The 54,456-nt window shown below is 62.7% G+C and carries 63 protein-coding genes and 1 tRNA gene (1 of these 64 only partly in view); 24 read left to right on the plus strand and 40 right to left on the minus strand.

Going from position 1 to position 54,456, the window contains the following annotated elements:
* Positions 1–101 precede the first annotated feature (101 nt).
* Complete coding sequence (locus LB519_RS11545) at positions 102–707, minus strand: tetratricopeptide repeat protein (protein WP_224620058.1); 606 nt, start codon at positions 705–707, stop codon at positions 102–104.
* Between the two features lie 112 nt (positions 708–819).
* Complete coding sequence (gene ykgO / locus LB519_RS11550; RefSeq protein ID WP_006203764.1) at positions 820–945, minus strand: type B 50S ribosomal protein L36; 126 nt, start codon at positions 943–945, stop codon at positions 820–822.
* Positions 946–1,185: 240 nt separating this feature from the next.
* Between ykgO and LB519_RS11555 the strand changes: the two genes are divergently transcribed.
* The gene (locus LB519_RS11555; RefSeq protein WP_224620060.1) at positions 1,186–1,608 is read left to right on the plus strand and encodes a lysozyme inhibitor LprI family protein; all 423 of its coding nucleotides are present in this window, start codon (positions 1,186–1,188) and stop codon (positions 1,606–1,608) included.
* A 6-nt stretch (positions 1,609–1,614) separates the two neighbouring features.
* Here the strand turns inward: LB519_RS11555 and LB519_RS11560 are convergent, their stop codons facing one another.
* From LB519_RS11560 to LB519_RS11600, 9 genes are all read right to left on the minus strand, one after another.
* Complete coding sequence (locus LB519_RS11560; RefSeq protein WP_224620062.1) at positions 1,615–2,694, minus strand: 5-(carboxyamino)imidazole ribonucleotide synthase; 1,080 nt, start codon at positions 2,692–2,694, stop codon at positions 1,615–1,617.
* Positions 2,691–3,188 (minus strand): 5-(carboxyamino)imidazole ribonucleotide mutase, encoded by a 498-nt coding sequence (gene purE / locus LB519_RS11565; RefSeq protein ID WP_063169171.1) that lies wholly within the window; start codon positions 3,186–3,188, stop codon positions 2,691–2,693. The genes LB519_RS11560 and purE overlap by 4 nt, the downstream gene beginning before the upstream one ends.
* 102 nt (positions 3,189–3,290) lie before the next feature.
* Positions 3,291–4,184, minus strand: a complete 894-nt coding sequence (locus LB519_RS11570; protein WP_224620064.1) for a ribokinase — start codon at positions 4,182–4,184, stop codon at positions 3,291–3,293.
* The gene (locus LB519_RS11575) at positions 4,181–5,056 is read right to left on the minus strand and encodes a MurR/RpiR family transcriptional regulator (protein ID WP_224620066.1); all 876 of its coding nucleotides are present in this window, start codon (positions 5,054–5,056) and stop codon (positions 4,181–4,183) included. Before LB519_RS11575 ends, LB519_RS11570 begins: the two co-directional genes overlap by 4 nt.
* The gene (locus LB519_RS11580) at positions 5,053–6,021 is read right to left on the minus strand and encodes an ABC transporter permease (protein WP_013529212.1); all 969 of its coding nucleotides are present in this window, start codon (positions 6,019–6,021) and stop codon (positions 5,053–5,055) included. Before LB519_RS11580 ends, LB519_RS11575 begins: the two co-directional genes overlap by 4 nt.
* 12 nt (positions 6,022–6,033) lie before the next feature.
* Positions 6,034–7,548: a sugar ABC transporter ATP-binding protein gene (locus LB519_RS11585; RefSeq protein ID WP_027162481.1), complete on the minus strand. Its 1,515-nt coding sequence runs from the start codon at positions 7,546–7,548 to the stop codon at positions 6,034–6,036.
* A 68-nt stretch (positions 7,549–7,616) separates the two neighbouring features.
* The gene (locus LB519_RS11590; protein WP_024502965.1) at positions 7,617–8,669 is read right to left on the minus strand and encodes a substrate-binding domain-containing protein; all 1,053 of its coding nucleotides are present in this window, start codon (positions 8,667–8,669) and stop codon (positions 7,617–7,619) included.
* 41 nt (positions 8,670–8,710) lie between these two features.
* Entirely contained in the window at positions 8,711–9,700 is a 990-nt protein-coding gene (locus tag LB519_RS11595) for a TIM barrel protein (protein WP_127369939.1), read from the minus strand.
* A 365-nt stretch (positions 9,701–10,065) separates the two neighbouring features.
* Complete coding sequence (locus tag LB519_RS11600; RefSeq protein ID WP_013529216.1) at positions 10,066–10,269, minus strand: YdcH family protein; 204 nt, start codon at positions 10,267–10,269, stop codon at positions 10,066–10,068.
* 239 nt (positions 10,270–10,508) lie between these two features.
* On the opposite strand from LB519_RS11600, the gene LB519_RS11605 reads away from it, so the two are divergent.
* The 5 genes from LB519_RS11605 to LB519_RS11625 all read left to right on the plus strand — a co-directional run bounded on the left by LB519_RS11605 (position 10,509) and on the right by LB519_RS11625 (position 14,826).
* Complete coding sequence (locus LB519_RS11605) at positions 10,509–10,688, plus strand: YdcH family protein (protein ID WP_013529217.1); 180 nt, start codon at positions 10,509–10,511, stop codon at positions 10,686–10,688.
* Positions 10,689–11,022: 334 nt separating this feature from the next.
* Positions 11,023–12,276 (plus strand): flavodoxin-dependent (E)-4-hydroxy-3-methylbut-2-enyl-diphosphate synthase, encoded by a 1,254-nt coding sequence (gene ispG / locus LB519_RS11610; protein WP_024502967.1) that lies wholly within the window; start codon positions 11,023–11,025, stop codon positions 12,274–12,276.
* 5 nt (positions 12,277–12,281) lie between these two features.
* A complete protein-coding gene (locus tag LB519_RS11615; protein ID WP_013529219.1) occupies positions 12,282–13,136 on the plus strand; it encodes a lytic transglycosylase domain-containing protein in 855 nt (284 codons plus the stop codon).
* A gap of 87 nt (positions 13,137–13,223) precedes the next feature.
* A complete protein-coding gene (locus LB519_RS11620; RefSeq protein ID WP_224620067.1) occupies positions 13,224–14,039 on the plus strand; it encodes a Stf0 family sulfotransferase in 816 nt (271 codons plus the stop codon).
* A gap of 46 nt (positions 14,040–14,085) precedes the next feature.
* On the plus strand, positions 14,086–14,826 hold the full coding sequence (locus LB519_RS11625; protein WP_224620078.1) for a class I SAM-dependent methyltransferase: 741 nt from the start codon (positions 14,086–14,088) through the stop codon (positions 14,824–14,826).
* Between the two features lie 26 nt (positions 14,827–14,852).
* Here the strand turns inward: LB519_RS11625 and LB519_RS11630 are convergent, their stop codons facing one another.
* The 3 genes from LB519_RS11630 to LB519_RS11640 form a co-directional block, all read right to left on the minus strand.
* Complete coding sequence (locus tag LB519_RS11630) at positions 14,853–17,192, minus strand: response regulator (protein ID WP_224620080.1); 2,340 nt, start codon at positions 17,190–17,192, stop codon at positions 14,853–14,855.
* Between the two features lie 114 nt (positions 17,193–17,306).
* Entirely contained in the window at positions 17,307–18,113 is an 807-nt protein-coding gene (locus tag LB519_RS11635; protein WP_127365714.1) for a class I SAM-dependent methyltransferase, read from the minus strand.
* Between the two features lie 146 nt (positions 18,114–18,259).
* The gene (locus LB519_RS11640; protein ID WP_027162476.1) at positions 18,260–19,177 is read right to left on the minus strand and encodes a polyprenyl synthetase family protein; all 918 of its coding nucleotides are present in this window, start codon (positions 19,175–19,177) and stop codon (positions 18,260–18,262) included.
* A 222-nt stretch (positions 19,178–19,399) separates the two neighbouring features.
* Here LB519_RS11640 and LB519_RS11645 point away from each other — a divergent pair, with 222 nt between their 5' ends.
* The 3 genes from LB519_RS11645 to LB519_RS11655 all read left to right on the plus strand — a co-directional run bounded on the left by LB519_RS11645 (position 19,400) and on the right by LB519_RS11655 (position 21,119).
* A complete protein-coding gene (locus tag LB519_RS11645; protein WP_013529225.1) occupies positions 19,400–20,161 on the plus strand; it encodes a transglycosylase domain-containing protein in 762 nt (253 codons plus the stop codon).
* 140 nt (positions 20,162–20,301) lie between these two features.
* Complete coding sequence (gene rpmF / locus LB519_RS11650) at positions 20,302–20,484, plus strand: 50S ribosomal protein L32 (protein WP_008834724.1); 183 nt, start codon at positions 20,302–20,304, stop codon at positions 20,482–20,484.
* 233 nt (positions 20,485–20,717) lie between these two features.
* Positions 20,718–21,119 carry a hypothetical protein gene (locus LB519_RS11655; protein ID WP_013529226.1) on the plus strand — a complete coding sequence of 134 codons (402 nt, stop codon included), beginning with the start codon at positions 20,718–20,720 and terminating at the stop codon, positions 21,117–21,119.
* 263 nt (positions 21,120–21,382) lie between these two features.
* On the opposite strand, the gene LB519_RS11660 is transcribed toward LB519_RS11655, so the two are convergent.
* From LB519_RS11660 to LB519_RS11670, 3 genes are all read right to left on the minus strand, one after another.
* Positions 21,383–21,814, minus strand: a complete 432-nt coding sequence (locus LB519_RS11660; RefSeq protein ID WP_063169165.1) for a GlcG/HbpS family heme-binding protein — start codon at positions 21,812–21,814, stop codon at positions 21,383–21,385.
* Positions 21,815–21,978: 164 nt separating this feature from the next.
* On the minus strand, positions 21,979–22,212 hold the full coding sequence (locus LB519_RS11665; RefSeq protein WP_013529228.1) for a hypothetical protein: 234 nt from the start codon (positions 22,210–22,212) through the stop codon (positions 21,979–21,981).
* 77 nt (positions 22,213–22,289) lie between these two features.
* Positions 22,290–22,811, minus strand: coding sequence for a winged helix-turn-helix transcriptional regulator (locus LB519_RS11670; RefSeq protein ID WP_024502975.1), 522 nt, complete (start codon positions 22,809–22,811; stop codon positions 22,290–22,292).
* A gap of 98 nt (positions 22,812–22,909) precedes the next feature.
* Between LB519_RS11670 and LB519_RS11675 the strand changes: the two genes are divergently transcribed.
* Both LB519_RS11675 and LB519_RS11680 read left to right on the plus strand, forming a co-directional pair.
* On the plus strand, positions 22,910–23,746 hold the full coding sequence (locus LB519_RS11675) for an alpha/beta fold hydrolase (RefSeq protein ID WP_224620084.1): 837 nt from the start codon (positions 22,910–22,912) through the stop codon (positions 23,744–23,746).
* 94 nt (positions 23,747–23,840) lie between these two features.
* Entirely contained in the window at positions 23,841–24,497 is a 657-nt protein-coding gene (locus tag LB519_RS11680) for a glutathione S-transferase family protein (RefSeq protein WP_224620085.1), read from the plus strand.
* Positions 24,498–24,502: 5 nt separating this feature from the next.
* Here LB519_RS11680 and LB519_RS11685 read toward each other — a convergent pair whose 3' ends face one another.
* The 3 genes from LB519_RS11685 to LB519_RS11695 form a co-directional block, all read right to left on the minus strand.
* Positions 24,503–24,766, minus strand: coding sequence for an ArsR/SmtB family transcription factor (locus tag LB519_RS11685; protein ID WP_013529232.1), 264 nt, complete (start codon positions 24,764–24,766; stop codon positions 24,503–24,505).
* Between the two features lie 32 nt (positions 24,767–24,798).
* Positions 24,799–26,046, minus strand: a complete 1,248-nt coding sequence (locus LB519_RS11690) for an MFS transporter (protein ID WP_024502978.1) — start codon at positions 26,044–26,046, stop codon at positions 24,799–24,801.
* An 89-nt stretch (positions 26,047–26,135) separates the two neighbouring features.
* A complete protein-coding gene (locus LB519_RS11695; protein WP_023810953.1) occupies positions 26,136–26,330 on the minus strand; it encodes a DUF1192 domain-containing protein in 195 nt (64 codons plus the stop codon).
* A gap of 123 nt (positions 26,331–26,453) precedes the next feature.
* On the opposite strand from LB519_RS11695, the gene LB519_RS11700 reads away from it, so the two are divergent.
* From LB519_RS11700 to LB519_RS11710, 3 genes are all read left to right on the plus strand, one after another.
* Complete coding sequence (locus LB519_RS11700; RefSeq protein ID WP_224620087.1) at positions 26,454–27,464, plus strand: NAD(P)H-quinone oxidoreductase; 1,011 nt, start codon at positions 26,454–26,456, stop codon at positions 27,462–27,464.
* Between the two features lie 161 nt (positions 27,465–27,625).
* Positions 27,626–27,766, plus strand: a complete 141-nt coding sequence (locus LB519_RS11705) for a DUF1127 domain-containing protein (RefSeq protein WP_013529236.1) — start codon at positions 27,626–27,628, stop codon at positions 27,764–27,766.
* Positions 27,767–28,249: 483 nt separating this feature from the next.
* Positions 28,250–28,945 (plus strand): DUF1013 domain-containing protein, encoded by a 696-nt coding sequence (locus LB519_RS11710; RefSeq protein ID WP_013529237.1) that lies wholly within the window; start codon positions 28,250–28,252, stop codon positions 28,943–28,945.
* Positions 28,946–29,007: 62 nt separating this feature from the next.
* Here the strand turns inward: LB519_RS11710 and LB519_RS11715 are convergent, their stop codons facing one another.
* The 4 genes from LB519_RS11715 to LB519_RS11730 form a co-directional block, all read right to left on the minus strand.
* Positions 29,008–29,727 carry a helix-turn-helix transcriptional regulator gene (locus tag LB519_RS11715; protein WP_013529238.1) on the minus strand — a complete coding sequence of 240 codons (720 nt, stop codon included), beginning with the start codon at positions 29,725–29,727 and terminating at the stop codon, positions 29,008–29,010.
* A 125-nt stretch (positions 29,728–29,852) separates the two neighbouring features.
* Positions 29,853–30,260 (minus strand): hypothetical protein, encoded by a 408-nt coding sequence (locus tag LB519_RS11720; protein WP_224620089.1) that lies wholly within the window; start codon positions 30,258–30,260, stop codon positions 29,853–29,855.
* 75 nt (positions 30,261–30,335) lie between these two features.
* The gene (locus LB519_RS11725; protein ID WP_224620091.1) at positions 30,336–30,926 is read right to left on the minus strand and encodes a DJ-1/PfpI family protein; all 591 of its coding nucleotides are present in this window, start codon (positions 30,924–30,926) and stop codon (positions 30,336–30,338) included.
* Between the two features lie 84 nt (positions 30,927–31,010).
* Positions 31,011–31,178 (minus strand): hypothetical protein, encoded by a 168-nt coding sequence (locus tag LB519_RS11730; RefSeq protein ID WP_013529241.1) that lies wholly within the window; start codon positions 31,176–31,178, stop codon positions 31,011–31,013.
* Positions 31,179–31,486: 308 nt separating this feature from the next.
* Here LB519_RS11730 and LB519_RS11735 point away from each other — a divergent pair, with 308 nt between their 5' ends.
* Entirely contained in the window at positions 31,487–32,434 is a 948-nt protein-coding gene (locus LB519_RS11735; protein ID WP_024502993.1) for a ring-cleaving dioxygenase, read from the plus strand.
* Positions 32,435–32,548: 114 nt separating this feature from the next.
* Positions 32,549–32,710, plus strand: a complete 162-nt coding sequence (locus LB519_RS11740) for a hypothetical protein (RefSeq protein WP_013529243.1) — start codon at positions 32,549–32,551, stop codon at positions 32,708–32,710.
* Positions 32,711–32,730: 20 nt separating this feature from the next.
* Here the strand turns inward: LB519_RS11740 and LB519_RS11745 are convergent, their stop codons facing one another.
* From LB519_RS11745 to tkt, 7 genes are all read right to left on the minus strand, one after another.
* On the minus strand, positions 32,731–33,444 hold the full coding sequence (locus LB519_RS11745; RefSeq protein ID WP_224620093.1) for an SGNH/GDSL hydrolase family protein: 714 nt from the start codon (positions 33,442–33,444) through the stop codon (positions 32,731–32,733).
* 62 nt (positions 33,445–33,506) lie between these two features.
* Positions 33,507–34,247, minus strand: coding sequence for a DUF899 domain-containing protein (locus tag LB519_RS11750; RefSeq protein ID WP_224620095.1), 741 nt, complete (start codon positions 34,245–34,247; stop codon positions 33,507–33,509).
* A 164-nt stretch (positions 34,248–34,411) separates the two neighbouring features.
* A complete protein-coding gene (locus LB519_RS11755) occupies positions 34,412–35,437 on the minus strand; it encodes a class I fructose-bisphosphate aldolase (RefSeq protein WP_224620097.1) in 1,026 nt (341 codons plus the stop codon).
* Positions 35,438–35,570: 133 nt separating this feature from the next.
* Positions 35,571–36,767: a phosphoglycerate kinase gene (locus LB519_RS11760; protein WP_013529247.1), complete on the minus strand. Its 1,197-nt coding sequence runs from the start codon at positions 36,765–36,767 to the stop codon at positions 35,571–35,573.
* A gap of 145 nt (positions 36,768–36,912) precedes the next feature.
* The gene (locus tag LB519_RS11765; RefSeq protein ID WP_224620105.1) at positions 36,913–38,817 is read right to left on the minus strand and encodes a potassium/proton antiporter; all 1,905 of its coding nucleotides are present in this window, start codon (positions 38,815–38,817) and stop codon (positions 36,913–36,915) included.
* Positions 38,818–39,035: 218 nt separating this feature from the next.
* Positions 39,036–40,046 (minus strand): type I glyceraldehyde-3-phosphate dehydrogenase, encoded by a 1,011-nt coding sequence (gene gap, locus LB519_RS11770; protein ID WP_063173206.1) that lies wholly within the window; start codon positions 40,044–40,046, stop codon positions 39,036–39,038.
* Positions 40,047–40,204: 158 nt separating this feature from the next.
* Positions 40,205–42,196 (minus strand): transketolase, encoded by a 1,992-nt coding sequence (tkt, locus tag LB519_RS11775; protein ID WP_224620107.1) that lies wholly within the window; start codon positions 42,194–42,196, stop codon positions 40,205–40,207.
* 263 nt (positions 42,197–42,459) lie between these two features.
* Between tkt and LB519_RS11780 the strand changes: the two genes are divergently transcribed.
* The 4 genes from LB519_RS11780 (at position 42,460) to LB519_RS11795 (ending at position 45,009) form a co-directional block, all read left to right on the plus strand.
* The gene (locus tag LB519_RS11780) at positions 42,460–42,732 is read left to right on the plus strand and encodes a DUF4164 domain-containing protein (RefSeq protein ID WP_013529251.1); all 273 of its coding nucleotides are present in this window, start codon (positions 42,460–42,462) and stop codon (positions 42,730–42,732) included.
* Positions 42,733–42,743: 11 nt separating this feature from the next.
* Positions 42,744–43,109: a cell division protein ZapA gene (locus LB519_RS11785; protein ID WP_013529252.1), complete on the plus strand. Its 366-nt coding sequence runs from the start codon at positions 42,744–42,746 to the stop codon at positions 43,107–43,109.
* A 224-nt stretch (positions 43,110–43,333) separates the two neighbouring features.
* Positions 43,334–43,993 carry a peroxiredoxin gene (locus LB519_RS11790; RefSeq protein ID WP_013529253.1) on the plus strand — a complete coding sequence of 220 codons (660 nt, stop codon included), beginning with the start codon at positions 43,334–43,336 and terminating at the stop codon, positions 43,991–43,993.
* A 143-nt stretch (positions 43,994–44,136) separates the two neighbouring features.
* On the plus strand, positions 44,137–45,009 hold the full coding sequence (locus tag LB519_RS11795; RefSeq protein ID WP_224620108.1) for an MBL fold metallo-hydrolase: 873 nt from the start codon (positions 44,137–44,139) through the stop codon (positions 45,007–45,009).
* Positions 45,010–45,147: 138 nt separating this feature from the next.
* On the opposite strand, the gene rpoH is transcribed toward LB519_RS11795, so the two are convergent.
* Together rpoH and LB519_RS11805 are read right to left on the minus strand one after the other, a co-directional pair.
* A complete protein-coding gene (gene rpoH, locus LB519_RS11800; RefSeq protein ID WP_013529255.1) occupies positions 45,148–46,059 on the minus strand; it encodes an RNA polymerase sigma factor RpoH in 912 nt (303 codons plus the stop codon).
* A gap of 201 nt (positions 46,060–46,260) precedes the next feature.
* Positions 46,261–47,301 carry an RluA family pseudouridine synthase gene (locus LB519_RS11805; protein ID WP_224620110.1) on the minus strand — a complete coding sequence of 347 codons (1,041 nt, stop codon included), beginning with the start codon at positions 47,299–47,301 and terminating at the stop codon, positions 46,261–46,263.
* Between the two features lie 27 nt (positions 47,302–47,328).
* Between LB519_RS11805 and LB519_RS11810 the strand changes: the two genes are divergently transcribed.
* The 4 genes from LB519_RS11810 to LB519_RS11825 all read left to right on the plus strand — a co-directional run bounded on the left by LB519_RS11810 (position 47,329) and on the right by LB519_RS11825 (position 49,325).
* Positions 47,329–47,712: a fimbrial protein gene (locus LB519_RS11810; RefSeq protein WP_013529257.1), complete on the plus strand. Its 384-nt coding sequence runs from the start codon at positions 47,329–47,331 to the stop codon at positions 47,710–47,712.
* Between the two features lie 45 nt (positions 47,713–47,757).
* A complete protein-coding gene (locus LB519_RS11815; protein WP_023810974.1) occupies positions 47,758–48,165 on the plus strand; it encodes a VOC family protein in 408 nt (135 codons plus the stop codon).
* A 90-nt stretch (positions 48,166–48,255) separates the two neighbouring features.
* Positions 48,256–48,330: transfer RNA gene (locus LB519_RS11820), tRNA-Glu, on the plus strand.
* A gap of 152 nt (positions 48,331–48,482) precedes the next feature.
* Positions 48,483–49,325, plus strand: coding sequence for a hypothetical protein (locus LB519_RS11825; protein WP_224620112.1), 843 nt, complete (start codon positions 48,483–48,485; stop codon positions 49,323–49,325).
* A gap of 76 nt (positions 49,326–49,401) precedes the next feature.
* On the opposite strand, the gene LB519_RS11830 is transcribed toward LB519_RS11825, so the two are convergent.
* From LB519_RS11830 to LB519_RS11860, 7 genes are all read right to left on the minus strand, one after another.
* The gene (locus tag LB519_RS11830) at positions 49,402–49,980 is read right to left on the minus strand and encodes a hypothetical protein (RefSeq protein WP_224620113.1); all 579 of its coding nucleotides are present in this window, start codon (positions 49,978–49,980) and stop codon (positions 49,402–49,404) included.
* 94 nt (positions 49,981–50,074) lie between these two features.
* Complete coding sequence (locus LB519_RS11835) at positions 50,075–50,722, minus strand: hypothetical protein (protein ID WP_224620114.1); 648 nt, start codon at positions 50,720–50,722, stop codon at positions 50,075–50,077.
* 13 nt (positions 50,723–50,735) lie between these two features.
* Positions 50,736–51,107 carry a hypothetical protein gene (locus LB519_RS11840; protein ID WP_224620115.1) on the minus strand — a complete coding sequence of 124 codons (372 nt, stop codon included), beginning with the start codon at positions 51,105–51,107 and terminating at the stop codon, positions 50,736–50,738.
* Positions 51,107–51,514, minus strand: coding sequence for a hypothetical protein (locus LB519_RS11845; protein WP_224620116.1), 408 nt, complete (start codon positions 51,512–51,514; stop codon positions 51,107–51,109). Before LB519_RS11845 ends, LB519_RS11840 begins: the two co-directional genes overlap by 1 nt.
* 7 nt (positions 51,515–51,521) lie before the next feature.
* Complete coding sequence (locus LB519_RS11850) at positions 51,522–52,964, minus strand: hypothetical protein (RefSeq protein ID WP_224620117.1); 1,443 nt, start codon at positions 52,962–52,964, stop codon at positions 51,522–51,524.
* The gene (locus LB519_RS11855) at positions 52,961–53,374 is read right to left on the minus strand and encodes a hypothetical protein (protein WP_224620118.1); all 414 of its coding nucleotides are present in this window, start codon (positions 53,372–53,374) and stop codon (positions 52,961–52,963) included. Before LB519_RS11855 ends, LB519_RS11850 begins: the two co-directional genes overlap by 4 nt.
* Positions 53,375–53,815: 441 nt before the next feature.
* Positions 53,816–54,456 carry the 3' end of a phage/plasmid primase, P4 family gene (locus LB519_RS11860; protein ID WP_224620119.1) on the minus strand. The gene runs 1,684 nt beyond the window's last position, so only the last 641 of its 2,325 coding nucleotides appear in the window; its start codon lies beyond the right edge, outside the window; its stop codon occupies positions 53,816–53,818.

The following is a 54,456-nucleotide window of genomic DNA, read 5'->3' on the forward strand; positions in this document are numbered from 1 at the left end:
GGAGTAGGGGAGTAGGGGAGTAGGGGAGTAGGGTGTGTGTTCCGCAGGTGCGATCTGCCCCTACTGTCTTACTGCCCTATTCCCTTACTCCCCTAGAGCAATCAAATGCCTTCACCGGCAAGTTCCTCCGAAATCGTGCCGACCTGGTCCTGGGCGCTGCGCATCATCGGATAGATGGCCAGCACCTTTTGCCAGGCCTCGAGCGCCGATTGCTTGTGGCCGGTCAACGCCATGATCTGCGCCAGGCCGGACAGCGCACCGAAATGGCGCGGCTCGAGCTGCAGCGTATGGTCGATGTCGGACATCGACTTGCCGTAGTTCTTCATCATGAAATGGACGGTGGCGCGCCGGTTCCAGCCCTCGGCATAAGTAGGCTGCAAAGTCACCACCTGGTCGAGGAAATCGAGCGCGACGTCGAACTTCTGGCCCTCGACGGCTTTTTGCGACCATTGCATCATCAGGTCGATCGAGGCGCTGCCGGATTGCGACCACTCGCTCCAGATGTTGCCGGCGATGCGCTCCGCCGCCTTTTCGTTGCGTTCGCGTTTCAAGTCGCTGAACAGCTGATCGAGGCGGGCTTGTTTCGTCGTTGGGACGGGCGGCGCATCCTGAGTGGACGGCGGCGCGACAGCACCATCCGCCCATGCCGGGCCATAAATGACGCCGGAAACAAGCAGAGATGTCAAAAATGCAAAAAGAATCCGCATCGCCGGACTCTAGTCCCGGGCGAGAGAACGTCAAACTGAATTTGGCGTGAAAAGGCCGGCAGGCGGCGACAAGCATCAAATGGGCGGAGGCGACAGCCTCCTGCCCGAAAACTCAGCCCTGACGTGCCTTGTAGCGCGGGGCGGTCTTGTTGATGATGTAGATGCGGCCCTTGCGGCGAACCAGCTGGTTGTCGCGGTGACGCGCCTTCAGCGCCTTGAGCGAATTCTTGATCTTCATGGTCTTGCCTGTCGGTGTGGACCCGGTTGGGTCGAAATTTTAAGGCGCGCCAGAAGACGCGCCTTTGAACTGTGGGTGGCTCATAAACGAGGAGCCTTGTCCCTGTCAACCGCAAGCGTGCTCCATAGCGGCTGTGAATCATCCCTGTCATCAATTATCCGCCATGTCGGCCTTGCGGCATTGCGCGGCCCTGGGCCGGCTGGGATGATGCGGTCGCCGTGAAATGATTTGGAGACGACTATGCGCCGGATGTTCCTGGCCGCCTGCCTTGTCCTGCTGGCGGCAGCTTCGGTTGCGCGCGCGCAGGAATGCGATCGCAGCGACGACAGCCAGCAAATGATGAACATCTGTGCCGGCGAGGACTACCAGGCGGCCGACGCCAGGCTCAACACGGCCTATCAGAACCTCACCAGCTCGGACGATGCCAACGGCAAGAGATTGCTGCAGGTGGCGCAACGCGCCTGGATCACTTTTCGCGATGCCGAGTGCGCGCATTCCACCGCCGCCAGCGAAGGCGGATCGATCCATTCGATGGAAGTTTCGCAATGCCTGACCAGATTGACCAATGACCGCGTCAAGCAGCTCGCTGCCGCGGCCAATTGCGAGGAAGGCGATGGGAGTTGCGCCAATCCAGGGCAGGACGAGAGCGACGACGCGCAGTAGGCAACCTTATGAGGCGCGACGTCTGATCCGAGTGAAATGACCCATCTTGCGGCCGGGCCGCGCTTCGGCCTTGCCGTAGAGATGCAGCATCAGATCGGGCTCGGCGAGAAGCTCCGGGACGCGTATCACATCGTCGCCGATCAGGTTTTCCATCACGCAGTCGGAATGGCGGTCCGGGCCGCCGAGCGGCAGGCCGGCGATGGCGCGGATATGCTGCTCGAACTGCGAAACGACACAGGCGGCTTCCGTCCAATGGCCGGAATTGTGCACGCGCGGCGCGATCTCGTTGGCCAGCAGCGAGCCATCGGCCAGCACGAAGAACTCGACGCCGATGATACCGACATAGTCGAGCGCCGCAAGGATCTTCGATGCGGCCGTTCGGGCTGCTTGCGCCGTCTCCGGCATAATGGCGGCCGGCAAGGTCGATGTGTGGAGAATGCCGTTGCGATGGATATTCTCGGCTGGATCGTAGGCGACAACCGCACCGTCCAGCCCACGCGCCGCGATCACCGATATCTCGCGCTCGAACGGCACGAAGGACTCCAGAATCAGCGGCACATTGCCCATCGCCTCGCATGTGCCGGCAAAACCGCCGGCTTCCATGTTGCGGAAGACGCGCTGGCCCTTGCCGTCATATCCCATGCGCCGGGTCTTCAGGATGCCGCTGCCGTCGAATGCTTTCAGCGCCGCCGCCAGCTCGTCATCATTGTCGACGGCGTGGAAATCGGCGGTGGCAATGCCGATGCCGTTGAGGAATGTTTTTTCGTCCACCCGGTCCTGCGCCACTTCCAACGCACGCGCCGGCGGATAGACCGGAACCTTGGCCGCCAGCGCGCTGGCCGCTGCGACCGGGACGTTCTCGAACTCGTAGGTGATGACGGAACTCGACGCTGCCAGTTCGGCAAGGGCGGCCGGGTCGTCATAGGCGGCTGTTATCTGCCGGTTGGCGACCTGTGCGGCCGGGCAATCCGCTTGCGGCTCCAGCACCACGGTGCGGTAGCCGAGGCGGGCGGCAGCAACAGCCAGCATGCGGCCGAGCTGGCCGCCGCCAATGATGCCGATGGTCGATCCGGCGGACAGGCTCACGGCGTATCCGTCGGTTCAGCCGCGACCTTGGCAGTCTGCGCCGCGCGCCAGGCATCCAGACGGACGGCAAGGCTGTCATCGTTCAGGGCCAGCACGGCGGCGGCCAAAAGGGCTGCGTTGGCGGCCCCAGCCTTGCCTATGGCCAGCGTTCCAACGGGAATGCCGGCTGGCATCTGGACGATGGACAGCAGCGAATCCTGCCCGGAAAGCGCTTTCGATTCCACCGGCACGCCGAACACCGGCAATGGCGTCATCGCCGCCGTCATGCCGGGCAGGTGTGCTGCACCGCCGGCGCCGGCGATGATCACCTGATAACCGGCCGCCTTGGCGCCCTTGGCGAAATCATAGAGCCGGTCCGGTGTGCGGTGCGCGGAGATGATGAGCCGCTTGTGCGGGATGCCAAGTGCTTCCAGCGTTTCGGCGGCATGGCGCATCGTCGCCCAGTCGGACTGGCTGCCCATGATGATGGCGACGTCGGCGCGTTGATCGTCCAAGTCCGTGTTCCCCGGCGACAAAGGCGCGCCTTAGCGGAATTCGCACGAGGCCGCAAGGATAGGCGGCCGCTGCTGCGGTCTGGCAAGACGGAAACCAGCCGGTCAGATGCCGTCGCGCTCGGCCTCTGGCGTCGAGACCAGCAAGGCCGAAGCCGCGTTGGCGGCGGTGATGGCCACCCGCATGGTCTGCCCACGGGCAAGTCCCGCGGCCAGCGCGCCAACGAATTCATCGCCGGCGCCATGCGTGCTGGCGACCTTGACCGGAATGGCGGACAGCGCAAAGGCCTCGCCGCTCCGATCGCAACAGGCGACACCTTCGCCGCCCGCCGTGACAATTGCCACCGGATAGAGATCGGCCAATAGCCGTGCGGCTTGCGCGGCCCCGTCGAGTGTCTCGACCACTGCCGTGCCAGCCAGGAATTCCGCCTCGATGGCGTTGACCGCCAATATGTCGACCAGGGCGATCAACTCCTCGGAGAGTTTGCGCGCGGGGGCCGCGTTGAGCACGACGCGACCGCCCCGTGCCTTGACTGCGCGTGCGGCGGCAATGTTGGCGGCTTCCGGCACTTCGTTCTGCAGCAGGAGCACCGCCGTCTGTCCCACCACATCGGAAGCAGAGGCAATGTCGGCATGGCCCAGTGTCAGATTGCTGCCCGAGACGATCACCGCGCCATAGTCGCCGCCTGCGTCGAAGATCGCCACGCTCATGCCGGAGCCGACGCCAGCGGCCACCCGCACGAAGCGGCGGTCGACCTTGGCGCGATCGAGATTGGCCAGCACCGCCCGCCCGAAATCATCGTCGCCGACGGCGCCGATCATCGCCGCATACACACCGGCCCGCGCCGCCGAGACGGCCTGGTTGCCGCCCTTGCCACCGCATTTGGGGTGCCAGGCATGGCCGGTCACCGTCTCGCCCTTGCGCGGGCGGCCGGGGGCGTCGACCATAATGTCGTAATGCAGGCTGCCGAACACGGTCACCAGCGGCGTTGTCGTCATGAGCCCCGGTCTTTTCGTTTCGATGTCACCGCCGACATAGTGCGGCCGAGATTGCGCTCCGCCGCCTGATAGTCGCGCTGCGCCACCGCGACGAACAACGCGTCGAGAATGTTGAGCTGGGCAATGCGGGCCGCTGCGTTCTCGCCCATCAGCGGCGAGCCCTGCGCGGTCGAGCACAGAACGATATCGGCGACGGCGGCCAAGGGCGAGTTGTCGTAATTGGTGATGGCCAGCGTGCGGGCACCGTTCTTGCGGGCCAACTGGATGGCGTCGATAACGGCCGACGTGTTGCCCGAATGCGAGAAGCCGACGGCGATGTCGTCGCCGCCGAGCAGCGAGGCCGACATCAGCATCATGTGCGAATCGTCGTAGACGGATGCGCGGATGCCGATGCGCAGGAATTTGTGCGAAACGTCGCGCGCGATCTGCGCCGAGCCGCCGACGCCATAGAAATCCCGGTTCTTGGCACGGAAGAGCAGCTCGGCGGCGCGGTCGAAATCCTCGATGTCGAGGATCGCCAGCGTCTCCTCCAGCGCCTGGATGGAGGTGCGGAACACTTTTTGCACGATCTCGGCCGAACTGTCGTCGGATGACAGTTCCTGGTGCATCTCGGCGGTCGGCAGGCGACTGTATTCATAGACGGCGGTGCGGAAGTCGCGATAGCCGGAAAAGCCGAGCTTCTTGGCGATCTTGACCACCATCGCCTCGGACACGCCGGCTTCCTCGGCGATCTGCTTCAGCGGAATGCTCTCGTCGAAGCCGCGCCGGCCGAAGACGGTTTCCACCACCTTCGCCTCCAGCGGAGTGAGATGCGGCATCATCATGCGGATGCGCGGTCCTACCGCTTTCAGGTCCAGCCCGCTCAAGGTCATCCACGCCCCCTCGTCACGCGATCGATAAGCATCGCGGCGAGGATTATAAGACCAGTTGCCAAAAGCTGATAGAAGGACTGGACGTTCATCAGCGTCAAACCGTTGCGCATGGCGCCGAGGATGACGGCGCCCAGGATGGTGCCGACGACGCTGCCCTTGCCGCCCATCAGCGAGGCGCCGCCGATGGCGGCAGCCGCGATGGCGTCGAGCTCCCAGAGATTGCCGAGGATGGGTTCGGCGGCGCCCAACCGGCCGATCAGGATCTGCGCGGCAAGCGCCGCCAGCAGGCCTGAGATCATGTAGGCGGCGATCTTGGTGCGGGCAATCGGCACGCCGGCGATGTAGGCCGCCTCCTCGTTGCCGCCGACGGCGAGCAGATATTCGCCGAAGGGCGTCTTCTTCAAAACGACCCAGGCGACGACAGCCACGCAGGCGACGATGACGACCGCCAGAGGCAGTCCGAACAGCGAACCGTTGAAGACGGCGCGAAAGCCTGGGGGCAGGCCGAGGACCGGATTGCCGCCGGTGTAGATCAGCGCCAGTGCCCGATAGGTGCTGAGCGTTCCCAACGTGACGATGAAGGGCTGCAGCCCAACATGGGCGACGAGCACGCCGTTGACGAGGCCGCAGGCAAGACCAATGGCGAAGCCGGCGGCGATGGCCAGCGGAAACGGCACGCCGGCGACCATCATAGAGGCCGAGATGACGGCCGAGAGTGCCGCCGTCGGCCCGACCGACAGGTCGATGCCGCCGGAGATGATGACCAGCGTCATGCCCAGCGCCAGACAGGCATTGATGCTCGACTGCTGCAGGATGTTGATCAGGTTGCGCTCGGCGAAGAAGCCGGGCACCAGCGCGCCGAACACGGCCAGGATCACGACAAGCCCGATCAGCGTGCCGGCGTCGCGCATGGAAACACCGCGCAGGAATTCGGCCTGGGGCCGCACCAGAGTGGCATCCGACATATCCGTCACCTACTACTGCCTTGCCGGCTGTGCGGCCGGCGTTTGCGTTTGCGGGATGGCGTGCGCCGCGATCGCCTGTTCTGAGAGATTTGCCCTATCGAGTTCGGCGGCGATGGTGCCGTCGCGCATGACCAACACGCGGTCGGCAAGCCGGATCACCTCGGGCAGTTCGGAGGAGACGACGACCACCGCATGGCCCTCGGCGGCGAGTTCCTCGATCAGATGATAGATCTCCGCCTTGGCGCCGACATCGATGCCGCGCGTCGGCTCGTCGAACAAGAGGATGCGTGTTCCCGCCGCCAGCCAGCGGCCGATGATCGCCTTCTGCTGGTTGCCGCCGCTGAACAGGCGGATCGGCCGGTCGAGCAGGAATGGGCGCAGATTGACGCGGCTCATCTTCTCGGCCGCCACCTGTTTCAACCTGGCGTGATCGATGAGGCCGCGCGGCGCGAACACGGCCATCGAGGCCAGCGCCATATTGCTGGTGATCGAGCGCAGCGGCACGATGCCTTCGCGTTTGCGCTCCTCCGGCACCAGTCCGACGCCGGCGGCAATCGCGTCACGCGGGCTGAAGAACCGTGCCGCCTTGCCGTCGATTGCAATCGTCCCGGCCGTGGCGCGATCGGCGCCGGCCAAGAGCCGCAGCAGTTCAGTGCGGCCGGAACCGACCAGGCCGGCAATGCCCAGCACCTCGCCGCGATGCAGATCGAACGACACGTTGCGCACCTTCGTCGCCGAGGAGAGGCCACGCGCGCTCAGCATGACCTTGTTCGTGGCATGGGAATTATGCTGCTCCTGCGCCAGTTCGCGGCCGACCATCATCGCCACGACCGCTTTCTCCGACAGGTCGTTCAGATCGACGGAATCGACGACGACGCCATCGCGCATGATGGTGGCGCGCCGGCAGATGCCGAACACCTCGTCCAGCTTGTGCGAGACATAGACGACGGCGACGCCGTCGCGGGCGAGGCCGGTGATGACTTGCGCCAGCCGTTCGAATTCGCTCGGCGTCAGGCTCGATGTCGGCTCGTCCATGGCAACGATGCGGGCGCGATCGAGCAGCGCGCGGGCGATCTCGACAATCTGCCGCTGCGCCACCTTCAGGGTACCGAGGGGTGCAGCCGGATCGATGGAGGGATCGATGGCCGCAAGAGCCTCCGCAGCACGGCGCTCCTGTTCGCGCCGAGCGACGAAGATGGCGCCGCGCGTCAGCGGATGGCCTAGGAACATGTTCTGGGCGACGCTAAGGCGTGGTACCTGCTGCAATTCCTGATGGATCATGGCGACGCCCGCAGCGCGTGCGGCGACCGGGTTGGCGAGTGTAACCGGCTTGCCGTCGATGAGGACGCTTCCCGCTGTCGGCGTGTGGACGCCAGACAGGATGCGCAGCAGCGTCGACTTGCCGGCGCCATTTTCCCCGAGCAGGCCGTGGATTTCACCGGCACCTACCGAGAACGACACGCCGTCAAGCGCCCGCACGGCCGGAAACAGCTTGGAAATGCCCTGGAATTGCAGCCGGGGTGACATTGGGTTCTATCTCCGGGCAACGGTGCCGGCGGGAGCGAATTGCTCTGGCCGGCACTCGCCGATTGGCCTTACTGGCCCGCAGCCGCGTCCTCGAGCAGTGCCTTGCGCGCGCCGGCGCCGGAATAGCGGTCGGCATTGTCCTTGGTGATCAGTGCCTGGGGCGTGGCGACGACGCGGGGCAGCTTCTGTCCCGCGACAAGACGCAGAGCAGTTTCCAACGCCACTTCGCCGGTCAGCACCGGGAAACTGTCGACCGTGCCGGTCAGTTCGCCGGCCCGTATGGAGGCATAGGCGTCGGAAATGCCGTCGGTGCCGAAGACCGCAACCTTGTCCTGCAGGCCGGCGGCCTTGACTGCCTCGACGATGCCGAGCGCCATGCCGTCATTGTTGGCATAAAAGCCGATCAGGTCGGGGTGCTGCTGCAGGATGTTGGTGGCCGCATCATAGGAGGTCTGGCGGTCCCAGTTGCCGGGAACGCTGGCGACGACCTCGAACTTGCCTGCCTCGGTGATGGTCGACTTGAAGCCGTCGGTGCGCTGCACGGCGGCATAGACGCCAGCCTGGCCTTCGACGATGGCGACCTTGCCGCCATCCGGACGGTTCTTGATGAACCATTTGGCGACGCGCACGCCATTGTCGCGCTGGACATTGCCGACATAATGTTCGGCCTGCGGGATGACGGCGTCATTGACGTTGACCACCGGCACGTTGGCGGCCTTGGCTTGCTCCATGATCGGCTGCAGATTGGCATCCGTTTGCGGCGAGACGAGCAGCACGTTGTAGCCCTGGGTCACCAGGCCTTCGGCAATGGTGAGCTGGCCGAGCTGGTCGCCCTCGCTTTGCGCTGCCTGATAGACGACGGGAACGCCGACCTTGGCGCCGAATGCCGTGTAGCCCTCGCCCAGCGAGCGCCAGTATTCATTGGTCAGCGTCTTGGAGACGGCGCCTGCCTTGGTGCCTTCGGGCAGCTTGGGGAACGCGCCGAATTTGGCCTCGACCTGCGACCAGTCGATGCGGTCCTTTTCCGTGTCGGAATTGAGCGGCGCGAGGTCGGCCGAAAAGGCAGAGCCGATCGACAGCGCCATCAGTGCGGCGGTAGCAGTGGCAAGCAGAAGTTTCATTGTATTCCTCCCTTGTTGAAAACGATAATGGTGCGGATGCCTCAGCTATCCGGCCCGAGCATGATTTCCTGGATGATGGCCTGCGACGTCACCGCATCCTGGCTGTCCATGGCGGCGGACAGGCGATTGTCCTGCTCCAGCCGGTCGACGACGCGCAGCATGCGCTTGACGGTGGCGATGTTGACTTCGCACTCGCGCACCGGATCGAGCCCGGTCATGTCGGGGAACGTGTCGAAATAGATGGCGCCGGCGTAACCGTCGCGGCGAATCTGCCTGAGCAGCTCGATGGTCTGCAGCGTGTGCACCGCGCCGACCATCAGGCCGTCGTCGCGCTTGGCGTAGCCGTCGTTCAGATGCACGCCGAGCAGCTTGCTGTGGCGCGCCACCAGGGCCGCGGCAAAGGCCGGCTGTTCGTCAGCATAGAGCACATGGGCGAAATCGAGGGTGACGCCCAGATTGGGCAGGCCGACATCGCGGATCGCCAGCAAGGTCGTCGCCGCATCCGGCATCAGGCTGTAGGAGCGTGGTTCGTTCGGTTTGTACTCAAGGCTGATCTGACAGTCGGGATCATGCGCGGCTACTTCACGAATCCCCTCGATTTCGTGTTGCCAAAGCGTCACATAGTCGGCCTGGAAGGCGTAGTCGAAGCCATCCTGGCCGAGCCACAGCGTCATCAGGCTGGCGCCGGCCTCACGCACGGCATCGATGCCGGCTTTGGTCAGGTCGATGGCCTCGCGGCGCACCGCCGGATCCGGATTGGTGAAGGCGCCGAGCTTGAAGGCGGGGTTGGAGTAGTAGCGCATGGCAAAGCCATTGATAGAAAGCCCGAGATCGCTCAGTTTGAGGGCGATTTCCGCAGGCTTTTCAGTGACATGGTCGGGAAAGTTGAGGTCGAGATCGGTAAGCCCGCCGACCTTGGCGGCGCGCGCCGCCATCTGCAGCAGCGACGGCTTGCCGGTAAGATCAGGCCATTCGGCCTGCGGCCGCGAGGCAAAGGAATTTAGGCGCGTGGCGAAACGAGTGGCTGTCATGGTCGATCCTTCAATCGTCATGACTTCACATAAATACAAATATTTGTAAAGTTATTGTTTTTGAGGGGCGGGCGGTGATCTGTGTCGACGGCCGGGGCTGAGCCGCGCGAAGGCGCAGGTTTCCCAGCGGCGTCGCCGGACAATCCGTCAGAACGGTGGGATCACTGACCGAGAGCGTGCGACGAAGCCGTCGAGTTCGAGGTGCTCCATGTGCGAGATCGCCCGGCAGGACGCGCCGTCGCGGCTAGTGCACCGGCGAAAAAGAGCCCAACGATTGACCGGCCAAAGGCACCGTCACACGACCGCGCAGGGAGATGCAGATCGCCGCTGCCTGGCGCTCGATCAGCGTCAGCACTTCACATCGTTCAAGCAATGATGTCGGGAATGATCTTGTCTTCCAGCGCCATCAGCCGGTCCTTGAGGAACAGCTTCTTCTTCTTCATGCGCTGGATCTGCAGCGGATCGCAGGCCATGGCGATCATCGCGTTGATGGCTGCATCGAAATCGGCGTGTTCCTGCTTCAGGCGGGAAAATTCGAGGCGAATATCGGCCTGTTCCTGATCGGACATTCTCTACCGTCTGCACGTCTGCGGCGCCCAAAGCTGGGCCTGATTGGGCGGGGCCGGGTGTTTTGTCACCGGCGTGCAGCCCATATCACATTTCACAGTGTCGTGGAATGCTACCACGGATCATTCGACATCGCCCGCGGAAGGTGACACACTGTCACCGTGCCGTCACAGAAGCGAACCTGCGGTGGACGCGCCGTGACGGTTGCAATCGAGGAAAACCATGAAAGGGAGAACCAATCATGTCTCTTGCATCCCATCTTGATGAGTTGCAGCGGAAACACGGCGACATCGAACGTGAAATCGATGACGCGATGAATCATCCATCGGTCGACGACCTCGAAATCGTGAATCTTAAGCGACGCAAGCTGGCACTCAAGGACGAGATTGAAAAACTAAGAGGAAAACCGACCACGCATTGATGCCCTCCTGACATAGCCGCCCGGTATCCGCGGCCTCTTTTCCCGGCGGCTCCCCGCCGCCGGCGTGGAGGGGTTTGATTTCCCAGCACCGGTCTGTCAGCCGAAGCTGGACTTGCACCGGCTTAATATCCGCTTCGGCCGTCGCCCGTTTCGCCAGATCCTCGATTGTTTTTGGTCGTTGGCGGCGTGCCGATTCCGGCCAGTGGCGACCTGTCGCCATTGACAAGCCATCTTTGCTCCTCCACCTCATGCCCGGACCTCAGCGCATCGGCCCGGGGCGTCGTTGTGCGCCCATGCAGGACACAAGATGCTCCAGAGACAAAAGGCTGCCGGCATGACCGGATATTTTTCCTCTCCTTTCCCCCGCCGCACCTCGGTCGGCGTCGATGTGGGCGGCGTGGTCGTCGGCGGCGGCGCGCCCGTTGTCGTCCAATCGATGACCAACACCGACACGGCCGATATCGACCAGACCGTCGCGCAGGTCGCAGCACTGCACCGGGCCGGCTCCGAGATCGTGCGCATCACCGTCGATCGCGACGAGAGTGCCGCCGCCGTACCGCGCATTCATGAGCGGCTTCAGCGGCTTGGCATCAACGTGCCGCTGGTCGGCGACTTCCACTATATCGGCCACAAGCTCTTGGCCGATCACCCGGCCTGCGCCGAGGCGCTGGCCAAATATCGGATCAACCCCGGCAATGTCGGCTTCAAGGACAAGAAGGACCGGCAGTTCGCCGACATCGTCGAGATGGCGATCAGGCATGACAAGCCGGTGCGCATCGGTGTCAACTGGGGCTCGCTCGACCAGGAGCTTTTGACCCGGCTGATGGACGACAACCAGGACAAGGGTTTTCCGCTGACGGCGCAAGAGGTGATGCGCGAGGCGATCGTGCAGTCGGCCATTCTCTCGGCCGAGATGGCGGAAGAGATCGGCCTTGGCCGCGAGAAAATCATCCTGTCGGCCAAGGTCAGCGGCGTGCAGGACCTGATTGCCGTCTATGCCGAGCTCGCCACCCGCTCCAACCATGCGCTGCATCTCGGCCTGACCGAAGCCGGCATGGGCTCGAAAGGCATCGTCGCTTCGTCGGCCGCCATGGGCATCCTGCTGCAGCAAGGCATCGGCGACACCATCCGCATCTCGCTGACGCCGGAGCCGAATGGCGACCGCACGCGCGAGGTGCAGGTTTCGCAGGAATTGCTGCAGACGATGGGGTTCAGGCAGTTCGTGCCGATCGTCGCCGCGTGTCCCGGCTGCGGCCGCACGACCTCGACCGTGTTCCAGGAGCTCGCTCAGAACATCCAGGCAGATCTCAGGAAGAACATGCCGGTGTGGCGCGACAAATATCCCGGCGTCGAGAACCTCAAGGTCGCGGTGATGGGTTGCATCGTCAACGGCCCGGGCGAGTCCAAGCATGCCGATATCGGCATTTCGCTGCCCGGCACCGGCGAGACGCCGACGGCGCCTGTCTTCGTCGACGGCAAGAAGGCGGCGACGCTGCGCGGACCGTCGATCGCGGCGGATTTCGAGAAAATGGTCGCCGACTATATCGAACAGCGGTTCGGTCGCGGCGGCAAGGCCGCGGCAGAGTAGGTCAAATGCAGCGTTTCCTGTGGGCGACGCTGGTCCTGCTGTGTGGGCTAGTCTGGTCGACACTGGCTCAGGCCGATCCGCCGCAATCCGCCAAGCAACGGCTTATCGACAAGGTCTGCAACCTGATCCAGGCGCATGCCGACCAGAATGGTTTGCCCAGGGATTTCTTCGCCCGGCTGATCTGGAAGGAGAGCCGTTTCGATCCCAACGCCGTCAGTCCCGTCGGCGCCGAAGGCATTGCCCAGTTCATGCCGGGAACCGCCAAGATGCGCGGGCTTGCCAATTCCTTCGACATCAATCAGGCGATCCCGGCTTCGGCGAAATATCTCGCCGAAATGAAAACCGGCTACGGCAATCTCGGCCTGGCGGCCGCCGCCTACAATGCCGGCGAGAGCCGGGTGTCGCGCTGGCTCAGTTCCGGCGGTTTCCTGCCGATGGAAACCGAAAGCTATGTCTTCGACATCATGGGCGAACCAGCCGACAAGTTCACCGACCGAGCCTATGCCGGAAGGGTCGAACCGCTCGACGCTAAGGCGGATTTTGCCGTCGCTTGCCGAAAACTGCCGGTGATCATGTCGCGGACCGTGGCGATGGCCTCGATCAACGTAAAGCCGTGGGGCATCCAGGTGGCCGGCAATTTCCGCCGCAGTGCCGCGATCAACCAGTGGCTCAGGGTAAGGAGCCGGTTCCCGGCCCTGCTCAATGGGCACGATCCAGTGGTCAGCCGGGTGCGCACGCCGATCGGCCGGCGGGGTATCTATGCGGTCAGGATCGGTGTCGACCACCGCGCCGATGCAAACGTCATCTGCCAGAAATTGCAAAGCATCGGTGGGGCATGCGTGGTGGTGCGCAACCGGTAATTTGACCCCTGCCGGCAGGGTATTTTGTCTGAGAGAGGCATTTAAAAAGCGACAGCCGTGGCGTCGCATCCAGCAAGGATTTCAGCTATGGCGGCGGCCATGTTACCAGGAGCGACAGCCCCTGCCTTTGACAAGCCGCGTGGGCACAACATGTTCGATGGATACATTATCTGCGGTACGCCGAGGACGGGGAGCACTTTGCTGTGCAAGCTTCTGGCGTCCACGAAGACGGCCGGTGATCCGCACTCATTCTATCGGCGCCAGGACGTGGTGGAGTGGGCCGAAGAGTGGAAGCTGCCCGATCGCGCCGCGATGAGCGAGCGCGAATTCGATGCCGCTTACCTCAATGCTACGATCGCCGCTGGCAAGGGTGGGACCGGCCTCTTCGGTCTCCGCTTGATGCGCGAAAATCTGGATGAGCTTTCGGCGATCCTCGGCCGGATTTTCCCAAAACTGCCATCCGACAGAGCACGGTTCGAAAGAGCATTCGGCAATGTTCTCTACATACACCTCTCGCGGGAGGACAAGCTTGCGCAGGCTGTCTCCCTGATCAAGGCAGAGCAGACCGGTCTTTGGCATATCGCTCCCGACGGCACCGAGATCGAAAGGGTCGCACCGCCGAAAGAGCCCCAATATGATTTCGAGCGGATCAGGCGTGAGGTCGAGGTACTCGAGACCTATGATGCGGCATGGAACATTTGGTTCGCTGAGCAAGGCATAACCCCGCTTCGGGTTGGCTACGAGCGCCTTTCGAGCAATCCGGCGGCGACGTTGCTAGGCATCTGCGAAGTCTTGGGCGTTCAAGCACCAGACGCCGAAGATGTAAGGCCCGGCGTCGCAAAGCTCTCTGACGACACCAGCCTCGACTGGATGCGCCGCTATCGCCTCGACGCGGCCGCCTGACGCATTGATGGGCTGCAGCTGGAAATTTGGAGTATGGGCAGCGACTATGACCGACCCTATCTACAGCGATCCCGACTTCGTCCAGTTCTATGATATCGAGAATCAAAGCGGCCGTGCCGATTTTGATTACTGTATCGGTCTTGCCGTAAATCGCGGCTCGGTCCTCGATCTCGGCTGTGGCACTGGCCAACTGGCTGCCGAACTTGCCGATGGGCATAATGTCACTGGCGTTGATCCGGCATCGGCGATGCTCGACGTGGCGCGGCGCAGGGCCGGCGGCGACAGGGTCGACTGGGTCGAGGCCGACGCGCGAACTGTTCGGCTCGGGCGGCGTTTCGACCTGGTCCTGCTCACCGGGCATGCGTTCCAGGTTTTCCTGACAGGCGAGGATCAGATGGCGGTGCTGGGCACCATCGCCGAGCATCTCGCTCCCGGCGGGCTCTTCATTTTCGACACACGAAATCCCGCCGAGGAGGAATGGCTGGAATGGACACCGCAGCGCTCCGAACGGGCAGTTACGCATCCCGGCCTCGGCACGGTCAAAGCCTGGTATGATGCCGAACACGATGCCGCTACCGGCATCGTCACCTACTCGACCTTCTATGACATTCCGGGCGGTAGACCTGTTCTGGGCGCCGAATCCAAGATCGCGTTCCCCAAGAAGGAAGATCTTGCGGGGATGCTGGACGAGACTGGCCTGTTGGTCGAGCAGTGGCTGGGTGACTGGCAGGGCACACCTTATGGTGTGACCTCGCCGGAAATCATCCCGATCGGCCGGTTGCGCTGATCCGGCCTGACCAATAGGGCCGGCTTTTACGCCGTCTTGGCCACCACGGTCTCGCTGAGCCAGGTGCCGATCTTGGTGCCCAGTCGGTCGGGCGAAACGGGCTTCGGCAGATAGTCGTCCATGCCGGCTTCGATGCACTTGTCGCGATCGCCCTTCAGCGCATGCGCGGTGACGCCGATGATCGGTATATGGGTGCCCGTCGAAGTCTCCATGGCCCGGATCGCGCGGGTCGCTTCGTAGCCATTCATCTCCGGCATCGAGACGTCCATCAGGATCAGCTTGGGGCGCAGCGCCCGGTACATCTCGACCGCCGTGCGGCCGTTGCCCGCGATGCGGTAGCTCAAGCCCAACCCATTGAGGATCTGGCCGAACACCAGCTGGTTCACGTCGTTGTCCTCGGCAATCAGGATGTCGATCGGTCCGTTCGGCGTGGTTGTCGATTCCGGTGCTGCCGCGACTGGCAGCGCCGGGCCGCGGATGACGGTAAAGGCGGGCGGCGCTGCCGGGGGAGCCTGGACGATCGGTTCGCGGACAAACTGCGCCTTGCCGACCTGCGAACGGGCCTTCTGCACGACCGAAATAACGGTGCCGAGCAGGACCGCAGAGCGCGCCGGCTTCGTCAAATGCGCGGCAATGCCGAAGTCGATGATCATCTTGCCGAAATCGACCTGGTCGACCGAGGTCAGCAACACCACCGGGATGGAGGACAGCCGGCTGTCGGAAGCAATGGCTCTGGCGACGTCGGCGCCGTTCATGCCGGGCATCTGGTAGTCCAGGATGATGCAGTCAACGGCGGCGCCCAACTGAAAGGCGCGATCGAGGAAGGCCAGGCCGACGGCGCCGCTTTCGGCGGCGGCACAGTCGAAGCTCCAGCTCCTGAGCTGCTCGAGCAGGATTTCGCGGTTGACCGGATTGTCATCGATGACCAGCACGCGCGCGCCGGTGACGTCGACCGGCACGATCTCGTCGCGCGCCGCGGCCTGATGCGCGGGCAGCGGCACCGCGAACCAGAACACCGAGCCGCGGCCGATCTCGCTCTCGACGCCGATCTTGCCTGCCATCAGGTCGACGAGGCGTGCTGCGATGGCCAAGCCCAGCCCCGTGCCTTCATGACGGCGGGTGGACGAGCCGTCGACCTGCGCGAATTTTTCGAACACGTTCTGCAGTTTCTCGGCCGGTATGCCGATGCCGGTGTCCTCGACGCGGATCTTGAGCTGGACCACGTCGTTGACGATCTCGCCGCCGACATCGATCAGCACGTGACCCTTCTCGGTGAACTTCACCGCGTTGCCGAGCAGGTTGGTGATGATTTGCCGGAACCGGCCGGCGTCGCCGACGACATGGGCCGGCAGGCGCGGATCGACGCGCACGATCAGTTCGAGGTTCTTTTCGGCGACGCGCGCCGAGACCAGCGTCGCCACGTCCTCGACCGCCTCGGAAAGGCGGAAGGGAGCAGGGTCGAGGGTGAGCTGGCCAGCATTGATCTTGGAGAAATCGAGGATGTCGTTGATGATGGTGAGCAGCGCGTTGCCGGACTTCACGATAACGTCGGTGAAGGTCTTTTGGCGTGGGGTCAGATCGGTCTTGGCCAGCAGTTCGGCCATACCGAGCACACCGTTCATCGGCGTGCGGATTTCGTGGCTCATATTGGCCAGGAATTCCGATTTGGCGCGGTCGGCGGCCTCGGCCTTGAACAGGGATTCGGCGGATTCGGCAAAGGCGCGGCGGATCGCCACTTCCATCGGGCGGAAGATCCAGAAGGCGACGATGGCAAGGGCCGCGAACAGGATCCCGCTGGCCCACAACAACAGCCTGTCGCTGGAGGCATCGGCCAGATGGCGCTCATCATCCATGGCGGTGCGGACGCGAACCAGCATGGGTTGGGCGAACAGGTCATTCTGGTTGCGGATTTCGCGATAGCTCCACTCGTCGACCTTCTGCGCCACCGACATCAGGTTGAAATTGCGCACCATGTCGCGCGGCGACCAGAACAGATCGCCGTTAACTGAAGCGGATTGGAGTTCGTCGACGGTCTTGATCGACAGCCGCGGCTTGATCGCCGCAAGCTGGGCGGTCAGCGTCTCGATCTCGCCGGTCAGGCGCTCCGAATGGCCGCGCGCCGATGTGGTCAGGGCATCGCGTGTCTCCGCCCGCCAGGCGGTGCCGGTCGTCTCGGCAAAGCTGGTCGCGTTGCGCAGGTCTCGGGTGAAGATGACGAGATTGCTGCTCAGCGCATCGATGTCGCGGCGAAAGGAATTGACGCGATCAAGCGCAATCACGATGCCGGCGGAAGCCAGCGCGAAGATCAGCAACCCTGAAATATAGCGGATCCGGACCGACCGGATGAAGGACGAATATTCAGGCATGCGCAACCCCAACACATACGCACCATTTTAATGGCCGGGATTACGCTTCATTTACATTAAAATTTCGTTCGTTCGGGCAGGCGAGCCGTGCGAGCCGCCGGATGGACAGCGCGCCTAGGCCGCGTCCACGACGAGGGCGCGGATGCGGCCACTCACCGGGCCTTCCCCGAACCGTTTCCCAAGGGCATTCGCCACGTATCGCGTCACCTCCCCCAGCGAGCCACCGCGCGCCTCGATCTCGGCCCGCAAGGGCGTGCCCTGGCAATAGGCCGTGGCCGCCTCATATGGCGAGGAAGCGGCGCTGACGGCATCCAGCGGCTCTATGGTGATGTTACGGAAGCCGGCGGCATGCAGGTCGGCGCGGATGACGTCCGCATCGTGATAGCCATGCGGTGTCCTTGCCATGAAGCGAGGCGGATCGGCCGGGAAAAAATGGCCGAGCGCCCGCGTCACCTCATCGGCAAACTCGTTCTCTTCGATGGCACCCCAGACGTTGAACAGGAAGTGTCCGCCCAGCCGCATCACGCGCCGAACTTGCCCGTAGGCGCCCACCCGATCGGGGAAGAACATCGCGCCAAACTGGCAGGCCACGGCGTCGAACTGTGCGTCCTCGAAGGGCAGCGCCTGAGCATCGGCCTGCTGCCAGGTGATGCGAGGATCGTCCACCATCCGCGTGCGTGCGTGGTCGAGCATGGGCTGGTTGAGGTCGGTGACCACGATGCGCGCTTGCGCCGGCAGCTTTGCTGCGAGCGCACGTGTCACCACACCGGTGCCCGCCGCCACTTCGAGCACCGATTGCGGCCCGAGCTTCGACACCCGCTCCGCCAGATCCCGCGCATATGGCTCGAAGATCAGCGGCACCATCGCCCGGTCGTAGATCTCGGGAATGGAACCGCTGAACAGCTTGTCGGTGGTCGACATGGCATCCTCCAACTCTTATCCGCACCGCGTGCTTGCCGTGCGGATGTCAATCCTCTGCCTCGGCAGGCTTCCGCTCAAGTTCTATTTCAGAACCGGCCGGCGGGGACGTGCGTGCAATCAGCTCGATGTTCCGGCTGGCACCAACCTTAGCTGTTACGCGCCGCCACGAATGTCGCCGCTTCTTTCAGCAACTGGGCATCGTCGCCATAGGGCTCAAGCAGCGCATGCGCCTGCGCGACGAGGCCGTGCAGCTGGCCGCGTGCCCAATTTGCACCATGCAAGGCCACCAGCGTCGCCTTGCCGGCGGCGGCGTCCTTGCCGGTCGCCTTGCCCATCTGGCTGGCGTCGGCGGTCAAATCGAGCAGGTCGTCGGCAAGCTGGAAGGCAAGACCGATCGCCGAGCCGAATTCGGCCAGCCGCTCGCGGTCATCGGCCGGGGCGCCGGCGATGAGGGCGCCTGCCTCGCAGGCGAAGCGGATCAGCGCGCCGGTCTTCATCGCCTGCAGCCGGATGATGCCGGCCTCGTCCGGCGGCGTCTGTTCGGCTTCGAGATCGAGCTTCTGGCCGCCGACCATGCCGCCTGCTCCGGCGGCGCGGGCAAGCGCCAGCACCAGGGCTGCCCGCCGCTCCGCCGGCAGCGCGGTCGACTCGCCGGCAATGATGTCGAAGGCCAGCGTCAGCAGGGCGTCGCCGGCCAGGATCGCGGTTGCCTCGTCGAAGGCCTTGTGCACGGTCGGCTGGCCGCGACGCAGGTCGTCGTCGTCCATGGCGGGCAGATCGTCGTGGATCAGCGAATAGCAATGCACGCATTCAAGTGCGGCGGCGACACGCAGTGCCGCCTCGCCGTCGGCGGAAAAAAGGGCGGCGCTTTCCATGACCAGGAAGGGCCGCAGGCGCTTGCCGCCGTTCAGCACGCCATGGCGCATCGCCGCCATCAGCCGGTCCGGCCGGGCGATCTCGCCCGAAAGCGCGCGGTCGTCGAGCAGTCGCCGCAGCAGCACCTCGACGGCGGCTGCCCGCCTGATCAGCGCCATTTCGAACGCCATTTGGTCATCATTCGTCATGGCCGGGACCGGTAGCCGACACTCAGACGTTGCGCAAGAAGGCAAGCGCCATTATGCCGGAGCAGTATGAGCCCGTTCGGAAACTCTACTCCTGCGGTCATCTGAGGGCGTTTTCTGCGCTTCCGGTGCTTGCGTACTCTAATGTACGCTCCGCTCCGGTTCTCGAAAACACCGTCACATGACTCACAGGAGCGCGTTTCAAAACGAGCTCTCTGGCACGGGTTGGGCGGCTTGGCGGAACCGATCGTCGATCATGAAACCGAAAAGCTGGACATGGCGACGAGATCGCGGGGCGTAAACCGCCGTGGTCTCAAGCGCTGGGTCCGGCGCGGCATCGTCGTGGCCGCGGTGCTGGCTTTGATTCCGGTCGTGCTGACGTTTCTGTACCTGCCGTTCTTCGTGCATCCTGTCTCGACGCTGATGCTGAAGGACCTGGCGACCTTCTCCGGTTACGACCGCCGCTGGGTGTCGATCGACGACGTGTCGCCGGTGCTGGCCAATTCCGTCATCATGTCGGAGGACGGGCAGTTCTGCTTTCATCGTGGCGTCGATCTCGGCGAGCTGAGAGGCGTCGTCGACGATGCGCTGGCCGGCGAAGCGACGCGCGGCGCCTCGACCATCACCATGCAGACGGTCAAGAACCTGTATCTCTGGTCGCGGCCGCTGGGCTCGGTGCGCAAGGTGGTCGAATTGCCGCTGGCCGTCTATTTCGATGCGGTGATGTCGAAACGGCGCATCATGGAAATCTATCTCAACATCGCCGAGTGGGGGCCGGGCATCTACGGCATCGAGGCCGCGGCACAGCACCATTTCGGCGTCTCGGCAAAACAGCTGTCGCGACGGCAGGCCGCCCTGCTTGCGGTCTCTTTGCCAAATCCGATCGCCCGCAATCCGGCCAAGCCCGGGCCTGGCCTGAGGCGGCTTGCCAATCTGATCGAGCGGCGAGCCGGCCGCTCGGGCGCCTATGTCGGTTGTCTCCGCTAGCCGATCCAAAAAAATTCGCGCCAGTGCTGGCCAAAACGGCACAGGGCGTGTATAGGCACCCGACTTTCTCAGATTTAGGCCCCGACATGGCCCTTTCACGAGGGCGGGCGGGGCTTTTGACCATGTAGTGGAGCATATCCATGGCCGTTCCGAAACGTAAAACCTCTCCGTCCAAGCGCGGCATGCGCCGCTCGGCCGACGCCCTCAAAGCCCCGACCTATGTCGAGGACAAGAATTCCGGCGAAATGCGCCGTCCGCACCATATCGACCTGAAGACCGGCATGTATCGCGGTCGCCAGGTGTTGACGCCCAAGGAAAGCTGAGACCAGCCTTCCAAAGGTTTGAATTCCAAAAGGACCGGCCAGTGGCCGGTCCTTTTGCGTTTGGGGGGCGGGGTAGCGCGCATCTCGACGCGTGGGCGGCAATCGTTGCAGGCAACCGGCTGACATTGTTGTTGCGTGCGGTCTTCGACCGTGTTCAACGCTGCCATCGAAACATCTTGACGGCGTGCCTGTGGCGCATTCTACAAAGGATTGCCCCCACATGGAGACGCCAGATGTTCGGTGCCATTCCGCTGCTGATCGTGCCTTTCGTGCTCTACAATCTCGGACTGCTGGGAATATTCGGCAGCGGTGACGATCCGTGGGCAAGCGAGGTCTTCTCATTCAGCATGATGTCGGGTGGCGTGTTCTCGATGACGCTTGGCGATCTGATGGTGCTGATTGGGCTGATCTTCCTGTTCCTCGAAATGGCGAAGTCGGTGCGCACCACCAACGCCTCGATCATGGACCATCTTCTGTCGACGCTGGTCTTCGTGGCCTTCCTGGTCGAATTCCTGCTGGTGAAGGGTGCGGCCCATTCCGTCTTCTTCACGCTGATGGTCATCGCGCTGTTCGACGTGCTGGCCGGATTCGCGGTGTCGATGCGGTCGGCCAGCCGGGACATCAATTTGAATTAGGTCCCCCGGCGCGGAAGGCGGAAGTTTGACGGGCACTTGCGCTGACAGTTGGCGCAAACGCCCCTAACGTCGTCATCCCAGGGCGTAGCAAGGAGCGTAGCGACGGGCGCAGACCCCAGGGTCCAAGCCGCGACACGTGAGCGTTTCAGCGGTCCAGAATTCTGCTCCGCTGCACTCTACGGCGGATGTTACGGAATGGATCCTCGGGTCTGCGCGACGGAGCCTCGCTCCTGCTCCGCCCGTGGATGACGAAGTTCCCGACCTCACCCCGGATCGGCGGTGAAACCGGCGGCCTCGATGCCGGCGATTGCCGCGGCTTCGTCATTGTCCGACGTGTCGCCTGAAATGCCGACGGCGCCGATGATGGCACCGGCCTTGTCGCGGATCAGCACGCCGCCGACGACCGGCAGCACGCGCCCGCCCGAGACGTCCGAGATGCCGGCGACGAGATGCGGGCGCTCCTTGGCGAAGGCCTCGACTTTGCGCGAGCCCATGCCGATGGCGAGCGCACCATAGGCCTTGCCGGCCGACATTTGCCGACGCAGGAACGAGGCGCCGTCCTGGCGCTGGAAGGCGACCAGATGCCCGCCGGCGTCGAGCACCGAGACGCCGAGCGGCTTGAGCTTGAGATCGGAGCCCTTGGCAAAGGCGGTTTCGATGATTTGCCTGGCTTTTTCGAGCGGCAGTGCGGTCATGGCGGTCTCCTGTTTGAAACGCGTCGATCATCGACCGTCGGCGGGTGAGATAACATCCCGGTTCCGGTTGAAATTGCTTCGCGTGAAAAGGCGGGATGGAAAACAGCCTTCGCCGGCTCTTCCGGATAAGCGTTGCCGCTTGTATGGCTCCAGACGTGGCTGGGCTACTTCTTCTTGGCGCGGGCCGGTTTCTTGGCGGGTTCCGCCGGCGCGTTGGCGAGGTCTTCCGCTTCCTTGGCGAGACGCAGTGCCCGCAGCTTGTTGGTCTTGGCCTGGCGGGCGTCGCTCTCGGCGGCGTATTCGGCCATCGCCTTCTGGCGGACGGTTGCCGCCTCTTCCTGCTTCTTGAAGCGCAGGTCGGCGCGTGCGCGGGCAGCATCCCGAGAGTTCTCAACCAAGACCTTATCCAATCCCGTGAATTGTGATTTTCCGCTTCTTCTAGCAGAGCCGGCCCCAAAACGGGAAAATAAGTTGGTTACGCGGCCGGGCTGGCGGCGAGGGCCTTGCTGGCAACCACGGCCTCGTAGGCGGCCTGCAAGGTCGCGCGGACAGAAAGGCCAGACATTGTATCGAGCGGCATGCCGAGATGCTCGTGCCGCAACTCGTCCATGAATTTGTCCCACATAGGCTGTCCGCCCTTTTCCAGCAGTTCGGCGCGGATCGACAATTCGTCGCTGACCGGCAGCCAGACGCGGCCCCAGGCGCCGAGATGGGCCAGGATCGGAACCAGCGTGATTGCCATCTCGGTCAGGCTGTAAATCGCCTTCTGCTTGTGCGAGGGATCGTCGGCCTTGGTCAGCATGCCCAGCTCCATCAGGCGCTTCAGCCGGTCGGCGAGGATGTTGGAGGCGATGCCTTCCATCGATCCGTTGAGCAGCTCGCGAAAATGGCGCCTGCCGCCGAAGATCATGTCGCGAAGGATGATCAGGCTCCAGCGGTCGCCGAAGACTTCCAGCGACAGATTGATCGGGCACCCGGACCGGCGATCCATGCTCATGAGATTTTTCTCCAAAACCGGTTGCATTATCGTAGCAGTTTTATTATCGTGCAACCGATTGCAAACTGCAATCAGTTTTGCAGAGAGGAGACTGCGTGATGAGGACCACCGAACGCCCTGAGATTATATCCGAAGTCTTTGGCGATCCGGCGAACCCGCCGCTGTTGCTGATCATGGGAGCGATGGCCTCGATGCTGTGGTGGCCGGAGGCGTTCTGCCGGAAACTGGCCGGTGCCGGCCTGTTCGTGATCCGCTACGACAATCGCGATACCGGCCGTTCGACGAAATACAAGCCGGGAGAGCCGCCCTACACGTTCGATGATATGGCCGACGATGCAATGCATGTTCTGGACGACCACGGCATCGGCAAGGCGCATGTCGTCGGGATGTCGATGGGCGGCATGATCGCGCAGCTTGTGGCGTTGAAACATCCCTCGCGTGTCGTATCTCTGACTGTGATCAGCAGTTCGCCGGTGGGAATCGACACATCCGGCCTTCCCGGGACGACCGAAGCCTACATGGAACACTCGGCCGAGGGCGCCAAAGTCGATTGGTCGGACAGTGGTCAAGTGGTCGATTTCATCGTCAGGGATGCGCGGGCGATCGCCAGCACCACGCATCCATTCGATGCGGCGGGGATACGGGCCTTTGTCGAGCAGGATTACGACCGCTCCGGCGGCTTCCTGAGCGCGACCAACCATTTCATGCTCAAGGGCGGCGCCGCCTGGAAGGGCCGCCTGCACGAGATCGCGGCGCCGCTGCTGGTCATTCACGGCACGGCGGATCCGATCTTTCCGGTCGAACACGGCGAGGCGCTGGCCGAGACGGTCACCGGCGCAAGACTCATTCGCATCGAAGGTGGCGGCCACGAGCTGCATCCGGACGACTGGGCCGAGATGTCCGCAGCGATCATCGCGCATGTCCAAGCCGGTTGAAGCAGCATAGGCTGGTTTGACGGACAAGGCTAACCGCAACAGGCGTGCCGCAGGGTAGCGGCCACCGACAATCCACGAAACAGACGAGCAAAAAATGTCCCTGACACTTCATTTCCATCCGCTGGCCTCCTTCTGCTGGAAGCCGTTGATCGCGCTGTACGAGAACGCCACGCCGTTCACGCCTGTCATCGTCGACCTTGGCGATGCTGAATCGCGCGCGGCCTTCCTGAAGATCTCGCCGGCCGGCAAGATGCCGGCGCTGCGCGACGATGCGCGTGGCCGTACGGTGCTGGAATCGAGCATCCTCGTCGAATATCTGGCCGCGCACTATCCGGGGCCGGTCGACCTCGTTCCCGCCGAGATCGACATGGCGTTGGCCGTCCGCCAAGCTGACCGTTTCTATGATTTCTATGTGCAGGAGCCGATGCAGAAGATTGTCGGCGATCGGTTGCGTCCCGGCGGCAAGACCGACCCGTTCGGCGTCGAGCAGGCTCGCGACCGGTTGCGCAATTCCTACGCCATCATCGAACACGACATGCAGTCGAAGATCTGGGCGATGGGCGACAGCTTCACCATGGCCGATTGCGCAGCCTCCCCCGCGCTGTTCTATGCCAACAAGGTCGAGCCGTTGGGCGACAGGTACCCGGCTGTGAAGCGCTATCACGACCGGCTGCTGCAGCGCCCCGCCTTCGCTCGGGTGATCGGGGAGGCGCAGCCCTACTTCAAGTTCTTCCCCTACAACAACGGTTGATCGGGTCAGGCTTCCCAGAACTGATCGAGCCAGATGTTGAGTTTGAGGAAGCCAGTGCCGCTCACCGTATAGACGCGCCTTGTTCCTTCCGGCTTGGCGTGGACCAGGCCGGCATCGAGCAGCACTTTCAGATGTTGCGACACGGCTGGGCGCGAGACCGGCAAGCCGGCGGCCAATTCGGTGACGGTTTTCGGGCCGCGGCGAAGTTCTTCCAGAAGATGGCGCCGGTTGGGATCGGCAATCGCCATGAAGGCGTCGGAAAACATCATGCCTGTATTAGTGAGGCAAAGCCTTTCGAATCTCAACCGTCTGCTTCTGCTTTTCTTCTGGGATCAAGCCGCAATGCTTCCGGGGTGACCGAACGGTCGGCCGGCTGCGTCTTGAAGGCGTCACGATCCCCGATCGGCACCGGCGCGCGGCGGCTGATGCGCAGCAGCGTGTAGCCCGCCAGGCAGAGATGCGCGAAGGCGGTCGCCAGGAACAGACCTTCCGGGCGCATCCAGCCCATCAGGGCAGCCGCAAGCAATGGTCCGATCATCGTGCCGAAGCCATAGAGCAGCAACAGCCCGCCAGATACCTTGACGAAATCCTCCGAGCGCGCGTGGTCGTTGGCATGCGCCACGGCGATGGAATAGAGCGTATAGGCGAAGGCGCCATAGGCGGCGGTGAAGACGATGACGAAGACGCCGGAGCGTGGCTCGAACAGGAAGATCATGAGCGCGAAGAAGGCCCCGCCGAAAGCCGCCCCCGCCAGCACGAAGCGCCGATCGGTCTTGTCGGACAGGCGCCCGGCCGGAAGCTGCATGGCGGCACCGGCAACGACCACAAGGCTCATCATCAGGGCGATCTCGGCCGTGGAAATGCCGATGCGTGCACCATAGACCGCGCCAAGCGTGCCCCAGGCGCCGTTGGCGATGCCGATCAACACGCAAGCGACCGCCGACACCGGCGAATTGGCATAAAGGCCCCTGACATCAAGTGAGACATCCTGCAGCGGCTTGGGGTGGGAAGCGGTCGAGACCGCTGTCGGAATGAGCGACAGGCAAAACAGGATGCCGGTGATCATGAACAGCGACGCGGACTTCACGTCGCCGCCGGCGACGATCATCTGCCCGCCCATGATCGAGGCATAAGTCACCATCATGTAGAGGCCGAAGACGGTGCCACGGTTCTCGTTGGTGGCCTTCTCGTTCAACCAGCTTTCGATGACCATGAAGGCGCCGGCCATGGTGAAGCCGGTGAAGGCGCGCAGCAGGATCCAGACATACTCGTCGATAATCAGCCCGGTGAGCAGCGCCACGATGGCGCCGGACGCGGCAAAGGCGCCAAAGGCGCGCACGTGGCCGGCGCGGCGCACGATGCGCGGTGCGAAGAAGCAGCCGGTGACGAAGCCGCCGGCCCAGGCCGTGCCCATCAGGCCGAGCGATGCGGTCGAGAAGCCTTCCAACTGACCGCGCAGGGGCAGAAGCAGCCCATGCAAACCAGATGCCGCGAGCAGGAAAGCGGTGCCGCGAAGCAGCGAGAGGATCGGTCGGTAGGTTGCGAACATTGGTTGATCCGGCTCAGGTTTGGCGGGAACGCTGCGTCTGAAGACAGTCGCATTCGGGCTTTTCGGCGGCGGGCTGTACGCCCGAGCGCCTATCCGCGGCGGAACAGTGCTTCGGCCGCGGATTTGGTGGTGTCCTTGGCCTTGAGTTCGGCTTCCAGGCGGGCGATTTCGTCGCGCAGGATGCCGATCCGCTCAGTCAAGTCGCTGACGGAAAGCAATGACAGGTCCTGCCCGATCTCGTGCGGGCGCGCCTTCTTCTTGGGTTCGTCGTCGAAGATCGCCATCGTCGCTCCTCCTCCGCCAAGACCAGATTGGCCATTTGCCTGATTTGGCAATCAGCATACATAGGGCAGGGGCGTCGATGCAAACAGCCGGTCGGATAACGGCGAGGAAAGACGGGAAATCTCATGGCGAGCGGACAGAAAATTCCGGCAAGAATGACGGCCATCGCGATCTCGGAGCCAGGTGGCCCTCGGGTGCTGAAGCCGGAAACACGCGACGTGCCGCAGCCCGGCCCCGGCGAGATCCTGATCAAGGTGCATGCCGCCGGCGTCAACCGGCCCGACGTCCAGCAGCGCAAAGGCGCCTATCCGCCACCGCCCGGCGCATCCGACCTGCCGGGCCTCGAGGCCTCGGGTGAAGTGGCGGCCCTTGGCGACGACATATCACGCTGGCGCATTGGCGACCGCGTCTGTGCGCTGACGCCCGGCGGCGGCTATGCCGAATATGTCAAGGTCCATGCAGGGAGCGTGCTGCCGTTGCCCGCCGGCTTCACCCACACCGAAGCCGCGGCGGTGCCGGAGAATTACTTCACCGTCTGGCACAATGTGTTCGAGCGTGGCAGCCTCAAGAAAGGCGAGACGCTGCTCGTCCATGGCGGCTCGTCCGGCATCGGCACGACAGCAATCCAGCTTGCCTCCGCCTTCGGCGCCTATGTCATCACCACTGCCGGCAGCAAGGAGAAATGCGACGCCTGCCTGAAGCTCGGCGCTGACCGGGCGATCAATTATCGCGAGGCGGATTTCGTCGCCGCGGTGAAGGAGGCAACGGGTGGCAAAGGCGCCAATGTCATCCTCGACATGGTCGGCGGCGACTATGTGGCGCGCAATTACGAAGCCGCGGCGGTCGAAGGCCGCATCGTCCAGATCGCCGTTCAGGCCGGCGCTGTCGCAAGCGCGGACTTTTCGAAGATCATGGTCAAGCGGCTTACCCACACAGGTTCGACGCTGAGGCCGCGAACCGTCGAGTTCAAGGCGGCGATCGCGGCGGCGCTGGAAGCGCAGGTGTGGCCGCTGCTCGGCACGCGCAAGGTTGCCCCTGTGATGGACATGATCTTCCCGCTCAGCGAAGCCTGGCGGGCGCATGAGCGCATGGAAGAGGGTGAGCATATCGGCAAGATCGTGCTCGACGTAGGCTGACAGCGCGCGAGGTCAGCGCCTCGCTGCCCACAAGATGAACAGAAGCTTAATGCTGCAATGCAGCATTTGCATCATTGCTATGCAAAATCAGCCATTCAAGTCCTCATCGATGACGCCTATTTGAGCACCATCGAAACGAACATCATTCTGGAGGGACTACCATGAACCCGATCCGCGCTTTCCGTAACTGGCGTATGTACACCGAGACCGTCCGCGAACTGAACCGTCTCAACGCACGTCAGCTCAGCGATCTCGGCATCAACCGCGCCGACATCGAAAAGATCGCCCGCAGGGCTATCTAAAGCCACGTCCTGGTCCGCTCCGGCGGGCCCAAGCCGTGGAAGCCAGAGCCGCACCAGACGAACTTTGTCGCGGTTCCGAGCCCGCTGGACCCAGTCCGGCGGGTTTTGTCGTTTTGGGCGGGAGATCAACGACCGTCCCAACCGATACCGGCCATCGAGCAGGGTTGACCTCAGTTTCCTGCATGGCATCTTGGCTCGGCGCTTTCACAAGGGCGAACCCTGATGGAAGCAGCGGCTCCGGCATGACCGGGGTGCCCTACCTCAACCGATCTTTGCCAAGACCGGAACTCGCCAGCGAAGCCAGCTTGTCGTTCTGCTCAAGAGCGCGGAACGTTTTCGGTAAGTACTCACGGCTTCCGGTCTTTGCTCCAAAAACGTTGCGAAAGGACCCGAGAGCGGTTATACAGACCGCGAATTTCCCATTTTGGTGGCTCTAAACCACCGCCCGCGCGGGAACGCGGGCGAACGAGAAGGATTTGTAAAATGGCCAATACGCTGCTGATGCCCAAGGCGACCGCCGTCTGGCTGGTCGACAATACCGCACTTTCCTTCGAGCAGATCGCGCAGTTCTGCGGGCTGCATCCGCTCGAGGTCAAGGCAATCGCCGATGGCGAAGCGGCGCAAGGCATCAAGGGCATGGACCCGATCATGACCGGACAGCTGACCCGCGACGAGATCGCCCGTGCCGAGAAGGATCCGAACCAGCGCCTGAAGCTTTCAGACCCCAAGGTGCGGGTGCCCGAATCCAAGCGCAAGGGTCCGCGCTACACGCCGCTGTCGAAGCGCCAGGACCGGCCGAACGCAATTCTGTGGCTGGTGCGCAACCATCCCGAGCTCAAGGACGCGCAGATCTCGCGCCTCGTCGGCACCACCAAGTCGACGATCGAACAGATCCGCGAGCGCAAGCACTGGAACTCAGCCAATCTGCAGCCGATGGACCCGGTGACGCTGGGTCTCGCCTCGCAGATCGACCTCGACATGGAAGTCAACCGCGCCTCGCGCGGCCGCGAACAGGCGCAGCCGGTCGGCGACACGCTGCTGCCGGCGGCCCTGACCGAGCGGTTGGTGCCGGCTCCCGAGAAGCCGAAGGACGAGGACGCCGAACTCGACGCCAACGCCGTGTTCGCCAAGCTTTCGGCCTTGAAGTCGAAGAACACGGACAATGACGACGACGAGTGAGGTTGTCTGATATTCCAAGAAAAAGCCCGCTTCGAGCGGGCTTTTTGTAGCTGCGCCAGGTCTCAGCTGCGCGCGGCGCGATCCGGCGCCATGCCATAGTCCTCGCTGCGCTCCACTGCGCGGTAGAAGTCGGCAAGTTGCTTGCCGCGCTCCGGTTTGAAGATGCGGCCGGCGATGACCACCGAGGCGATGCGATCGATGCGGAAGGCGCGGAAATCGTCGCGCATCTCGCACCAGGCGACCAGCGTCCACACCTTGCCCCAGAACCACAGGCCGAGCGGGCGGATATCGCGGGCGGTGCCGCGGCCGGCCTCGTCGGAATAGTCGATGGTCAGCACCTGGCGCTTTTCGACCGCGCGCTCGATCAGGTCGATCGCCTCGCGGGCGGCGTCGCTGACCACCCACATCGGTGTGTGGATCTCGGTGCGGGCGATGCGGTCTTTCTCCGCATCGGGCAATACGGCGCCGATCTTGACCAGCGCTTCGTCGGCGGCCCGCGCCATGGCGGCACCGCCAAAGGCACGCACCATGCGGGCGCCGGCGACCAGCGCGACGATCTCGTCACGCGTGAACATCAGCGGCGGAAGGTCGAAACCCTCCCTCATCATGTAGCCAACGCCGGCCTCGCCGTCGATCGGCACTCCGGTCGACTGCAAATCGGCAATGTCGCGATAGATGGTTCGCTCGGAAACTTCGAGCCATGTGCCGAGCTTCTGGGCGGTGACCAATCGGCCACCGCGCAGATGCTGCACGATCTGGAAGAGCCTGTCGGCGCGGCGCATCGTATGGTCCCTCGGCGTTGTCTCTATGCATGCCGCCCGAAACCGGTCCACCTCTGGGTGGCATGCATCGTGTTTTCGCGCATGCCGTTATCCCAAAACCGCAGAACACTTTTGGGCGGCATGCCTCATGGTTTCAGCCCTTCGCGCTTGCGCTGCACGGCGACGAACTCCGCGCCGAAGGACAGTTTCTTCGTCGTCGGCGTTTTCGCATCGAGCACGCGCCAGAACGGTGCCACGTCACTCGGCGTCATGCCGCGCTGGAGGTCCTCGTTGGCGGCTTCGGCAACAGTGCGCAGATGATAGCCTATGGTGACCGGGCATGTCACTTCGGCGCCATGCTCGACGGCAAGTGCTGTACGCAGCGCACGCACATCCATCTCGACGCCTTCGGGAATCGAGCGGATGAAATCATCGACCTGGCGCGCTGTCGGCACCAGCATAGGCTGGCCTTCGACGACATCGGCCATCGTGCGCGGCGTCGGCTTGACGCCGTTGATGCCTGGTGTGCTCAGTCTGTCGTTCCAACTCTTCATCGATCGTCCTTTCGACCGCCGATGCACGGGTGCCCGAAGCTGGCACCATTGCACGGCCCTCCTGACAGCATACTGTCAGGAGGCTTCAGCATACTCCTTGGCAAACAGCGTTCGCATCCGAGCGAGATCGCTGCCTCTTTCGGGGTAGAGCGTCTTCAGAAAGGCGAGCGCGAAGGTGCCCGGCGCCGAGCCTGGCGCGGAAACAATTTTGCCGTCGGCCATGGCATGCGGCACATCCTGATAGAGGTTGTCGCCGGCATAGCCGGCCTCATGACCATTGATCCAGTCGCGGCCATTGCTCGTATGCCTGGCCTTCTCGAACAGGCCGGCGCGGGCTAGCGCCAGCGTGCCGGCGCAGATGCCGCCGACCACGCCGCCGCGCGATGCAACAGCATTGAGCAGATCGGCAACATCGGGCGGTGCCTTGCCGGCCCACTCATCGGAGCCGATGACGGCGATGGCGTCGAGATCGTCATTCTCATCCGCCCCGGCCGATCGATCGGGCGTCAGCCGAAAGCCGCTGATCCCGGCCACTGGGTTGCCATCAGGCGTCAGCGACACGGCACGGGCGCCGAACCATTCGACCGCCGAGGCCGCCAGCAGCCCATACTCCCAGTCGGCAAAACCTTCGATGAAAAGGAAACCGATCGTCTTCTGTTCGGGCATAGGCTCGCTCCCATCCTCACGCACCGGACCTGTTATCTGGGCGTTGACGCGCCCACATCCAATCGCCGGGTCGAAAAATTGGCTTCAATTGCCCCGAGGGCCACGGTCCGCATACATGTCCGGCCAGCCGATATCCTTGCGAATATCCGCCGGCAGCGAGTTCATGAACCGCTGGGTGCGGATCTCGTTGCGCATCGTGCGGATCTTGCCGACATAGTGCTGCATGCCGCGCAGAATGGTGTAACCGTTCATGGCCAGTCTCCTCTCTCTGTATGGAGGTACTACGCATACCCCTCCTGACAGCAGTCTGTCAGGAGGATGTCAGGCGCGAGACGATAGTTGCGACCAGTGCGCGCGACGCAGGCAAGGCATCGCTTTTCGCCGCATAGAACGGTGCCGAAGGCAGGTTCGCGACTTCCGATTGTTCATAGCGACGACGTGCTCTGGGCGCCGCTGTTCAGTTTCCGGCGACGGACTGTCGGAATACGAGGCCTTCAGCGGGGTGACCGCAGTTCTGATATGGAGGGAGAAAATTGTTCCCCAACAGCAGGGAGACGACGATGAGCTTGCAACTGACAGGTATCCACCATCTGACCGCCATCACCGCCAATGCGCCTGGCAATCTTCATTTTTATACGAAGGTGCTGGGTCTGCGGCTGGTCAAGAAGACCGTAAACCAGGACGACACCTCGGCCTACCACCTCTTCTATGCCGACGGCGAAGCGACACCGGGCACCGACCTTACCTTCTTCGACTGGCCGGTCGGCCGCGAGCGGCGCGGCACGCACAGCATCGTGCGGACCAGCCTCAGGGTCGGCAGCCAGGAGAGCCTTGCCTGGTGGAAGCAACACTTGACCGACGAAGGCCTGGCAACAGGAGAGATCGGCGACATCGGCGGTTATGCGTCACTGGACTTCGAAGATCCCGAGGGCCAGCGTCTGCGCCTGGTCAGCGATGGCGGCAAGGGCGGCAGCCATCCCTGGGCGCAAAGCCCGGTACCGGCCGAGCACCAGATCCGCGGGCTCGGGCCGATCGTCATCAGCGTTCCCGACATCACCAACACCGAGGCGGTGGTGACCACGGTGATGAACATGCGCAAGGCGCGCGACTATGCCTCGCCGGAGGGCCAGGTTCACGTCTTCGAAATGGGCGAGGGCGGGCCGGCGGCGGAGCTGCATGTCCTGGTGCAGCCGGGACTGGCGCCGGCACGGCAAGGTGCCGGTGCGGTTCACCATGTTGCCTTCAGGGCGCCGGACCAGGAAACGCTGCATCAATGGACGGCGCGGCTGGCCGAGTTCCGGCTGCCGTCGAGCGGCGAGGTCGAGCGCTATTATTTCCGTTCGCTCTACTTCCGCGAGCCGAACGGCATCCTGTTCGAGATCGCAACCGACGGTCCGGGGTTCACCGCCGACGAGCCGCTGGAAACGCTGGGGGAAAGCCTCGCCCTGCCGCCATTCCTCGAACCGAAGCGCGCTTCGATCGAGGCTGGCCTCAAGCCGCTGAAGTAGATCGTTTGCCGGTCAAAGGGCGCCGCGTTCCGGTTCGGGATCCCGGCGTCCGTTCTTTCTCAGGCAATGAACGACGTGCTTTGACAGCCGGGCGCGTTGCTGGTCAAAGGCGGCATGACGAAATTCCTCGCCCTTGTCATCGCCGGTTTCATGGTCATTCAACTGATCAAGCCGCTTGGCTGGCCAGGCCTCAAGCGACGCGGTGATTTCTGGAAGCTGGCACTGCTCGCCATGGCCGCGATTTCACTGGCGGCCGTGCTCGGGCATTTGACGTAGGACGCACTTGTCGTCGCTGCTCAATGGCCAAGCACCGGGCCGACCAGATGCTCGGCCCAGGCCCGGTAGCCTGCTTCCGAGGCGTGAAAGCCGTCCGAGGCAAAGCCGGCTTCCGGATTGGTGATCGGCAGGCGCGGCGCCGGCACCGCGCCGCGCTCCAGGCAAAGGCGTTCGCCCATCCGGTTCATGTCGGTGGCGCGGATCTCAAGGATCTTTCCGAGCAGCGGCGGCATGGCTGGCGCCCGCGTGAACTCCAGCACCGGCGACCACACCACGCGCGCTTCCGGCCATTTGGCGCGCAGGCCGTAGAGCAGGCCACCGAACTCCTTCTTGAAGCGCGGCACGGAGTGGAAATTCTTGGTGTCGTTGGTGCCGATGGCCAGCACGATATGCGTCCACGGATCGGCCGACAGATTGGGCAGCACATGGTCGCGGATCTGGCCGGACGTTGCCGAATTGAAGCCGGCCGCCCGCCAGCGCACGGCGCGGCCGGTGCTTTGTGAAATCAGCACGGCGAGTTGCGCGGCAAGTCCGTCTTCCGAATTGCCGATGCCGACCGAAGCGGCGGAGGAATCGCCCAGCACCAGAAGCGAGATTGCCGGTGCTGTGCCTGATATTTCGTGCATTACCGGCCCTTGAGCCGGCAGCATGCGCGTGGTGCGGCGTCGCACGCCGAGGCCTTGCCAGATATAGACCGGGAAGGCGAGCCAGGTGAGTAGGGCCGGGAAGCGCATGGCAGTACCGTTAAACGATCAGCGGCAGCCTTAGCGCATGTTTTGGCCGACGGGAACGATCTTCAATCGCAGCAACTCGCCTGCCCCGCCTGCTTGCCCTGATATTCATCGTGCAGCCGCACCCAATCCATCAGGCCGTGATAGGGGCCGTTCTCGTTGCGGCCCTTCGGCGTCATGTCGAGATAGTCGTAGGCGCCGATCTGCGCCTCGCCGCCGCGGGCGCGCGACATGAAGGTCAGGAAGATGTCGCCGGTCTCGTCCCGGTAGAAGACGCTGGTGCCGGGAAGCTCCTTCGATGTCCGTGGACGGGTCTCGAAATTGTAGGTGGTGCAGCCGTCGGCGATCTGCTTGTCGGTGAAGGAGACCTGCATGTCGAAGTTGAAATCCGAGGCATAGGACGACACCCAGTCGAACTTCCAGCCCATGCGCTGCTTGTAAGGCAGAAGTTCCGCCAGGGGAGCGCGCGAAACCACGACCAGCGACACGTCGTGATGCCGCAGATGCTGATTGGCGCCGTCGATATGGTCGGCAAGGAATGAGCAGCCCTCGCAATGATGGGTGCAGCCCGGCCCGAACATGAAGTGATAGACGATCAGCTGGCTGTTAGTGCCAAACAGGTCGGTCAGTCTGTTTGGCCCTTGTTCGGTCTCGAAGACATAGTCTTTCCTGATCTTCAGCCAGGGCAGTTCACGCCGTTCCGCGGCGATCCGCTCGCGAAACCGCGTCAGTTCCTTCTCGCGCGCCAGATGGGCCTTGTGCGCCTGGAACCAGTCTTCGCGCGAAACGATCTTGTTGCGATGCATGAACCTCTCCCTGAATGTCATCCCAAGGACGTTGGGGATGGGCGCAACCCGACATCGCCGGAGAGGAAATAAGGACGGAGAGGCTCCGCCCCAAGCCCTGCAAGTCACAAACAAAAAACCCGGGCGCATCGGCCCGGGTTCGAAGGAGAAAGAAAGGATTTTGATCAGGCAGCCTGTTCCAGGCTCGCCCTCCATTTTCCGAGCGCTGCCAGATGGTTCATGTGGGCGCGATGGGTGAAGGCGGCCTGGCCGGCGGCAACGTTCGAGGCTTTGCCGCTCCAGGCTTTCTGTGGCGCGGCCTGCAGCGCGCGACCATAGGAGAAGGTCAGCTTCCACGGGTGCGGCCCGATGGCGTTGATGGCGTTGAGATTGGCGGTCGCCTCTTCGTCTTCCTGGCCGCCGGAAAGGAAGGCGATGCCCGGCACCGCTGCCGGCACTGTCTCGCGGAACAGTTTTATGGTCTTTTCGGCGACTTCTTCGGGGCTGCTCACCTTGCCCGATTTCCTGCCGGCCAGCACCATGTTGGGCTTCAGGATGGTGCCTTCCAGCACGACGCGCGCCGCATGGAGCTCGTCATAGAGCTTGATCAGCGTTGCCTTCGAAATGTCGTAACAAGTGTCGATGTCGTGGGCGCCGTCCATCAGCACCTCCGGTTCGACGATCGGCACGATGCCGGCTTCCTGGCAGAGGGCGGCATAGCGGGCGAGCGCATGAGCATTGGAGCCGATCGAGGTCGCCGAAGGGACGCCCTTGGCGATATCGATGTCGATTACCGCGCGCCATTTGGCGAAGCGGGCGCCGAGCTTGTAGTAGTCGGCAAGCCGTTCGCGCAGGCCATCGAGGCCTTCGGTGACGGTGTCGCCGGGAAACCTGGCCAGCGGCTTGGCGCCGGCATCGACCTTGATGCCGGGGATGGCGCCGGCGGCCTTGATGATGTCGACCAGCGGCGTGCCGTCGGCGGCCTTCTGGCGGATCGTCTCGTCATAGAGGATGACACCGGAAATGTAGCGGGTCATCGCCTCCCTGGTGCGGAACATCATCTCGCGGTAGTCGCGGCGGCTGTCGGCGGTCGATTCGACGCCGATGACGTCGAAGCGCTTCTTGATGGTGCCGGAACTTTCGTCGGCGGCCAGCAGGCCCTTGCCATCGGCGACGATCGCAGCGGCAATGTCTTCGAGACGTTCGCTCATTGTTGCTTCTCCTGAAACGGTTGTTCCGCGCTTAACGGAAGTCTACCGCCAAAGGAATGGCATCGGAAAGCTCGAATCGATTGAAGCCTCGGGCGGCCTTGTTCGCTCTCCGAGTGTTGATCGCCTCGGAGCCTCAGCGCTTCAACACATCGACGCCGGGCAGCGGCTTGCCTTCCATCCACTCCAGGAAGGCGCCGCCGGCGGTCGAGACATAGGTGAAGTCGTCGGCGACGCCGGCGTGGTTGAGCGCCGCGACCGTATCGCCACCGCCTGCGACCGAGACCAGCTTGCCTTCCTTGGTGCGCGACGCCGCATGCTTGGCCGCCGCCACCGTCGCATGGTCGAAGGGCGCGATCTCGAAGGCGCCGAGCGGGCCGTTCCAGACCAGTGTCGCGGCGCGGTCGATCCATTCGCCGATGGTCGTCACGGTTTTGGCGCCGACATCGAGGATCATCCCGTCGGCCGGCACATCGGAGATGGCGACGGTCTCGCAGGCCGCGCCCGCCTTGAACTCCCTGGCGACGACGCCGTCGACCGGCAGGATGATGGCGCAGCCGGCCTCGGCCGCCTCGATCATGATCTGCTTGGCGGTTGAGGCGAGATCATGCTCGCACAGCGATTTGCCGACATCGGTGCCGCGCGCGGCGAGGAAGGTGTTGGCCATGCCGCCGCCGATGACCAGCGCGTCGACCTTCTTCACCAAGTTCATCAACAGATCGATCTTGGTCGAGACCTTGGCGCCGCCGACAATGGCGACGACCGGACGAACCGGTTTTCCCAAGCCCTTCTCCAGCGCCTCAAGCTCGGCTTGCATGGTGCGGCCGGCAAAAGCCGGCAACAGATGCGCCAGCCCCTCGGTCGAAGAATGCGCGCGGTGCGCGGCCGAGAAGGCGTCGTTGACGAAGATATCGCCATTGGCGGCGAGTTTTTCGGTGAAGGCCGGGTCATTCTTTTCTTCAGCCTTGTAGAAGCGAGTGTTTTCGAGCAGCAGCACGTCGCCCTTGTTCATGGCGGCGACAGCGCTTCCGGCCGTGTCGCCGACGCAATCCGAGGCGAAACCGACGGGGCGGCCGAGCACTTCTGCCGTGGCTTTGGCGATCGGCTCCAGCGAGAATTCGGGCGAAGGCCCATCCTTGGGTCGGCCGAAATGGGCGAGCAGGATGACCTTGGCGCCCTTGGCCGATAGCTCGGCGATGGTCGGTGCGATGCGTTCGATGCGGGTGGCGTCGGTGACTTTGCCCTCAGTGACAGGCACGTTGAGGTCGACGCGCACCAGCACGCGCTTGCCGCTGATGTTGCCGATATCGTCGAGTGTCTTGAAGGCGGCCATGCGGGTTCCTTTCGCGAAAAACCGGGGGACCATACCCCGCATCGGCGACGATGCAAGGCTTAGGGCGCGCTCGAACCGAAATTTTGAAGTGGGCACGATCTTGCACTGGCGGGCGGATGAATGGCAGCGCTCAATATCGGGTTTGTCAGCTTTCGGTTGCTGCCTTTTCCGGCGCTGGCTCCGGGGCCGGTTTCTCGTCCGCCCGCGCCTCGTCCGCCTGCGCCTCGTCCGCCTGCGCCTCGATCGGCTTGCGCCAATTGCGGATGAAGGCGGAAAGACGGTCGCCGATTTCTCCGGCGCTGAGGAAGACCGGCACCCGCGCCACCGGCGCGGTCGGCTCGAACGACAGGCCGAGGCCTATGATCTTCCCCTTGTCGTCGACGTCGCGGACGATCAGTTCTATCGGGCCGAGCAGCACGCGGTCGGCATATTCGGCATGGCCGCCGAGCCGCGCCGTGACCAGCGCGCCAACGGTGAGCTTTTGCTCCGCTTCGGTTAGACCTGGCGTATAGGCTGCTTCCAGTTCGGCGGCGGGGCGCGCTGGATCGACGGCGAAGGCGCCGAAGAAATCGGCATCTTCGGGATCGACCACGGCACGGCTGGCGAACAGCTTGTCGAGCAGGCGCGGATAGCGATCCGGGACGAAAATGTAGACCTGGTCGCCGGCGGCGAGCCGGCCCATGTCCTGGAAGCGCATCGAACGGCCGTCACGCAGCACCAGCGAGGGTCGCGCCCAGCGTGGGATGCGCTCGCCGCGCGCCACCGGGCTGCCGGGTGCGACGCGATAGGCGAGAAGCTCGTGATGGGCCGAACCCGGCAATTCCAGCTCGACCTTGTCCAGCGGTCCGAGCCGCGCCGGCACGATCAAACCGAGGCGGCGCGCCAGCGGTCCGACCGTCCAGCCCTGGATGACCAGCGACACCAGCACGATGATGAAGGCGGTGTTGAAGATGACACGGCCATTTTCCAGCCCGCCGAGCAGCGGGGTGATGGCAAGCAGGATCGACACCGCGCCGCGCAGGCCGACCCACGAGACAAAGGCGACTTCGGGGCGCGGCATGCGGAACGGGATCAGGCAGAGCCAGACTGCGACCGGCCGCGCCACGAACATCAGGAACAGGCCGAGCAGCACCGCCGGCACCATGATCGCCGGGAATTGCGAGGGCGTCGCGAACAGGCCGAGGATGAGGAACATGATGATCTGTGCCAGCCATGACATGCCGTCCTGGAAGCGCTTGAGGATGGTGACGGCGCGGATATCGGAATTGCCCGAGATGAGGCCGGCGATATAGACCGCCAGGAAGCCAGAGCCGCCAATGGCGCCGGCGGCGGCAAAGACCATCAACGACAAGGTCAGCACGAAGATCGGCAGCAGGCCATGGTCGAGATTGAGCCGGTCGACGAGACGCACGATGGCGAGGCCGCCGAGCACGCCGACGACAGCGCCAAGGCCCATGTTGAGGAGGAAGCCGAGGAAAAGGCTGGTGACCAGGACGTTGGTCTCGGGATTGGCATGAGCGGCGATGATCTCGACCAGCGTGATGGTCAGGAAGATGGCGATGGGGTCATTGGTGCCGGATTCCACCTCGAGCGTCGAGCGCACGCGTTCGCGCAGATTGATCTCGCCGGCACGCAGCAGGAAGAACACGGCGGCCGCATCGGTGGAGGCGACTGCGGCGCCGAGCAGGAAGGATTCCAGCCAGGTGAGGTCGAGCAGATAGTGGGCGGCGGCGCCGAACAGGCCGGTGGTCAGAATTACGCCGAAGGTCGCCAGCGACAACGCCGGGCCGGCTGCCTGCCGCAAGGCGTTGAGCGGCGTGCCGAAGCCGGAATCGAACAGGATGACGGCCAGCGCCAGTGAGCCGGCAAAATAGGCGATGCGGGCATTGTCGAACTGGATGCCGAGACCGTCGGTGCCGGTGGCGAGGCCAATGCAGAGGAACAGGAGCAGAAGAGGGGCGCCGAAGCGGAAGGCGATCAGGCTCGAAAACGCGGCGGCGACGACAAGCGCTGTGCCGACCAGCGTGACGAGATAGATCGCATGCTCCATCCTGAAATCAGCCCCTCAAATTCGTCTGTCTCCTGCTTTGCGAGAGAGTGGGGCGAAGACGTGACCAGTGCAAGGCGGCAGGGTGGCTTTTTGGTCTATGCCGCTGATTTTCGGATGTTTTGGCGCCCGGGACACAATTTGGGAAGGCGCAAGCTGCGCTCATGAAAAACGCCCGGGCAAAGCCGGGCGTTCCAAGTCTCGAAAAGAGAGCTTTGTGATCAGGCGATGGTCTTGCCGAAGGCGACCGATGTGTCGCCCATGCGGTTGGAGAAACCCCATTCATTGTCGTACCAGGAGAGCACCGATACGAAATTGCCGTCCATCACCTTGGTCTGGTCGAGCGCCATGATCGAGGAGCGCGGATCGTGGTTGAAGTCGATCGACACGTTCGGGTGATGAGTGACGCCGAGAATGCCCTTGAGCTTGCCGTTGGAGGCGGCGATCACGGCTTCGTTGATCTCCTGCACCGTGGTCGACCGCTTGGCGATGAACTTGAAATCGACGACCGAGACGTTCGGGGTCGGCACGCGGATCGAGATGCCGTCGAGCTTGCCCTTGAGGTCGGGCAGCACCAGCCCGATCGCCTTGGCGGCACCGGTCGAGGTCGGGATCTGCGACAGCGCGGCGGCGCGGGCGCGGTAGAGATCCTTGTGCATGGTGTCCAGCGTCGGCTGGTCGCCGGTGTAGGAGTGGATCGTCGTCATCATGCCTTTTTCGATGCCGACCGTTTCGTGCAGCACGGCTGCCAGCGGCGCCAGGCAGTTGGTGGTGCACGAGGCATTCGAGATGACGATATGATCCTTGGTCAACTGGTCGTGGTTGATGCCGTAGACCACGGTGAGGTCGGCGCCTTCGGCAGGGGCCGAAACGACGACGCGCTTGGCGCCGGCGGTCAGGTGTGCCGCTGCCTTGTCGCGGGCGGTGAAGATGCCGGTGCATTCGAGCGCGATGTCGATGCCGAGTTCCTTCCACGGCAACTGCGTCGGGTCCTTGATCGCGGTGACCTTGAACGTCTCCTTGCCGACGGTGATCTGGTCGCCGGATACCGAGACTTCATGCGGGAAGCGGCCGTGCACGCTGTCATAGCGCAAGAGGTGCGCATTGGTCTCGACTGGGCCGAGGTCGTTGACGGCGACGACGTCGATGTCCTTGCGGCCGGATTCATGGATAGCGCGCAGGATGTTGCGGCCGATGCGGCCAAATCCGTTGATGGCAACTCTGACGGTCATAATTCTCTCCCTGGGAGTTGGAGGGCGGACGAGGGGTCTGCAGTTTCATAGCGGCGGAAGCAGAAAGAATCCAGCCGCACTGGCGTGGATTTAAATCGATTAAGTCGAGCCAGCCCGGCGAAGCCGTTTTCGCGGTTTCGCCGAACTGGCCCGGAATCTTACTTGGCGTGCAGGCGGGCTTCCGCCGCCTTGGCCGCGGCCTCGGCGGTAATGCCGAAATGCGGATAGAGTTGCTCGATCGTGCCCGACGCGCCGAAGCCGGTCATGCCGACGAAGATGCCGTCGGAGCCGATCAGATGATCCCATCCCTGGCGGATGCCGGCTTCGATCGCCATCTTGATCGGCGCATTGCCGATCGTCTTGTTGCGGTAGTCGTCGCTCTGCTGGTCGAACAGTTCGAAGCAGGGAACCGAGACGACGCGGGTCGGATGGCCGTGCTTTTCCAACAGCTCGCGCGCGCCAAGTGCGATCTCGACCTCGGAGCCGGTGGCGAAGATCGTTATCGCCGCCTCGCCGCTGGCGGCGGCCAGCTCATAGGCTCCCTGGCTGCTGAGGTTCTTGGCCGTGAATTCGGTGCGCACCGTCGGCAGGTTCTGGCGGGTCAGCGCCAAGGTCGACGGCGTCTTTTCCGACTCCAGGGCGATCTGCCAGCATTCCGCGGTTTCGACCGCGTCGGCCGGGCGGAAGACATTGTGGTTTGGGATCGCGCGCAATGCCGCCAGATGCTCGACCGGCTGGTGGGTCGGGCCGTCTTCGCCCAGACCGATGGAATCATGGGTCATGACGAAGATCGAGCGGATGCCCATCAGCGAAGCCAGACGCATTGACGGACGGGCATAGTCGGAGAAGCACAGGAAGGTACCGCCATAGGCGATGAGGCCGCCATGCAGCGTCAAGCCATTGATGGCGGCCGCCATGCCATGTTCGCGAATGCCGTAGTGGACATAACGCTGGCCGTAATCGTCGGGCGTGATGTTCTTGGTCTGGCTGGTCTTGGTGTTGTTGGAGCCGGTCAGGTCGGCGGAGCCGCTTATGGTTTCCGGCACGGCGCCGTTGATGACCTCCAGCGCCATTTCCGAGGATTTACGGGTGGCGACCTTCGGCTTGTCGGCCGACAGCTTCTTCTTGTAGTCGGCGATGACGGCGTCGAAATTCGACGGCAGCTTGCCGGCGAGGCGGCGTTCGAACTCGGCCTTCAACTTGGGCTCGGCCTTGGCCAGGCGTCCCTCCCAGTCGGTGCGCGGCTTGGCGCCGGTTTTACCGGCGGCGCGCCATGCGTCAAGGATGTCGGCCGGAATCTCGAAGGGCGGCGAGTCCCAGTTGAAGAATTTGCGCGCACCGGCGATCTCGTCGGCGCCGAGCGGCGAACCGTGCGCCTTGTTGGTGCCGGCCTTGGTTGGAGCGCCGAAGCCGATGGTCGTCTTGCAGGCGATCATCGTCGGCTTGTCGGAGTGACGAGCGGCTTCGATGGCATAGGCGATGGCTTCCGGATCGGTGCCGTCGATGTGGCTGGCGTTCCAGCCCGAGGCCTGGAAGCGGGCGACCTGGTCGGTGTTGTCGGCAAGCGAGACCGGGCCGTCGATCGAGATGTTGTTGTTGTCCCAGAAGACGATCAGCTTGTTGAGCTTGAGATGGCCGGCAAGCGCGATGGCTTCCTGGGAAACACCTTCCATCAGGCAGCCGTCACCGGCCAGTACGTAGGTGTAATGGTCGACGAGGTCGTTGCCGAAGGCTGCGTTCATGATGCGCTCGCCGAGCGCGAAGCCGACCGAATTGGCCAGACCCTGGCCGAGCGGGCCGGTGGTCGTCTCTATGCCGGTGGCATGGCCGTATTCGGGATGGCCGGCGGTCTTCGAGCCCAACTGGCGGAAATGCTTGATCTGGTCGATCGTCATGTCCTCGTAGCCGGTCAGGTGCAGCAGCGAATAGAGCAGCATCGAACCGTGGCCGGCCGACAGGATGAAGCGATCCCGGTCGGGCCAATGGGGGGCCTTCGGATCATATTTCAGGAACTTCGTGAACAGCACCGTGGCGATGTCGGCGCAGCCCATGGGCAGGCCGGGATGGCCGGAGTTTGCCTTCTCGACGGCGTCCATGGAGAGAAAGCGGATCGCATTGGCCATCCGGTCATGTTGTTCACGCGACGTCATGGTTCCTCCAGAAGTGGGGGTTTGGGGGCTTGGGAGAGCCCTTGAAAAGGGTGCGCGACACATAGCAGGCGCGGGCTTTTAGTCAACAAATCGGGTGCACATTTGCCGGTCTTGTGATGCCGGCGGCGGACCTACATTAGCGTTAGCGGGGGACAGTCGCGAGAGCTTTGTTGACGTTGCCTTCACCCGGTGCCTAATGTTTCAGGGATAACGCGTTCTGAACGTGAACGATTCGGTGATGGGCAGGGCACAGGACGAAGGCCATGACCGGGGAAGCCACACTCAAGGAAGTCATCGCGAGGCTGGGCAAGGCCATCGAGGGGCTGGAAAACGCCGTCGCGGCCAAGCTCGAGCATGAACGCGACTACTCCGAAGCCGAGGCCGAGGTGCAGCGGATGAATGCCGATCGCTCGCGGCTGGCGCAGGAACTCGACAATTCCGAAGCGCGCGCCGAACGGCTGGAAGATGCCAACAAGGAAGTCTCGCGACGTTTGGTGACCGCCATGGAAACCATCCGCGCCGTGTTGGACAGATAGGAGCTGGCCCGATGGCACAGGTCACGGTTTCAATCGACGGCAAGCAGTATCGCATGGCCTGTGACGAGGGCCAGGAAGAGCATCTGATCGATCTTGCCGAACGTTTCGACCGCTATGTTTCACACCTGAAGGACTCGTTCGGCGAGATTGGCGATCAGCGGCTGACCGTGATGGCCGGCATCATGGTGATGGATGAACTCTCGGAGTTGCAGAAACGCGTCAAGGGCATGGAAAGCGAAGTGCTGACCTTGCGCAAGACCCGCGACGAGGCTCTGACCAAGGCCGACAAGAGCGATAGCGTGCTGACCAACGCGCTCAGCGCGCTGGCACAGCGCATGGAAGACCTGACTGTGACAATGGCGGTCAACAAGAGCTGAGGCAGGATCTCTCCTGTCCAGCCCAACAGGCTCTCATCCGCGTGCCGAGCATTCGGCAGCATAAAAATGCTCGCCTGCCGCCGACAAGAGTTTCATATTATCTTGCAGTCACGATTTTTGCGCTAAGATGCAACGATGCCCGGGCGGGGCAGCTCGATGGCGGCATGGGTTGCCGCTTGTCGTTCCTCGCTGCCGACGGGTTCCGTTTACAGGGGAGATGTACCATGAGCCTTCGTATCAACGACATTGCGCCGGATTTTACCGCCGAGACCACGCAAGGGACGATCAAATTCCACGACTGGATCGGGGACGGATGGGCGATCCTGTTCAGTCATCCCAAGAATTTCACGCCGGTCTGCACGACCGAGCTTGGCACGATGGCGGGGCTCGAAGGCGAATTCAAGAAGCGCAACGTCAAGATCATCGGCATTTCGGTCGATCCGGTCGAAAGCCACGGCAAGTGGCAGGACGACATCAAGACGGCGACCGGCCATTCGGTGAACTACCCGCTGATCGGCGACAAGGACCTCAAGGTGGCCAAGCTCTACGACATGCTGCCGGGCGGTGCCGGCGAGACGTCGGAAGGCCGCACGCCGGCCGACAATGCCACGGTGCGCTCGGTCTATGTCATCGGACCGGACAAGAAGATCAAGCTGGTGCTGACCTACCCGATGACCACGGGCCGCAACTTCGATGAGATCCTGCGTGCGGTCGATTCCATGCAGCTGACCGCCAAGCATCAGGTGGCGACGCCGGCAAACTGGAAGCAGGGCGAGGACGTCATCATCACCGCTGCCGTCTCCAACGAGGACGCGATCAGGCGCTTCGGCGCTTATGAGACCATCCTGCCGTATCTGCGGAAGACCAAGCAGCCCTCTGCCTGACCGCTCCTCGGAACAGTTTTTGGCTTTCCTGTCGCCGCGAGCGAAATGATACTTGACTGGCTCACCCGAGCGGACAACCATACTCCTCTCGGGTGTCGTTAGAGAAAATCATTCCTGACGACCGAGAGTTGGGGAAGCCAGAATTGGACGTAGCTTTGGCCAGGCCGCAGGTCAGCGGCTTCTACGACAAGCCGACCGGGGCCATCCAGTATGTCGTCGCCGACCAGGCGACGAAACGCTGCGCCATCATCGATCCGATCCTCGATTTCGACGAGAAATCCGGTGCTACGGCAACGACGAATGCCGATATCCTGCTCGACTTCGTCAGCGAGCAGGGGCTGAGCGTCGAATGGATCCTCGACACCCATCCGCACGCCGATCATTTCTCGGCGGCGTACTATCTGAGGGAGAAGACCGGAGCGCCGACAGCGATCGGCGACAGGGTCGTCGACGTCCAGAATTTGTGGAAGGCGATCTACAACTGGCCGGATTTTCCCGCCGACGGTTCGCAGTGGGACAGGCTGTTTGGTGAAGGCGAAACCTTCACGGTCGGCACGCTTCCGGTCAAGGTGCTGTTCTCGCCCGGCCATACGCTGGCGTCGATCACCTATGTGATCGGCGATGCCGCCTTCGTCCACGACACGCTGTTCATGCCCGACAGCGGCACAGCGAGGACGGACTTTCCCGGCGGCAGTGCCGCGCGGCTCTGGCGCTCGATCCAGGACATACTGGCGTTGCCGGACGAGATGCGGCTGTTCGTCGGTCATGACTATCAGGCCGGCGGCCGCGAACCCTTGTGGGAAAGCACGGTCGCCATACAGAAGGCGACCAACACCCATCTTGCCGCCGCCCGCAGCGAGGCCGAGTTCGTCGCCCTGCGCGAGGCGCGCGACAGGACGCTGCCGATGCCGCGGCTGATCCTGCATGCGCTGCAGGTCAACATGAATGGCGGGAGGCTGCCCGAACCCGAAGCGAATGGCCGGCGGTACCTGAAGTTTCCGCTGGATGGGCTTTGAGAGATCGCTGCCGGCGAAGCTGCAATCTTCCCCTTGCGGGGAGATCGGATGTCGTCTCCGCTTTCGCCAACCACACAAGAAAAAAAGCGGCGCCAGTTTCCTGGCGCCGCCTTTAGATCTTGTTGCCTTTAGCCGGCTTTAGGCTGCGGGCTGCGCCTCAATGGTGCGCAGCGCCTGGGTCTGGCGCTTGGCGGCGGCCTTGACCGCATCCTGCACCTTCTCGAAGGCGCGCACCTCGATCTGGCGCACGCGCTCGCGGCTGATGTCGAATTCGGACGAAAGCTCTTCCAGCGTCAGCGGCTCCTCGGCGAGGCGACGGGCCTCGAAGATGCGCCGCTCGCGCTCGTTGAGCACGGCAAGAGCGCCCGACAGCATGCCGCGCCGGTTTTCCAGCTCGTCCTGCTCGATCAGCATCTCTTCCTGGCTTTCGTGGTCGTCGACCAGCCAGTCCTGCCACTCGCCGGACTCACCTTCGCTCGCCCGGATCGGGGCATTGAGCGAGGCATCGCCCGACAGGCGGCGGTTCATCGACACCACTTCGGCTTCGGAAACGTTCAGCCTGGTGGCGATCTCGGCGATCTGGTCGGGCTTCAAGTCGCCGTCGTCGAGCGCCTGGATCTTGCCCTTCACCTTGCGCAGGTTGAAGAACAGGCGCTTCTGGTTGGCGGTCGTGCCCATCTTGACCAGGCTCCACGAGCGCAGGATGTACTCCTGGATCGAGGCCTTGATCCACCACATGGCATAGGTCGCGAGGCGGAAGCCGCGCTCGGGTTCGAATTTCTTGACGGCCTGCATCAGGCCGACATTGCCTTCCGAGATCACTTCGCCGATCGGCAGGCCATAGCCGCGATAGCCCATGGCGATCTTGGCGACGAGCCTGAGGTGGCTGGTGACGAGCTTGTGCGCAGCGGAGGTGTCTTCATGCTCGGCATAACGCTTGGCGAGCATGTACTCTTCCTGCGGCTGCAGCATGGGAAAGCGGCGGATTTCTTCCAGGTAGCGGCTGAGGCCGCCTTCGCCGGAAACGATACTGGGTAATGACTGGGCCATGATAGCGCCCCCTCTCTATTGGAGTGATGCCCCCGAAACGCGGCGGGCATGTGACGCGAGCACCAAAAGGCTCGCCCGCGACATCGGATCTTATACAGGAACAAAACCAGAAAAGACAGGCATTTGTTCAACACGAAACAGTGTGTCACGGTGAAGTGAACAATGTCAGTCAGGTTTTTTGATGGCTTGTCGGTGACGGGTTCAGAGTTTGCGGAAGCCGCCGACGAGTTCCTCCATGTCCCTCGGTAACGGCGCCTCGAACCTCATCGTTAGATGGGTAGTGGGGTGGCGAAATGCAAGGAGCCAGGCATGCAAAGCTTGCCGGGGAAATGCCTTGACCTGGCTTTTCAGCGGTTCCGGCAGCCGGTTGGCCTTGGTGCGGAAGGCTTGGCCATAATCGGGGTCGCCGATCACCGGATGACCGATATGCACCATGTGGACACGGATCTGGTGGGTGCGGCCGGTCTCCAGCCGGCATTCGACCATGCTGGCGGTGGCGAACTCCTGTTGGCTCTCGCCGAAGCGCTCCTGCACGGCAAAGTGGGTGACCGCATGGCGGGCGTCGTCGCGTCCTTCCGGCACCACGGCACGGCGCACGCGGTCGGCGGCGCGGCCGAGAGGCGCGTCGACCCTTCCGGTCGGCCTCTGCGGTATGCCCCAGACCAGCGCCAGATAGGCACGTTCGAGATCGCCGGTGAGGCCGTGATCGGCGAAAGCCTCGGAGAGTGACTTGTGGGCGCGGTCAGTCTTGGCGACCACCATGACGCCGCTGGTCTCCTTGTCGAGGCGGTGAACGATGCCTGGCCGCCGCACGCCGCCAATGCCGGAAAGGCTGTCGCCGCAATGATGGATCAGCGCGTTGACCAGCGTACCGGTCCAGTTGCCCGCTCCGGGGTGCACGACAAGCCCGGCCGGCTTGTTGATGACAATCAGCTCGTCGTCCTCATAAAGCACATCGAGTGCGATGTTCTCGCCCTGCGGCTCCGCCGGCTCCGGCTCCGGCATGGTAACCGACACGCTTTCGCCCGGCGCCATCTTGCGCTTGGTCTCATCGATCAGCTTGCCGTCGACCGAGACCGCGCCTTGCCTGATCAACATCTGCACGCGGCTGCGTGACATGTCCGGACCAAGCCTTGCCGCCAGCCACTGGTCGAGGCGCTGACCGGCCGCGTCCGCATCCGCCACCAGCACGGTCGGTACCGCCTCTATCAATTCAGGGGCCTCTTCGTTATGAGCGCTCATTGAAAAACCGTTCCGGAACTGTTTGCCATGGCCAGCCCGATCGCCGAAGAAGACCAGGATAAGCCGCTCGACCCCGAGGTCGAAAAGGTGCGCAGGAAACTCGTCCGCTTCGTCGGGATCAATCTCGGCCTGCTGTTCCTCGCCCTTATGGTGGTGATCGGCGCCCTTGTCTACAAAGCGCGCAATGCACCGCCGGCGAACCCGCCGCTGGCCGGGGATATCCAGACACCCGCCGGCGAACCGGTCAGCGGCGACATCGTGCTGCCGGTTGGGGCCAAGGTGGTCAGCCAGTCGCTGTCCGGCAACCGTGTCTCGATCGACGCCGAGCTTGCCGACGGCAGCCGCACGATCTTCGTCTACGACATCACTGAGCGACGCCTGATCGGCCGCTTTGCGATCCGCAACAAGTGACCGAGCCGCAACGATGAACGGCAGCAGGCCAATGAAGCCTCGGGGATGAGCGGGTTCGCCGAACATCGTCGCGTCGCCACGGTCGCCCTGGTCGTCGCCAATTATGACGAGGCGATTGCCTGGTATGTCGAGAGGCTGGGTTTCCTGCTCGTCGAAAATGTCGATCTCGGCGGCGGCAAGCGCTGGGTCACAGTGGCGCCGGCCAACGGGCAGGGCGCCAGGCTGCTGCTGGCCGAGGCTTCCGACGAGGCACAAAGCAAAAGTATCGGCAATCAGACCGGCGGGCGTGTCTTCCTGTTCCTGGAAACCGACGACTTTGCCCGTGACCACGCGGCGATGCTGGAGAAGGGCGTCGAATTCCGCGAAGCACCGCGCTTCGAGCCCTACGGCACGGTGGCGGTTTTCGCCGATCTGCATGGCAATCTCTGGGATCTGATCGAACCGAAACGATAGGCTGACGGCCGGCTTTTCCTCGACCGGGGAAAGCGGCCAAACCCCAGTTGCTTTTTCCCAGCGCTCAGCCTATATCGCCGGTTCTTGAACGCGCCCATCGTCTAGCGGTCAGGACATCGCCCTCTCACGGCGGGAACAGGGGTTCGATTCCCCTTGGGCGTACCAATGATTTCAACAACTTAGCCGACCGGCGTTTTGTTCTGTCCAACGTTTGTGGAATGGGTGTTGCTGGTGACCTAGTCGCTGGCTCCCCATTTCAGGTAAACTCATAGCAGCGCTGATTCCTTTTCAGCGGCCCTGTGAGGCGAGTTTTCCTGATGGACCGTAGTAAACTGACATTTGAGGAGGCTGAAGGCGCATCCGCAGTGCCTAGCCAACTTGCACTGAAGGAGGTCAGTCAGGAACTGCGGGCCATTTTATGGGCTCGTTTTTACGACGTGATCAGAGTTTACGATGGAGAGATAGTCGAACCTTGGGACGTAATTCTGAGGAATATGCATATTTATAAAGAACATAAGATGGCGGACGATTTTGATCCGAGTTGGAGATTTCAATCGGCCAGGCTTAAGAAGCTTTTTTCCGAAGGTACGTACATCGAGATCTTTGGCTTCATCCAATATGTCTTGAGACAGAATAAATGCCCATACGGTCTCGATGACATTATTGATAGTATTCTCAGCTATACGCGGGCTGCATATCGCGTCGTCGACGGAGCAACGATAGCTCCTGTAGCGTCCGAGGAGGACAGAGTTAACTTAGAGCGCGCGTTCGCCGATTTGGCGAAGGTCGAATTCAACGGCGCACGTCAGCACCTTCGTAAGGCAGCCGAAAGTGCCGCAGCCGGTCAATGGGCCGATAGTGTGCGGGAAAGTGTCCACTCGGTGGAAGCAACTGCGCGCAAGCTGATTCCAGAAGCGAGGGAACTTGGGCCGGCACTGACGAAGCTGGAGGAGAGCGCAGCGATCCACGGCGCACTGAAAAAGGGCTTCGGGGCAATATATGGCTTCAGCAGTGACGAAAAAGGCATTCGTCATCCACTGATCGATGACAGAAGTGCAAACGTGGATGAGACTGACGCGTTGTTCATGCTCGGTGCATGCGCAGCATTCGTATCGTACTTAATCGGCAAGGGCAGGGCCGCCGGACTTATCGCTGCCTAGAGACCGACGGCCGCCGGACTCCTAGCTTTGGAGCCACACGCATCGTCCCAAGTGTGCAGAGTCAAGCCCAAGGCCGTTACCGCCGACCCCGCCCCGAGGGCATCTGATTGATGCTATCAGGGCGGCGATCAAAGCGGTTGGGCTTTCGTTCGCGCCACACCGCTCCCTCGTCACCACCCACCAATTTCACGACGAGACTGTCAACTTCACAAAGGCCGTATGCGTTTCGGCCTGTGACGACAAATCCCCGCCCGTCATCAGACGGATCAACCTCAAACGAATTCTCTTTTTTCAACATCGACATCGCACCCTCCAACAGCCCTTCTTTGACGCCGGCTTTCTTGAGCGATGACTGAATGGCATCGTTCACCGCATCGTTGCGCCACGCTTTCCGTTCCCTTTCCACCCTGGCAGGGATGTCCTCCATTTCGGCATTGATGCGGGCGATCTCAGCCTCGCCATCGCGAATGACATCTGCGGTCTGCGTGGACAGAAAGTAGCCCTTGCCGTTTTCGTCCTCGATGTAGGCCATTCGATAGGATTCAGGGATTGCTTCCAAACGATCCGCTGCAATGCGTCGCGGCAACCGCAGGAGATCACGTTGGTTGTGCACCGAGAGTAAGTAGCTGCTGTTGATCAGGGCTGGGCTGTCCACGTTTATGCCTCCTGCTGATAGGCCGCCAACGCGCTTTCCCGCTTCGTGCGAGCGGCGATGGCAGCATTGGCGAAGGTGGTATCCGACGCCTGCTTTACCAACTTGGTGAATGCTCCTGCCCCGTATCGCTAGCAGCGCGCATCTTCCGGAGGCGGTCCAGACGCTTCATCTCCACGGGGAAGGCCTGCTGGCGGAACCGGTGGCGAAGGGATTCCAATTCCGCCGCCTTCATGCCGGTCGTAACCCGTGGTGCGCGCAGCACCGCACCAATGAGCGCCATATCGTTGCTGGCGAGAGCATCATTGATCTCCTTGGCACGCTTATCGTCGGGCAGCGCCTTCAACGAATCACGAATCTCCCTGTCGTACCGCTCGCCGATCGTGGCGTCCGGTGGGGGCGCAAACGTCACTTTCTCAAGCGACGCTATCGTCGTATCAACCTTCTCCTGAGCGGCGAGCAAGCGGGCCGCGACACGCTCGCCGCTTTTGCGTGCCGCAGTAGCCACCTGGATGGCGGCGGCAGCTGGCGGCTGCGACGCGTCGGCATAAGTGGCGTTCGCGAGATCGACCAGCGCGAGGGCCTCCTCCCTCGCCAGTTTCAGGGCTCCTGATAGCGCGAGATGCTCCAGGTCAGGTTCGGGTTTGATATTGCCAATCTGCCTTTCGGCAAAATGGTCGATTGTCCGCTCATCGATGCTGGGCGAGACGTGCAATTTCAATTCCTGTTCGGCAACGGTGGCCATGGTTTTTTCTCCTTCAGACTTTTTTGTTTTGGACGACCAGCAATGCAAATGAGGCGCGCGCTACACCGGCCTCAATCTCGACAAAGCCGCCGCTCGCCAATTCCCGTTGGCGTGGTGCCAACATGATGCGCGCGACGTGTTCCTCGCGCTCGACGCACTGAAAAACCCCCTTGAGGCCGTCAATCGTCACCGACTCGCCTATCTCGAAAACAGGGCGCTCAGCGGGAATCAGAAATTCCGTTCCCTTTTGGAATGCGGTGTAACTGCCATCCGAGTTGCGTCGGATCAGCCTCGCATCCTGTCCGCCGTTCGGATTGCCGACGAACTGAAGGACGCACCAGCGCAGGCCTGAACCCAGCAAGACGATATCGCCAATCTGCACCATCAGACTGCTCCCAACAGGTTGGCTTCTGTCCAATCAGCCTCGGGGCTGATGTCGTGTCCGACCAGCAAGTTGAAGGCGAGACGCCAGCGCATGACCCATTCGGTGCTGCCGTTTTCGCGCCGTAACTTGATGAACTGTCCGCGCTGCTCATCCACCGCAAATGGCTCGTCGCCGTAGAGCGTGTACACGTCGCCCTGATCAATCTCCGTGGTGCCCAGCCAGCCCATGAAGATGTCGTTCTCGGACTCCAGCGCATAGACGATGTCGTCGCCGTACGGCGTCGGCTCAGGTCGGACGATGAACGCATAGCGCCCATCATGCAGCCCCTCGACGTCATCCACATCAAGCAGAAACGCGACCACCCATTTGTGACCCAGTGTCGTTTGAACTATGTCGCCTTCGCGCATGCTGTCCTCACATCGGAATGGCTGTGGTTGTGGTCTTCGTCTGACGTCGGTTGCGTGCGATGACAGCCAGGCATCCAGCGACGGCATTCGCCACGTCGTCATGCCCATTCGGGTTGTGATCGATCGTCTCGCGGCCACCGCTCGTCACGCGGCGCTGCATGCCAACGAGCTGCGACACCAGCTTGGAATGGTCCAGAAGCTGGATCGAGCGGCTGTTCAACATCGGCAAAAAGTTCAGGAACAGCTCGCTCTTGTTCAGCGGCGACTTGATGTATCGGATGCCATACCGGTCGAAGGCATCCACGACCCACTGAGCCGCGTAGTTGTCGCCATAGACTGAATCGCAGCCATACGTCTTGAGCGTCGCGGCGAACTTCATCACGACCTGTTCGGGGCGGAACGGCGGCTTCACCTCGTCCACCAAATCCAGAATGATCAGGTCTTTTCCAAGCTGCTGGTCGTCCAGCCCGTCATGTCCGATGCCCAACGTGAAACTGTCGGTGCCACTGCCGCCAGCCGGGTCGCAGAAGGCCGTGTAGGGCTGGCGCAGAGCGTTGGGCAGAATTGCTGCCAGACCCGCAGCTACGCACGCTTGCACGACGGCAAGGTCCACAAAGGCCGCCAAGTCCTCTCGGAACTCGCCTAGGTACTCGGCCCGCGCGGCAGCAGCATCGCGTTCCAGCGCACGTGTCACGACACGCTGCGATAGGCTCGGATTGAAATCGCGGCTCGCGCCCCTCGCGACAAGGATAAGGGGATCACCGTTTGGGCCGAAGTCGCGCTCGACCGCTTGGAACACTTCGCCCGACTTTGCGAACGGCGAGCTAATCGCGACCAGCGGCCCAGATGTTGTCGCGAGCGAGGGGCGCACCGCATTCAGGATTTCCTTATCGGTGTTGGCTGAATATTCCTCCGACTGGAAGAACGCCAACTCATCGAAGATCGCGCCAATGCTGGTGACGCCACGCAACCCGCGCCATGTCGCTGCCCGCACTTCCAGTTCAATGCCGGTTTTGAGAGCGATGATGTCGGCGCTGACGTTATCGACGCGCTGCGCAAACAGGGGGAGGTTGAAGATCGACTTCGCGTAGTCGAAAGCGATGTTCGCCTGTTTCTGATTGTAGCCGAGATAGAAGAGCTTTCCGGTTTCACCCGGCACCAGCACGTCCGACCAGTCGCAGAGGGCCGCGAGGTAGGCTGACAGGACGGACATGGCGCGCGTTTTGCCGCCACGGCGACCGACGATGCCCCAGAACTCCTCGACGGGAGATAGCGGCTCGTGCTCGCGCTGGGTCAAGGTGGTGAAGATGACACGCTCTTCTGCCGTCAGCGGCTCGCCCATCAAGGCGATGAGCATCACCCGCCACGGAAGCCAACTGTCACCGCTCAGGATGGTGCCGAACAAGTCCGGGTCGGCGAGGGCTTCGCGCATGGAGATGATCGGTTTCATGCCGCTGCTTGCTTCCGCTTGGCGGCGATGTGCCCCTCTATCGTCCTGGCTGGTTTCTCCTTGCGCTTGAGACCGAGACGCTCAAGGAGACGTCCTAGGTTGCCGGCTGTCCGATTGTACAGGTCGAGGGTGCGCTCACCCACTGTCTCATCCTCCGCGAAGCGCGTCTCCAGCTTCTCAAGCTCAACGGTCAGGACGGCGACACGGCGGATCAGGGACTTCTCGGCGGCGGACATAGCTTCCAGCCCGCCTCGATCATCCACATGCTCGGCAATGACCTCCTTCATCCTGCGCACGTAGACGGAGCGCTCGTCTCTCGCACCCAGTAGGGTGGCGCTGCCGTTTGCGATACGGGAGCGCTGCGGGGACTTCTGCCCCTCGACGGGAGGCTGATCGGCTAGGGCATCCATGGGCGAGTTTTGCTTCTACCTTGGTGTCATATCGCACAAACGTTTGACAGAGGACGCAAAGCATAACGCAACACATGGATTAAGGCATTGTTTTTGTTTGTATTACTGTGTCCTAAACTGTTTTGGTTCCCGCTGTGTTCAAGCGTTAACGTGGCTTTTGCGGACCGCTAGGAGGGGACGCCAGTGCTGCGCCACAGGGGCAAGGTGCCGGGGCATAGCAAAAGCACGAGACAGCGATGGATTTTTCATACCATCACTGCGGCAACGCGATGCACACGAGGCTGAGTCAGTTTTTACCTAGGTATACGTGGGTGCCACCATGGTAGGCCATGGCATTTACTGACTCGCTCGCCGTCCTGCCTTCCCAAAACAATATACAATTCCCTTTAGGGATCAGTATTTACCTGGGTATACGTGGGTGATGCCATCGCCGCGTCGTCCCTAGAACGGAATTGCCGGGTTGTCGTCCGTCGGCGTCGTATCGCGATGACGGACATTTTGACCAGTCTTCAAGCCGATTCCTTTGTACACCCGTCGCCGCTTCTCGCCCTCGTACACATCACCATCGCTTAAGCCCGGAACAGCGGAGCGCAGGTTTCGTCCGAACCACACTTTTGTCCCAGCAAATTTATTGCTTCCCGATGACGATTGGTTCTCCACCCAAACCGCATACTGCTCCCACAATTCATCGACACCAACCGAGAGAGTTGGTCCAACATCGCATATGGCGCGAACGAACGCCTTCACTGGCGACGCCAAGTGTTCAATCTCTTCCAGCGCCTCCTGCCCGCTTGCAGGCTGAAGGAAGTGCCCCCGGGAGCGAAGCCGCTCATATCCCGCTATTGCCCAATTCAGGATGCCCGATAATTCCGCCTTCAACTTGTCGAACAGACCGGGGTCCTCCTGACCCAAGAAGCTGGTCTTCAAGACAATGATGATGAAGCGGTTAGCCATCGCGCCTGAGCCATCCGACAGCGCCGGCAACTCGTTGGTCAGGATAATGAACCGCGTCTGCAGCTTGCCATGCCAAAACGAAGTGTTCTTCCTGTTGACGCTCAATGGATCTTCGCCAGAAATGGAAA

Source organism: Mesorhizobium sp. AD1-1, assembly GCF_020164655.1.
GTDB classification, from domain to species: Bacteria; Pseudomonadota; Alphaproteobacteria; order Rhizobiales; family Rhizobiaceae; genus Mesorhizobium; species Mesorhizobium ciceri.

Bases quoted from the DNA above. Each gene is read 5' to 3' on its own strand.
- LB519_RS11710 (WP_013529237.1), top strand. From the start codon at position 28,250: ATGGCCAATACGCTGCTGATGCCCAAGGCGACCGCCGTCTGGCTGGTC.
- LB519_RS11660 (WP_063169165.1), bottom strand. From the start codon at position 21,814: ATGACCGCACTGCCGCTCGAAAAAGCCAGGCAAATCATCGAAACCGCC.
- LB519_RS11615 (WP_013529219.1), top strand. From the start codon at position 12,282: ATGCAGCGTTTCCTGTGGGCGACGCTGGTCCTGCTGTGTGGGCTAGTC.
- LB519_RS11805 (WP_224620110.1), bottom strand. From the start codon at position 47,301: ATGAGCGCTCATAACGAAGAGGCCCCTGAATTGATAGAGGCGGTACCG.
- LB519_RS11630 (WP_224620080.1), bottom strand. From the start codon at position 17,192: ATGCCTGAATATTCGTCCTTCATCCGGTCGGTCCGGATCCGCTATATT.
- rpoH (WP_013529255.1), bottom strand. From the start codon at position 46,059: ATGGCCCAGTCATTACCCAGTATCGTTTCCGGCGAAGGCGGCCTCAGC.
- LB519_RS11755 (WP_224620097.1), bottom strand. From the start codon at position 35,437: ATGAGCGAACGTCTCGAAGACATTGCCGCTGCGATCGTCGCCGATGGC.
- LB519_RS11680 (WP_224620085.1), top strand. From the start codon at position 23,841: ATGTCCCTGACACTTCATTTCCATCCGCTGGCCTCCTTCTGCTGGAAG.
- LB519_RS11765 (WP_224620105.1), bottom strand. From the start codon at position 38,817: ATGGAGCATGCGATCTATCTCGTCACGCTGGTCGGCACAGCGCTTGTC.
- LB519_RS11600 (WP_013529216.1), bottom strand. From the start codon at position 10,269: ATGTCCGATCAGGAACAGGCCGATATTCGCCTCGAATTTTCCCGCCTG.
- LB519_RS11655 (WP_013529226.1), top strand. From the start codon at position 20,718: ATGTTCGGTGCCATTCCGCTGCTGATCGTGCCTTTCGTGCTCTACAAT.
- LB519_RS11640 (WP_027162476.1), bottom strand. From the start codon at position 19,177: ATGACGAATGATGACCAAATGGCGTTCGAAATGGCGCTGATCAGGCGG.
- LB519_RS11725 (WP_224620091.1), bottom strand. From the start codon at position 30,926: ATGCCCGAACAGAAGACGATCGGTTTCCTTTTCATCGAAGGTTTTGCC.
- LB519_RS11785 (WP_013529252.1), top strand. From the start codon at position 42,744: ATGGCACAGGTCACGGTTTCAATCGACGGCAAGCAGTATCGCATGGCC.
- LB519_RS11635 (WP_127365714.1), bottom strand. From the start codon at position 18,113: ATGTCGACCACCGACAAGCTGTTCAGCGGTTCCATTCCCGAGATCTAC.
- gap (WP_063173206.1), bottom strand. From the start codon at position 40,046: ATGACCGTCAGAGTTGCCATCAACGGATTTGGCCGCATCGGCCGCAAC.
- LB519_RS11700 (WP_224620087.1), top strand. From the start codon at position 26,454: ATGGCGAGCGGACAGAAAATTCCGGCAAGAATGACGGCCATCGCGATC.
- LB519_RS11545 (WP_224620058.1), bottom strand. From the start codon at position 707: ATGCGGATTCTTTTTGCATTTTTGACATCTCTGCTTGTTTCCGGCGTC.
- LB519_RS11590 (WP_024502965.1), bottom strand. From the start codon at position 8,669: ATGAAACTTCTGCTTGCCACTGCTACCGCCGCACTGATGGCGCTGTCG.
- ispG (WP_024502967.1), top strand. From the start codon at position 11,023: ATGACCGGATATTTTTCCTCTCCTTTCCCCCGCCGCACCTCGGTCGGC.
- LB519_RS11760 (WP_013529247.1), bottom strand. From the start codon at position 36,767: ATGGCCGCCTTCAAGACACTCGACGATATCGGCAACATCAGCGGCAAG.
- LB519_RS11720 (WP_224620089.1), bottom strand. From the start codon at position 30,260: ATGAAGAGTTGGAACGACAGACTGAGCACACCAGGCATCAACGGCGTC.
- LB519_RS11835 (WP_224620114.1), bottom strand. From the start codon at position 50,722: ATGGCCACCGTTGCCGAACAGGAATTGAAATTGCACGTCTCGCCCAGC.
- LB519_RS11690 (WP_024502978.1), bottom strand. From the start codon at position 26,046: ATGTTCGCAACCTACCGACCGATCCTCTCGCTGCTTCGCGGCACCGCT.
- LB519_RS11825 (WP_224620112.1), top strand. From the start codon at position 48,483: ATGGACCGTAGTAAACTGACATTTGAGGAGGCTGAAGGCGCATCCGCA.
- LB519_RS11675 (WP_224620084.1), top strand. From the start codon at position 22,910: ATGAGGACCACCGAACGCCCTGAGATTATATCCGAAGTCTTTGGCGAT.
- LB519_RS11780 (WP_013529251.1), top strand. From the start codon at position 42,460: ATGACCGGGGAAGCCACACTCAAGGAAGTCATCGCGAGGCTGGGCAAG.
- LB519_RS11695 (WP_023810953.1), bottom strand. From the start codon at position 26,330: ATGGCGATCTTCGACGACGAACCCAAGAAGAAGGCGCGCCCGCACGAG.
- LB519_RS11705 (WP_013529236.1), top strand. From the start codon at position 27,626: ATGAACCCGATCCGCGCTTTCCGTAACTGGCGTATGTACACCGAGACC.
- LB519_RS11815 (WP_023810974.1), top strand. From the start codon at position 47,758: ATGAGCGGGTTCGCCGAACATCGTCGCGTCGCCACGGTCGCCCTGGTC.
- LB519_RS11855 (WP_224620118.1), bottom strand. From the start codon at position 53,374: ATGGATGCCCTAGCCGATCAGCCTCCCGTCGAGGGGCAGAAGTCCCCG.
- LB519_RS11735 (WP_024502993.1), top strand. From the start codon at position 31,487: ATGAGCTTGCAACTGACAGGTATCCACCATCTGACCGCCATCACCGCC.
- LB519_RS11575 (WP_224620066.1), bottom strand. From the start codon at position 5,056: ATGACCTTGAGCGGGCTGGACCTGAAAGCGGTAGGACCGCGCATCCGC.
- LB519_RS11685 (WP_013529232.1), bottom strand. From the start codon at position 24,766: ATGATGTTTTCCGACGCCTTCATGGCGATTGCCGATCCCAACCGGCGC.
- LB519_RS11580 (WP_013529212.1), bottom strand. From the start codon at position 6,021: ATGTCGGATGCCACTCTGGTGCGGCCCCAGGCCGAATTCCTGCGCGGT.
- LB519_RS11555 (WP_224620060.1), top strand. From the start codon at position 1,186: ATGCGCCGGATGTTCCTGGCCGCCTGCCTTGTCCTGCTGGCGGCAGCT.
- LB519_RS11620 (WP_224620067.1), top strand. From the start codon at position 13,224: ATGGCGGCGGCCATGTTACCAGGAGCGACAGCCCCTGCCTTTGACAAG.
- LB519_RS11745 (WP_224620093.1), bottom strand. From the start codon at position 33,444: ATGCGCTTCCCGGCCCTACTCACCTGGCTCGCCTTCCCGGTCTATATC.
- LB519_RS11850 (WP_224620117.1), bottom strand. From the start codon at position 52,964: ATGAAACCGATCATCTCCATGCGCGAAGCCCTCGCCGACCCGGACTTG.
- LB519_RS11595 (WP_127369939.1), bottom strand. From the start codon at position 9,700: ATGACAGCCACTCGTTTCGCCACGCGCCTAAATTCCTTTGCCTCGCGG.
- LB519_RS11605 (WP_013529217.1), top strand. From the start codon at position 10,509: ATGTCTCTTGCATCCCATCTTGATGAGTTGCAGCGGAAACACGGCGAC.
- LB519_RS11570 (WP_224620064.1), bottom strand. From the start codon at position 4,184: ATGACGACAACGCCGCTGGTGACCGTGTTCGGCAGCCTGCATTACGAC.
- LB519_RS11845 (WP_224620116.1), bottom strand. From the start codon at position 51,514: ATGCGCGAAGGCGACATAGTTCAAACGACACTGGGTCACAAATGGGTG.
- rpmF (WP_008834724.1), top strand. From the start codon at position 20,302: ATGGCCGTTCCGAAACGTAAAACCTCTCCGTCCAAGCGCGGCATGCGC.
- LB519_RS11585 (WP_027162481.1), bottom strand. From the start codon at position 7,548: ATGTCACCCCGGCTGCAATTCCAGGGCATTTCCAAGCTGTTTCCGGCC.
- LB519_RS11750 (WP_224620095.1), bottom strand. From the start codon at position 34,247: ATGCATCGCAACAAGATCGTTTCGCGCGAAGACTGGTTCCAGGCGCAC.
- ykgO (WP_006203764.1), bottom strand. From the start codon at position 945: ATGAAGATCAAGAATTCGCTCAAGGCGCTGAAGGCGCGTCACCGCGAC.
- LB519_RS11625 (WP_224620078.1), top strand. From the start codon at position 14,086: ATGACCGACCCTATCTACAGCGATCCCGACTTCGTCCAGTTCTATGAT.
- LB519_RS11790 (WP_013529253.1), top strand. From the start codon at position 43,334: ATGAGCCTTCGTATCAACGACATTGCGCCGGATTTTACCGCCGAGACC.
- LB519_RS11730 (WP_013529241.1), bottom strand. From the start codon at position 31,178: ATGAACGGTTACACCATTCTGCGCGGCATGCAGCACTATGTCGGCAAG.
- tkt (WP_224620107.1), bottom strand. From the start codon at position 42,196: ATGACGTCGCGTGAACAACATGACCGGATGGCCAATGCGATCCGCTTT.
- LB519_RS11840 (WP_224620115.1), bottom strand. From the start codon at position 51,107: ATGGTGCAGATTGGCGATATCGTCTTGCTGGGTTCAGGCCTGCGCTGG.
- LB519_RS11715 (WP_013529238.1), bottom strand. From the start codon at position 29,727: ATGCGCCGCGCCGACAGGCTCTTCCAGATCGTGCAGCATCTGCGCGGT.
- LB519_RS11740 (WP_013529243.1), top strand. From the start codon at position 32,549: ATGACGAAATTCCTCGCCCTTGTCATCGCCGGTTTCATGGTCATTCAA.
- LB519_RS11670 (WP_024502975.1), bottom strand. From the start codon at position 22,811: ATGAGCATGGATCGCCGGTCCGGGTGCCCGATCAATCTGTCGCTGGAA.
- LB519_RS11810 (WP_013529257.1), top strand. From the start codon at position 47,329: ATGGCCAGCCCGATCGCCGAAGAAGACCAGGATAAGCCGCTCGACCCC.